The sequence below is a fragment of the Pseudoalteromonas atlantica genome (assembly GCA_007988745.1).
GTDB lineage: Bacteria > Pseudomonadota > Gammaproteobacteria > Enterobacterales > Alteromonadaceae > Pseudoalteromonas > Pseudoalteromonas atlantica.
Window position 1 is genome coordinate 1 of sequence record BJUT01000024.1, and the last position, 56,195, is coordinate 56,195.

At 38.2% G+C, this 56,195-nt stretch carries 47 protein-coding genes and 1 pseudogene; 28 read left to right on the top strand and 20 right to left on the bottom strand.

From position 1 onward, the window contains the following. Positions 1-49: 49 nt before the first annotated feature. A complete protein-coding gene (locus PAT01_RS11235; protein WP_004589486.1) occupies positions 50-673 on the bottom strand; it encodes a tyrosine-type recombinase/integrase in 624 nt (207 codons plus the stop codon). A gap of 378 nt (positions 674-1,051) precedes the next feature. Here PAT01_RS11235 and PAT01_RS20245 point away from each other — a divergent pair, with 378 nt between their 5' ends. Continuing rightward, entirely contained in the window at positions 1,052-1,234 is a 183-nt protein-coding gene (locus PAT01_RS20245) for a hypothetical protein (RefSeq protein ID WP_318299750.1), read from the top strand. Between the two features lie 457 nt (positions 1,235-1,691). Here the strand turns inward: PAT01_RS20245 and PAT01_RS11245 are convergent, their stop codons facing one another. After that, complete coding sequence (locus tag PAT01_RS11245; RefSeq protein WP_154945482.1) at positions 1,692-2,264, bottom strand: hypothetical protein; 573 nt, start codon at positions 2,262-2,264, stop codon at positions 1,692-1,694. 156 nt (positions 2,265-2,420) lie between these two features. Between PAT01_RS11245 and PAT01_RS11250 the strand changes: the two genes are divergently transcribed. From PAT01_RS11250 to PAT01_RS11270, 5 genes are all read left to right on the top strand, one after another. Then, a complete protein-coding gene (locus PAT01_RS11250; protein ID WP_138564268.1) occupies positions 2,421-2,675 on the top strand; it encodes a helix-turn-helix domain-containing protein in 255 nt (84 codons plus the stop codon). A 58-nt stretch (positions 2,676-2,733) separates the two neighbouring features. Beyond that, on the top strand, positions 2,734-3,204 hold the full coding sequence (locus PAT01_RS11255; protein ID WP_154945483.1) for a hypothetical protein: 471 nt from the start codon (positions 2,734-2,736) through the stop codon (positions 3,202-3,204). Between the two features lie 153 nt (positions 3,205-3,357). Continuing rightward, the gene (locus PAT01_RS11260; protein ID WP_154945484.1) at positions 3,358-4,971 is read left to right on the top strand and encodes a type I restriction-modification system subunit M; all 1,614 of its coding nucleotides are present in this window, start codon (positions 3,358-3,360) and stop codon (positions 4,969-4,971) included. After that, on the top strand, positions 4,961-6,529 hold the full coding sequence (locus PAT01_RS11265) for a restriction endonuclease subunit S (protein ID WP_154945485.1): 1,569 nt from the start codon (positions 4,961-4,963) through the stop codon (positions 6,527-6,529). Before PAT01_RS11260 ends, PAT01_RS11265 begins: the two co-directional genes overlap by 11 nt. A 48-nt stretch (positions 6,530-6,577) precedes the next feature. Further along, positions 6,578-9,898, top strand: a complete 3,321-nt coding sequence (locus PAT01_RS11270; RefSeq protein ID WP_154945486.1) for a type I restriction endonuclease subunit R — start codon at positions 6,578-6,580, stop codon at positions 9,896-9,898. A 49-nt stretch (positions 9,899-9,947) separates the two neighbouring features. Here PAT01_RS11270 and PAT01_RS11275 read toward each other — a convergent pair whose 3' ends face one another. The 7 genes and pseudogenes from PAT01_RS11275 to PAT01_RS11305 all read right to left on the bottom strand — a co-directional run. Then, on the bottom strand, positions 9,948-12,104 hold the full coding sequence (locus PAT01_RS11275; RefSeq protein ID WP_154945487.1) for an AAA family ATPase: 2,157 nt from the start codon (positions 12,102-12,104) through the stop codon (positions 9,948-9,950). Then, the gene (locus PAT01_RS11280; RefSeq protein WP_154945488.1) at positions 12,101-12,538 is read right to left on the bottom strand and encodes a VPA1267 family protein; all 438 of its coding nucleotides are present in this window, start codon (positions 12,536-12,538) and stop codon (positions 12,101-12,103) included. Before PAT01_RS11280 ends, PAT01_RS11275 begins: the two co-directional genes overlap by 4 nt. An 11-nt stretch (positions 12,539-12,549) precedes the next feature. Further along, a complete protein-coding gene (locus PAT01_RS11285) occupies positions 12,550-13,167 on the bottom strand; it encodes a hypothetical protein (RefSeq protein WP_154945489.1) in 618 nt (205 codons plus the stop codon). Beyond that, the gene (locus PAT01_RS11290) at positions 13,160-15,028 is read right to left on the bottom strand and encodes a site-specific integrase (RefSeq protein WP_154945490.1); all 1,869 of its coding nucleotides are present in this window, start codon (positions 15,026-15,028) and stop codon (positions 13,160-13,162) included. Before PAT01_RS11290 ends, PAT01_RS11285 begins: the two co-directional genes overlap by 8 nt. Further along, complete coding sequence (locus PAT01_RS11295) at positions 15,006-17,222, bottom strand: hypothetical protein (protein ID WP_154945491.1); 2,217 nt, start codon at positions 17,220-17,222, stop codon at positions 15,006-15,008. Before PAT01_RS11295 ends, PAT01_RS11290 begins: the two co-directional genes overlap by 23 nt. After that, positions 17,203-18,312, bottom strand: a complete 1,110-nt coding sequence (locus PAT01_RS11300; protein ID WP_154945492.1) for a site-specific integrase — start codon at positions 18,310-18,312, stop codon at positions 17,203-17,205. The genes PAT01_RS11295 and PAT01_RS11300 overlap by 20 nt, the downstream gene beginning before the upstream one ends. Before the next feature lie 84 nt (positions 18,313-18,396). Then, positions 18,397-18,964, bottom strand: a pseudogene (locus PAT01_RS11305) (ion transporter); the annotation flags it as partial. 89 nt (positions 18,965-19,053) lie between these two features. Here PAT01_RS11305 and PAT01_RS11310 point away from each other — a divergent pair. From PAT01_RS11310 to PAT01_RS11330, 5 genes are all read left to right on the top strand, one after another. Continuing rightward, entirely contained in the window at positions 19,054-19,266 is a 213-nt protein-coding gene (locus PAT01_RS11310; RefSeq protein ID WP_004586334.1) for a hypothetical protein, read from the top strand. 3 nt (positions 19,267-19,269) lie between these two features. Beyond that, positions 19,270-19,551, top strand: a complete 282-nt coding sequence (locus tag PAT01_RS11315; protein ID WP_154945493.1) for a hypothetical protein — start codon at positions 19,270-19,272, stop codon at positions 19,549-19,551. Between the two features lie 59 nt (positions 19,552-19,610). Beyond that, positions 19,611-19,802 (top strand): YwbE family protein, encoded by a 192-nt coding sequence (locus tag PAT01_RS11320; protein ID WP_004586332.1) that lies wholly within the window; start codon positions 19,611-19,613, stop codon positions 19,800-19,802. Beyond that, positions 19,802-20,317 carry a DUF4240 domain-containing protein gene (locus PAT01_RS11325; protein WP_154945494.1) on the top strand — a complete coding sequence of 172 codons (516 nt, stop codon included), beginning with the start codon at positions 19,802-19,804 and terminating at the stop codon, positions 20,315-20,317. The genes PAT01_RS11320 and PAT01_RS11325 overlap by 1 nt, the downstream gene beginning before the upstream one ends. Positions 20,318-20,497: 180 nt before the next feature. Further along, entirely contained in the window at positions 20,498-20,953 is a 456-nt protein-coding gene (locus PAT01_RS11330; protein ID WP_154945495.1) for a hypothetical protein, read from the top strand. A gap of 1 nt (position 20,954) precedes the next feature. On the opposite strand, the gene PAT01_RS11335 is transcribed toward PAT01_RS11330, so the two are convergent. The 3 genes from PAT01_RS11335 to PAT01_RS11345 all read right to left on the bottom strand — a co-directional run bounded on the left by PAT01_RS11335 (position 20,955) and on the right by PAT01_RS11345 (position 23,116). Next, the gene (locus PAT01_RS11335) at positions 20,955-22,214 is read right to left on the bottom strand and encodes a Y-family DNA polymerase (RefSeq protein WP_154945496.1); all 1,260 of its coding nucleotides are present in this window, start codon (positions 22,212-22,214) and stop codon (positions 20,955-20,957) included. Beyond that, positions 22,202-22,615: a S24 family peptidase gene (locus PAT01_RS11340; RefSeq protein ID WP_004586327.1), complete on the bottom strand. Its 414-nt coding sequence runs from the start codon at positions 22,613-22,615 to the stop codon at positions 22,202-22,204. Before PAT01_RS11340 ends, PAT01_RS11335 begins: the two co-directional genes overlap by 13 nt. Positions 22,616-22,696: 81 nt before the next feature. Next, entirely contained in the window at positions 22,697-23,116 is a 420-nt protein-coding gene (locus tag PAT01_RS11345; protein ID WP_154945497.1) for a MarR family winged helix-turn-helix transcriptional regulator, read from the bottom strand. 123 nt (positions 23,117-23,239) lie between these two features. Between PAT01_RS11345 and PAT01_RS11350 the strand changes: the two genes are divergently transcribed. The 3 genes from PAT01_RS11350 (at position 23,240) to PAT01_RS11360 (ending at position 26,391) form a co-directional block, all read left to right on the top strand. Next, complete coding sequence (locus PAT01_RS11350) at positions 23,240-23,983, top strand: siderophore-interacting protein (protein ID WP_154945498.1); 744 nt, start codon at positions 23,240-23,242, stop codon at positions 23,981-23,983. A gap of 140 nt (positions 23,984-24,123) precedes the next feature. Further along, on the top strand, positions 24,124-25,113 hold the full coding sequence (locus PAT01_RS11355) for an LLM class flavin-dependent oxidoreductase (protein ID WP_004586324.1): 990 nt from the start codon (positions 24,124-24,126) through the stop codon (positions 25,111-25,113). 282 nt (positions 25,114-25,395) lie between these two features. Then, complete coding sequence (locus tag PAT01_RS11360; protein ID WP_154945499.1) at positions 25,396-26,391, top strand: patatin-like phospholipase family protein; 996 nt, start codon at positions 25,396-25,398, stop codon at positions 26,389-26,391. 67 nt (positions 26,392-26,458) lie between these two features. On the opposite strand, the gene PAT01_RS11365 is transcribed toward PAT01_RS11360, so the two are convergent. The 3 genes from PAT01_RS11365 to PAT01_RS11375 all read right to left on the bottom strand — a co-directional run bounded on the left by PAT01_RS11365 (position 26,459) and on the right by PAT01_RS11375 (position 28,702). Next, the gene (locus tag PAT01_RS11365; RefSeq protein WP_154945500.1) at positions 26,459-27,322 is read right to left on the bottom strand and encodes a DMT family transporter; all 864 of its coding nucleotides are present in this window, start codon (positions 27,320-27,322) and stop codon (positions 26,459-26,461) included. A 150-nt stretch (positions 27,323-27,472) separates the two neighbouring features. Next, entirely contained in the window at positions 27,473-28,183 is a 711-nt protein-coding gene (locus PAT01_RS11370) for an AraC family transcriptional regulator (RefSeq protein WP_154945501.1), read from the bottom strand. Positions 28,184-28,270: 87 nt separating this feature from the next. Beyond that, entirely contained in the window at positions 28,271-28,702 is a 432-nt protein-coding gene (locus tag PAT01_RS11375) for an Lrp/AsnC family transcriptional regulator (RefSeq protein WP_055254207.1), read from the bottom strand. 167 nt (positions 28,703-28,869) lie between these two features. On the opposite strand from PAT01_RS11375, the gene PAT01_RS11380 reads away from it, so the two are divergent. The 6 genes from PAT01_RS11380 to PAT01_RS11405 all read left to right on the top strand — a co-directional run bounded on the left by PAT01_RS11380 (position 28,870) and on the right by PAT01_RS11405 (position 34,852). Beyond that, positions 28,870-29,952 carry an ornithine cyclodeaminase gene (locus PAT01_RS11380; RefSeq protein ID WP_154945502.1) on the top strand — a complete coding sequence of 361 codons (1,083 nt, stop codon included), beginning with the start codon at positions 28,870-28,872 and terminating at the stop codon, positions 29,950-29,952. Next, complete coding sequence (ctlX, locus tag PAT01_RS11385; protein ID WP_024032372.1) at positions 29,949-30,860, top strand: citrulline utilization hydrolase CtlX; 912 nt, start codon at positions 29,949-29,951, stop codon at positions 30,858-30,860. The genes PAT01_RS11380 and ctlX overlap by 4 nt, the downstream gene beginning before the upstream one ends. Before the next feature lie 126 nt (positions 30,861-30,986). Further along, the gene (locus PAT01_RS11390) at positions 30,987-32,393 is read left to right on the top strand and encodes an alanine/glycine:cation symporter family protein (RefSeq protein ID WP_154945503.1); all 1,407 of its coding nucleotides are present in this window, start codon (positions 30,987-30,989) and stop codon (positions 32,391-32,393) included. 139 nt (positions 32,394-32,532) lie between these two features. Further along, entirely contained in the window at positions 32,533-33,579 is a 1,047-nt protein-coding gene (locus PAT01_RS11395) for a patatin-like phospholipase family protein (RefSeq protein WP_154945504.1), read from the top strand. A gap of 23 nt (positions 33,580-33,602) precedes the next feature. Continuing rightward, positions 33,603-34,085 carry a hypothetical protein gene (locus PAT01_RS11400; RefSeq protein ID WP_154945505.1) on the top strand — a complete coding sequence of 161 codons (483 nt, stop codon included), beginning with the start codon at positions 33,603-33,605 and terminating at the stop codon, positions 34,083-34,085. 104 nt (positions 34,086-34,189) lie between these two features. Further along, positions 34,190-34,852 carry a hypothetical protein gene (locus PAT01_RS11405; RefSeq protein WP_154945506.1) on the top strand — a complete coding sequence of 221 codons (663 nt, stop codon included), beginning with the start codon at positions 34,190-34,192 and terminating at the stop codon, positions 34,850-34,852. A gap of 135 nt (positions 34,853-34,987) precedes the next feature. On the opposite strand, the gene PAT01_RS11410 is transcribed toward PAT01_RS11405, so the two are convergent. After that, positions 34,988-35,551, bottom strand: a complete 564-nt coding sequence (locus PAT01_RS11410) for a lipid-binding SYLF domain-containing protein (RefSeq protein ID WP_055019010.1) — start codon at positions 35,549-35,551, stop codon at positions 34,988-34,990. A gap of 137 nt (positions 35,552-35,688) precedes the next feature. Here PAT01_RS11410 and PAT01_RS11415 point away from each other — a divergent pair, with 137 nt between their 5' ends. After that, a complete protein-coding gene (locus PAT01_RS11415) occupies positions 35,689-36,900 on the top strand; it encodes a tyrosine-type recombinase/integrase (RefSeq protein ID WP_054981980.1) in 1,212 nt (403 codons plus the stop codon). Next, positions 36,900-38,099 carry a cation:proton antiporter gene (locus PAT01_RS11420; protein WP_154945507.1) on the top strand — a complete coding sequence of 400 codons (1,200 nt, stop codon included), beginning with the start codon at positions 36,900-36,902 and terminating at the stop codon, positions 38,097-38,099. Before PAT01_RS11415 ends, PAT01_RS11420 begins: the two co-directional genes overlap by 1 nt. 141 nt (positions 38,100-38,240) lie before the next feature. Here the strand turns inward: PAT01_RS11420 and ydiJ are convergent, their stop codons facing one another. Then, positions 38,241-41,288, bottom strand: a complete 3,048-nt coding sequence (gene ydiJ, locus PAT01_RS11425) for a D-2-hydroxyglutarate dehydrogenase YdiJ (RefSeq protein ID WP_154945508.1) — start codon at positions 41,286-41,288, stop codon at positions 38,241-38,243. A gap of 145 nt (positions 41,289-41,433) precedes the next feature. On the opposite strand from ydiJ, the gene PAT01_RS11430 reads away from it, so the two are divergent. Further along, positions 41,434-41,643, top strand: coding sequence for a PGPGW domain-containing protein (locus PAT01_RS11430; RefSeq protein ID WP_154945509.1), 210 nt, complete (start codon positions 41,434-41,436; stop codon positions 41,641-41,643). Positions 41,644-41,708: 65 nt separating this feature from the next. On the opposite strand, the gene ppsA is transcribed toward PAT01_RS11430, so the two are convergent. Continuing rightward, positions 41,709-44,084 carry a phosphoenolpyruvate synthase gene (gene ppsA / locus PAT01_RS11435; RefSeq protein WP_154945510.1) on the bottom strand — a complete coding sequence of 792 codons (2,376 nt, stop codon included), beginning with the start codon at positions 44,082-44,084 and terminating at the stop codon, positions 41,709-41,711. A gap of 154 nt (positions 44,085-44,238) precedes the next feature. On the opposite strand from ppsA, the gene ppsR reads away from it, so the two are divergent. After that, positions 44,239-45,048, top strand: coding sequence for a posphoenolpyruvate synthetase regulatory kinase/phosphorylase PpsR (gene ppsR, locus PAT01_RS11440; RefSeq protein WP_004586305.1), 810 nt, complete (start codon positions 44,239-44,241; stop codon positions 45,046-45,048). 60 nt (positions 45,049-45,108) lie between these two features. On the opposite strand, the gene PAT01_RS11445 is transcribed toward ppsR, so the two are convergent. Then, positions 45,109-46,458, bottom strand: a complete 1,350-nt coding sequence (locus PAT01_RS11445) for a class II 3-deoxy-7-phosphoheptulonate synthase (protein ID WP_154945511.1) — start codon at positions 46,456-46,458, stop codon at positions 45,109-45,111. Between the two features lie 977 nt (positions 46,459-47,435). Here PAT01_RS11445 and PAT01_RS11450 point away from each other — a divergent pair. Next, positions 47,436-48,311 carry a DNA replication terminus site-binding protein gene (locus PAT01_RS11450; RefSeq protein ID WP_154945512.1) on the top strand — a complete coding sequence of 292 codons (876 nt, stop codon included), beginning with the start codon at positions 47,436-47,438 and terminating at the stop codon, positions 48,309-48,311. 62 nt (positions 48,312-48,373) lie between these two features. Here the strand turns inward: PAT01_RS11450 and PAT01_RS11455 are convergent, their stop codons facing one another. Next, on the bottom strand, positions 48,374-49,588 hold the full coding sequence (locus tag PAT01_RS11455) for a hypothetical protein (RefSeq protein WP_004586302.1): 1,215 nt from the start codon (positions 49,586-49,588) through the stop codon (positions 48,374-48,376). 774 nt (positions 49,589-50,362) lie between these two features. Here PAT01_RS11455 and PAT01_RS11460 point away from each other — a divergent pair. The 3 genes from PAT01_RS11460 (at position 50,363) to PAT01_RS11470 (ending at position 56,159) form a co-directional block, all read left to right on the top strand. Next, positions 50,363-51,601 (top strand): AAA family ATPase, encoded by a 1,239-nt coding sequence (locus PAT01_RS11460; protein ID WP_004586301.1) that lies wholly within the window; start codon positions 50,363-50,365, stop codon positions 51,599-51,601. 15 nt (positions 51,602-51,616) lie between these two features. Continuing rightward, positions 51,617-52,579, top strand: a complete 963-nt coding sequence (locus PAT01_RS11465) for a transcriptional regulator (RefSeq protein WP_154945513.1) — start codon at positions 51,617-51,619, stop codon at positions 52,577-52,579. A gap of 436 nt (positions 52,580-53,015) precedes the next feature. Beyond that, on the top strand, positions 53,016-56,159 hold the full coding sequence (locus tag PAT01_RS11470) for a DEAD/DEAH box helicase (protein WP_154945514.1): 3,144 nt from the start codon (positions 53,016-53,018) through the stop codon (positions 56,157-56,159). The last annotated feature ends 36 nt before the right edge of the window (positions 56,160-56,195 follow it).

Sequence of the window (56,195 nt, forward strand, 5' to 3'; positions counted from 1 at the left end):
ATTATGGCACGTGCCAGACTCTAACTTCGAGTCTGGCTTAGGTTCAAATTTAAGCATCGATCTGTTCTGATACTTCTAACGCATCATCAACTTCTATTCCCAAGTACCTGACAGTGCTCTCTAGTTTTCTATGGCCAAGTAGAAGCTGACAGGCTCTTAAATTTTTAGTTTTTTTGTAAATTAGTGATGGTTTGGTACGTCTCATTGAATGAGTGCCATATTGAGTCTTATCTAACCCAATTGAGGTGACCCAAGAGTCAACTATACGTCCATATTGACGGGTTGAAAGGTGTTCAGAGGAATGAATTCGTGACTTAAACAAGTAATCATAAGAATTGAGAGTAAATTGCTCTATGAGCGCCACAATTGATTTCCTTGTATTTCCAGTAATTTCAAATTGAACAGGCATACCAGTCTTTTTTTGAACGACTATTGCCCGTGATTGGATTGCTTTACCATGTGCAATGTCATTAACTTTTAGTGAAACTAAATCACACCCTCTTAGTTTGCTATCTATGGCTAGATTAAATAGTGCTAGATCTCTTATTTTATGAAAAAGTTCCAGTCGTATTCGGATAGCCCATATTTGCTGTAATTTTAGAGGTAACTTTTGTCCTACAAGCTTATTTTTATTCCAAGGCTCTTTAGGCTGATATATAGTTAACTGGTGCATTAGTTGTACTCCGGTGTTTATGGAGTTTTAAGCTTAGCTCGCTACAAAAGAATTCGGGTATGAGCTATAAGCTGACGGTCGGGTAAACTCGTTGTTGGACAGAAACGTGTTAGATCTGATGGTCTAATACGTTACTGTCAAATTAGGCAAAGTATGTGGATTTCTGTTTGTTAGGCTTTTGTACTGCACAACTGGACTTCCCACAGAAATCATCAAGCATTCTGAGAAACTAACAGCGAAAGATGAGCAAACCCGATTATAAGTTTAACAAGCGCATTAAATCTGACGTCCCACATTGTCCGATTTTTTGCTTAAAAGAAAATGACGCAAAAAAGCGTCCAACATGTTCCGCAGTTTATGCGGGCGTTAGCAGTCGATATGAAATTTCGCATAATTAGAAGCATTGAAGCACATATTATTAAAGAGCGTGTACCAACTGACTACAAGAGCTTAGCGGCAGCTTGTGAATCTCAGTTTTCTGAAAAATGTACTTTGATTACTTTTCCACATGATAGAAAAGATGTGATAAAAAGTTTGGAGAGCCGAGCCAAGATACTTTAATAGTTGTTGGAGGCTGTTTTTCATTAGAATCTGTTGAAAAATTAAAAAAGTACAATGCCGTTTTTCTTGCACTATCGGAATTCTCATGGACAGATGAGCGGCACACGTTAATAAAGGCAGGCGAACCTAGGTAAAGTCAACTGCTAAGAAGTCGTTTAAAAGGACAAAAACAGTTGGCTTTTAACGAGTCGTTACGAACGTCAGGAAATGGCACTCAGCCGACGGTGGTTATTTACACATTGTTGTCTAGGTATTATCCTGATTCTAATTTGATATATTCGAATAGCTTGTTCAATTAAAAAGCCATTTTTGCTACTTTAAATCGGTCATAAATCTCACGCTGTGCAACAATCCCACCTTTTGTGTGTATGATCACCGGTGTAGCCAAACAAAAAAGTGTTTATAGTTTTAAGAATAATGTTTTTAACTGCCGATAAGCAGACTGTTAGCCAAGCCATTAATGTGGCTGCTTTTCCGTTATTTTATTATCCAGTAAAGTCTGCAAAGCATTTATTTTGCCAAGTAATTTAATCGATTTCTTCTTAGCCTGAGTATGATGCTGTTTAAGTTTTTCATATAACTCCGGGTAATGTAATGAAAGACGCTTGTACTCTTTAGCTTCTTCAAGCACTATTTTTAAATCAACCTCGTGCATTGATAAATCTCTTTGAAGCTCTTCTTGGTATTCAATAACCTTAACTTTTTCGGTCGAGACATTTTTGAGGGTATTTATTTCGCTTGTTCTACTTCCTCTTGAAATCGGCACTATTTCCAAGCTCAGAAATAGCTCTGTTTTTGAATAAATAACTTCCTTAACTCCCTTGTTTAATTTGTTGGTTCGTTTTAAAAGTCCTTTTGCAACATTGCGAGTTAATTGACGATATATAAACTTTCGGGTTTCTACCGCATCGGTAAACGTAGGCTGTTCACGTAATAACCCCTCTTTAGCTTCTGTTACAGTAAATTTATCCATCTGCTTGATTACCAAGAGAAAATGTAAAAATACATTCATATTCGCTTTCTTAATCATTGCTAAACCTTACTATCAACCATAAACTTAGGATTCCTAAGTATACATGCTCATGTAAAAGCTAGACAATCATTTAAATGTGAGAGTTACCAAGATGAAGCAACGGTGCAGGTTAAATCCTTTTTTACAGAGCGTCTTAAAGAGGCTCGAAAGCGAATGAAGATAAGCCAAAAAGAGTTAGGTATTAAAATAGGGATGGACCCAAGTTCAGCCAGTGGCAGAATGAACCATTACGAAACGGGTCGCCATATGCCCGACTTAGCTACTCTAAAAAAGCTAGCAACCGAGCTAAATGTTCCCGTAAATTACTTTTTTTGTGAGTCAGAAGAAAGCGCAACTCTTGCGTGTTTAATCGAAAAGCTAGATGAAGAAGGCAAGCGAAAACTAATTCAACTACTAGAATCAGAATAGTAAATCTTGTAATTCGAGAAAAATTTTTAGTTTATTTATCATATGAATAAGGATGTTTATGAGAATTATCCCTTTAATACTAGTTACTTTATTTCTATTGGGCTGTGATAGAAAGCCCGCAACTTATGATGAATGTATTCTTGAGAATATGAAAGGCGTTAAAAGTGATGTTGGCGCTAAGTTAATCCATAGGTCTTGTTACGATAAAAATAAAAAGCAAACGACGCATAAAGAAATTAAACAACTTGAAGTTAAAGAACGGTTAAACTTAACCGGTCGTGCAAGTTTAGGTTATTCAAATTATTATTCCGGCAATATTTACAATGGTAATGAATCAATTACAGTTACAGAATTAAAAGTTAAAATTACAACTACGAATGGAAAAAGCAAAACGTCAAGATATTATATTGATGAGGTTAACATTCCCCCCTTAACAAGCAAAAGCTTTGGTTTTGATATAATTCCAGCTGGAAATGGCTCTGAGTATTCATGGGTCATTTCTTCAGCTAAGGGCTATGAAGAAAAGTAATTTAGTCGCCCATGTGTATTATTTCTACCTAGCAGTAATATTACACCTTTCTTTTTAATACCAATTTATTACTAATTAACGCTCAAAAAACCACGACCTTTGCGGTATGATAAGCCAATAATTTATATTGATATTCTTGCAAAGAGAGACCACATGGACGCTGTATCAAAAAAGCCTGCACCAAAAAAAGCCGCAAAAAAAACACAAGTCGGGTTTGAAGAATCCCTTTGGGACGCCGCCAATAAGCTGCGCGGAAGTGTTGAGTCAGCCGAGTATAAGCACATTGTTTTAAGCTTAATCTTTCTTAAATTTATTAGTGATAAATTTGAAGGGCGTAAAAAAGCCATTGCCAGCGAATATGGCGATGAATACATCGACATGGTCGACTTTTATGCGATGGATAACGTGTTTTATCTCCCAGAAGATGCACGCTGGTCGTACATTCAAGCCAACGCTAAGCAAGGCGATATTGCCGTTAAAATAGATACCGCACTGCACGCGGTAGAAAAAAACAATAAGTCACTCGCCGGCGCATTGCCCGATAACTACTTTTCACGCTTAGGGCTTGATGTGAGTAAGCTCTCAGCGCTTATCGACACCATTAATAATATCGACACTATTGCCAACCAAAACGAAAAAACAGAAGAAGACTTAGTTGGCCGTGTGTACGAATACTTTTTAGGTAAATTTGCCGCCTCTGAAGGTAAAGGCGGGGGCGAGTTCTATACGCCAAAATCAATTGTTACTCTAATAGCCGATATGATAGAACCATTCGAAGGCAAAATTTACGACCCATGTTGTGGTTCGGGCGGTATGTTTGTGCAATCGCTTAAGTTTATAAATAGCCATAACGGTAACCAAAAAAATGTGTCTATTTACGGGCAAGAGTACACTAATACTACCTACAAACTGGCTAAAATGAACCTTGCCGTACGTGGTATTTCGGGCAACTTGGGTGATATAGCAGGCGATACCTTTTTTAAAGATCAACACCCTGACCTAAAAGCCGATTACATTATGGCAAACCCACCATTTAACCAAAAACAGTGGCGCGCCGATAACGAACTAGTCGACGATGCCCGTTGGGCCGGTTACCCAACACCGCCTACCGGTAATGCCAACTATGCGTGGATCATGCATATGATCTCAAAGCTCAGCGAGCATGGCACCGCTGGCTTTGTACTGGCTAATGGCTCAATGAGTTCTAACACCAGTGGCGAGGGCGATATTCGCCAAAAAATAATCGAAAACGATTTAGTCGATTGTATGATAGCCCTACCTGGGCAGCTGTTTTATACCACACAAATTCCGGTGTGTTTATGGTTTATAAGTAAAGACAAACACGGTAATAACGAAAAAGGCCTACTAAAACGCCGCGACCGCCAAGGCGAAACGCTATTTATAGACGCCCGCGAAATGGGCTCTATGGTTAACCGTACCCTAAAAGAGCTAACTAACGACGACATAGTTAAAATAACCGAAACCTACCATATATGGCGCGGCGAAGAGCTAAGCTTAGATACAGATCAAGAGTACCAAGATATCGCCGGTTACTGTAAATCAGCCACCCTTGCCGATATTAAAGCGAACGACTACGTACTTACCCCTGGGCGCTATGTCGGCGCTGCCGATATTGTAGATGACGGCATCCCGTTCGAAACCAAAATGACTGAACTTAGTCAAACCCTTTATAGCCAAATGAACCAAAGCGATGAGCTTGATAAAGCGATTCGTAAGAATTTGGAGGCGTTGGGTTATGGGGAGTGATTGGCCATTTGTTTCAATTGAAGATATTGCAGAAGTTAAAAGTGGAAAAAGATTACCGAAAGGGAATGAGTTAGTTGAGCATCGAACAGAGTTTCCATATATTCGTTTGGTAGATGTTTCGAATGGAAGAGTTGACTCTGAAAATCTAAAGTTTTTACTACCAAAGACTCAGGAAAAAATCAGTCGGTATATTGTAGACACTGATGATATATGTCTTGCTATTGTAGGACATACAATCGGTATGGTGTTTTATATTGATTCGAAATGGAGTGGGGTAAATTTAACTGAAAATGCTGCAAGAATTACTAATGTTAGTTCTGATTTTAATCCACGTTATATTTATTATTATTTAAATTCATCTATTGGACAAAATGAAATAATCTCAAGGAAAGTAGGCTCAGCGCAAGGTAAATTACCACTTTATAATATTAAGTCGCTTGAGATCCCTAAAGTCCCTAGAGCTTACCAAGATAATGTTGTTCAAATTTTGGATAAAATTGATTCTAAAATAGAACTAAACAAAAAAACCAACAACACCTTAGAACAAATGGCGCAGGCGCTATTTAAAAGCTGGTTTGTTGATTTTGATCCTGTGTTCGACAACCTACTTGCGAGCGTTGATTTTAAGTTAGAAAGCCTTGAAAACCGCTTGCCTGACAATTTAAAACTAAAAGCGCAGCGTCGCTTAGCGGTACTGAACAGTTTAGAAAATGCGGCCGAATGCAAAGCGTCACTCATTGCACTCGCTCACGAATTGCAAGCACTCTCACCAACAAAAGAAGCAACACAAGCAGCAGTGCAAATATTAGGTAAAACCGCTGAAACACCCGTTAAAGCAAACGTGAGCGCCAACCCTAAAATATTAGCGCAACACGCCAACACCCACGCCCACTTCCCTAATGAGTTCGAACACAACGAACAACTAGGCTGGATACCAAAGGGGTGGAGTGCATCTTCAGTAGAGGATGAGTTTGTGGTAAAAGGTGGTTCAACACCAAGTACAAAAAATCCAGATTTTTGGGAAGATGGGGAGATACACTGGACCTCACCCAAAGACTTATCAGGTAACACTACAAAAATAATGCTTGATACAAGCCGAAAAATAACTCCTGCGGGATTAAAAAAAATAACATCAGGTTTATTACCTATTGATACTGTTTTAATGTCATCAAGAGCGCCTGTTGGTTATTTGGCGTTGGCGAAAGTACCTGTTGCGATCAACCAAGGTTACATAGCAATTACTGATGCTAAAACATTAAGTTCCGAATATACCATCCAATGGCTAGACTCTGTGATGGATGAAATTAAAGGTATTTCTGGTGGTACAACGTTTGCGGAGATAAGTAAAAAAACATTTAAGAGTATACAGCTAGTTATTCCATCAAAAAAGGCTGTAGAGGCTTATACAGAAGTAACAAAAATGTATTACAAACGTATTACTGCTTGTGTCCAAGAAATTAATACATTGACTGAGACGAGGGATTATTTGCTACCCAAGCTCATCTCAGGCGAATTGCAAATTCCCGATGTAGTCACTGATGAAAAAGTAGTAGATTAAACTTAGCTAGTCGTTTAAAGGCCAATATAAAAAGAATAAGGATGTTTGATGAAATTTACTGAAGCTAAATTAGAACAAGCGGTGGTTGAGTTATTAGGTGAACAAGGCTACCCGCATTTGTTAGGTGGTGAGCTAAGCCGCAATAATAGTGACGTGCTGATAAAAGAAGACTTGCGTGCTTTTTTAACCACGCGCTATGCTAAAAATAATATTACAACGGGTGAAGTAGACTCAATTATTGCAAAGCTTGAAAAGCTGCCAGCCAGTGATTTATACGAGAGCAATAAAACCTTTTGTAAGTGGCTAAGTGACGGCTTTTTACTGAGCCGCGAGCGTGGGAGGGTAGCAGGCAGTGCAGCGCAAAAAGATTTGTATATTCAGCTGCTTGATTACGACAATGTTGAGCAAGGTATTAAAAGTAGCCTAATAGCAGGGAATGCTATGGCAGCTTTGGATAATATGGCTCTCGATAATGTGAATGAAGCAAGCGTTACTTACCTGCAAGACGATAATATTTATCGCTTTGTTACTCAGTTAGAAATAGAAAGCCCCACAAGTTACGACAACATTGAACTGCGTATTCCCGATGGCATTTTATATGTAAATGGCTTGCCATTGGTGGTGTTTGAATTTAAAAGCGCAATACGCGAACAAGCCCCTATTTTTGAAGCGTATGAGCAGTTAACGGTGCGGTACAGGCGCGCTATTCCGCAGTTATTTGTGTTTAATACCTTGTGCGTTATAAGCGATGGCGTAAACAATAAAATGGGTAACTTATTTGCGCCTTATCAGTTTTTTTACTCGTGGGGAAAAGTAACGGGGCAAGAGCTGACAGCGCAGGAGGGTATTAACTCGTTACATACTTTATTGCAGGGCTTGTTTGATAAAGCTCGCCTGCGCGATGTAATGCGCAATTTTGTGTTCTTCCCCGATTCTGATAATAAAAACGCTGGCAAAAAAGAGATAAAAATTGTGCCGCGTTACCCGCAATATTATGCGGCTAATAAGCTATTCGAAAATATAAAACGGCATTTAAAACCACAAGGTGATGGTAAAGGCGGTACCTACTTTGGCGCAACAGGGTGCGGTAAAAGTTACACCATGCAGTTTTTAACACGTTTGTTGATGAAAAGCGTTGAACTTAAAAGCCCCACCATTATTTTAATTACCGACCGAACCGATTTAGACGACCAGCTTTCGCAGCAATTTGGTAATGCTAAAACTTACATTGGCGACGACACGGTAAAAACTGTTACCAGCCGTACTCACTTACGTGAATTACTAGAAGGCCGTAACAGTGGTGGTGTATTTTTAACGACTATTCATAAGTTTACCGAAGACACCCAGCTTTTAACTGATCGCACTAATGTTATTTGTATTTCTGATGAGGCGCATCGTAGCCAAGTTAATCTTGATCAAAAAATTACCATTACAGAAAAGGGGGTGAAAAAGACCTTCGGTTTTGCAAAGTACCTGCACGACTCACTGCCAAACGCCACCTATGTTGGTTTTACTGGCACGCCAGTAGACGCCACGCTGGACGTGTTTGGTGAAGTAGTTGACTCGTACACCATGACTGAGTCGGTTAAAGATGAAATAACCGTACGCATTGTTTACGAAGGCCGCGCCGCTAAGGTGTGTTTAAACAATAGCAAGCTGGCTGAAATTGAAGCTTATTACAAAGAATGCGCCGATGCAGGCAGTAACGAGCTGCAAATAGAAGACAGTAAAAAAGCCACTGCTAACATGAATAGCATTCTAGGCGATCCTGACCGCATTAAAGTGTTAGCAAGGGACTTTGTTGAACATTATGAAAAACGCGTTGAGGAAGGCTCTACGGTCGCAGGAAAGGCGATGTTTGTGTGTAGCTCGCGAGGTATTGCCTATCAGCTGTATCAAGAACTAGAAGAACTACGCCCACATTGGTTTGATGTAGTAGATACTGATGACGCGCAAAAACTATCAGATACCGAGCGAAAGCGCGCTATTAGCGAAGGCCGTATTGCAGCCCCTTCTGAAAAAGTAAAAATGGTGATGACGCGTGGCAAAGACGACGTTGAACGCCTATATAATTTACTTGGCAGTAAAGACGAGCGTAAAGAGCTTGATAAGCAATTTAAAAATAAAAACTCAAACTTTAAAATAGCCATAGTGGTCGATATGTGGTTAACCGGTTTTGACGTGCCATTTTTAGATACCATGTACATAGATAAGCCACTGCAAAAGCACAGCTTAATACAAACTATTTCGCGCGTTAATCGCCAGTTTGAAGGCAAAGATAAAGGCCTAGTGGTTGACTACATTGGCATTAAATCTGAGATGAACAAGGCGTTAGCGCAGTATTCAAAAACTGACGAAACCAACTTTGAAGATATTACCGCCTCGGTTATTGAAGTAAAAAACCACTTAGCACTACTTGCACAGCTATTTCATAAATTTGACAGCAGCCCATACTTTACCGGTGAAGCCGTTGCCCAACTTAATTGTTTAAACCACGCCGCTGAGTTTGCACTTATTACCGAAAAACGCCAAAAGCGCTTTATGGATTTAGTTAAGCGTTTAAAAGCCGCTTACGATGTATGTTGCGGTAGCGAAAAAATAAACGAGAGTGAGCGTAACCACATTCATTTTTACCTTGCCATTCGCTCCATTATTTACAAGTTAACCAAAGGTGAAGCGCCCGATACCGCGCAAATGAACGCCAAAGTACGTGAAATGATAAGCGAAGCCCTACAAAGCGACGGCGTAGAAGAAGTATTTAAACTCGGTAATGAAGACGGCGGTGAAATCGACATTTTTAATGACGACTACATTGCTAAAATAGAAAAAATAAAACTCCCCAATACCAAAATTAAAATACTGCAACAAATGTTAGCTAAAGCCATAGGCGAGCTTAAAAAAGTGAACCAAACTCAAGGTATCGACTTTACTAAACGCTTTGAATCGCTAGTACAGCGCTACAACGAGCGAAAAGAAGATGACGTACTGGTAAGTAGCGTACTTGATGACTTTTCAGAAAGCATGGTTGATATGATTTACAGCGTACGCGACGAAATGAACGCAGGCGACGAGCTAGGTATAGATATTGAAGAAAAAGGCTTTTACGACGCATTAAAAGCACTTGCAGTTAAATACGACTTTGACTACCCCGAAGATAAGCTAATTGAGCTTGCTCAAGCGGTAAAAGTAATTGTAGACGACAAAGTAAAATTTGTTGATTGGAACCACCGCGACGACATTAAATCATCGCTCAAAGTAGAGCTGATTTTAATACTCGCTAAATTTAAATACCCACCAATCAGCCGCGATGAAGTGTATAAAGAAATATTTGAGCAAGCGCAGAGCTTTAAAGCGAACAAAGAGGTTTGATCAGCCAAGATCTCTTCTTAATATTTGCTTTGAGAAATAATAATTAGCCTCAATTTCCTTGATCACGCAAAATTTCACAGAGAAAGCTATTTCTGCTGTTTGAATTGCTAGGTGACTTAGTGATTAGTTTAAAATCAGTTGCTGAGCCTACTAAGTGTATTTCACTCTCAGCACGAGTTATTGCTGTATAAAGCCATGCTCTGTCAACAATTCGACCTTGTTGAAGTGCTATGATTACTCTAGGAAATTGAGAGCCTTGAGCCTTATGGAGGGTGATGGCATAACCAAGCTCCATACAATCGAGTACTGGTTGTGTAATTTCGACTTTATCACCTGTATCTAATGTAACCTCACCAAAGCAGTCACCTGCATTGGTAACTGAAGAAAGCTCTCCAAGAGAGCCATTATTTACTCCTTTGTCATATAAATTCTGAGTAAACAGTATTTGATCATTAACTCTTAATTTTACATAAAATTCGTCCCCTTGAAGGTTAAATTTTAATTGCTCGCCATGTTCATTGACAGTATCTTGAATTTGATTATTGATGTCTTGAACCAATTTTTTTGTTGGTGCCATTACACGGCTATTATACGAAGACTCTAAATATAATTCGCAGCATACATTAGCTATGTGTTGCTTAGGGGTTTCATGAAAATGTACGGCTCCAAAGCTTAAGTTTTCAGGTACTATACCTTGGTTAATATACTTTGAATATTCAGGGATACCTGTTGACCCATCCTGGCGTTTAACAATATCCAGCATCGTATTAGCAATGCTTTGTGATAGAACAATATCGGCTAGGACCTTACCGCAGCCTATCGGTGGAAGTTGATCAGGATCACCAGTGAAGATTATATGAACCGTTGGGTGAACATGATTAACCAAACGGTACATAGTGGGTAAGTCAATCATGCTGGCTTCATCAATAACAAGTAGATGTTTTGGTTGTTCATCACTGGGTTCTATAGGCGCTTCACGAAATAGTTTAGCAATGGTTGAAGTCAAAAACCCGATTGATTCATGAAGCCGCATTGCTGCTCTCCCGCTCAGTGCCACAGCGTGAATTTCATATCCTAATTTATGGTAAGCCCTAAGTGCTGTTCTGAGAACAGTTGTTTTTCCGGTTCCGGCTCCACCTGTTATACAACTTACTGCATTGTCCAAACATGTTGTAATTGCTTCAATTTGTTTTTTTGTTAACGCATAAGGCAGTTGGTTTACGGCAAAGCAATATGCTGAGTTAGTATATTCATCACGTAAATTGTTTTGGCTAGCTAGTTTTATTAGGCGTTTAGCAACGACATTTTCCATCAATAGCTGTGCGGTTGGATGATATGTGCCTAATTTAGGATTTAAAATATACTGAGCTTTATTATGCCCAGCTTTTAATGCTTTTGAGCACAACTCTTGGTTATTCAAAATAGCCATAAGTTTTGGTTTAAGTTCGTTCTGTTTTGTAAAAGTATGGCCCAGTTCTATTTGTTTGCGGATTGCAACTTCTAACGCTGCGCTTAGGCGTTTTGGTTCGTCTTCTTCACGGTCGAGGATGTTAATAGCGAGTCTATCCGCATTTTCAAATGACATGCCAAAACCGATCAATAGATACGGATTATCCTTAATGGCAGTGATTGAGTTTTCGTTATGATACTTAAGCAAACGCTGTTGAATAGAAAAAGGTATATTCTGTTCTGACATCCAGTTACATGCACTTAAATTAGTATATTTAGCATAGCCTTTATAAAGTGCGTTGATGGACACTTCGCTCAGAAGGCCGCTAAACCTACTTCTCGATTCTGTTGTGTCTTTCTTAGCAAGCTGATGAAAATCACTCCCCAACGCATTCCACAACTTCCTGGCTTTACTTTCACCGATACCTATGAAGTCTTTTTCGTTGGCTATGAAGTTGATGAGCTGTTCACCACTTTCAGGAAGAGAGCATTTTACTTCAATCGGTGAGTCAAAAACATGCTGTTTCATGACATAACCATTGTTCTCATACTCACTTAAGGTTTTTACACCTTTAACTTCCCAATGTTGACCAATGGCTGGGTTCACGGGGAGGCTATCGGGACAAGCTTTGACAGAAACGGTGTACTTGCCACTGTTCATTTTATAGCTATTTTTTTTGAGCGGTATGCCCATGAAAATGACATGTTTAGCGTTATCAAACCGTATGCTAGTTACTCGAAAAAACTCTGTATTCATCGTGGCATAAACCCCATTTCATACATGGTGTCGGATAACTCACCAAAACGCTCAAGCTTAGATTCTAACTCTTTAATTTTAGCTTTCAGTTCAATATTCTCGGCTTCAATAACCGAGAGCCTTTTCGACTCAAGATGCCTTTTATGAGTAGTGTTGTCGTATTGCTTGGGTTTGCATGACTCTTCTTTTGCACTTACTGTTAAGGGAGGTAACACACCTTCCTCGCGAAGCCTATCTTCCAAGTTACCAAGAGCTGTTTTAAGCGCTGGGTTCTGATTGAGAGCTGATTTACCACAAACGATGGCTTTGGCTATTTCGCCGCGATTGAGTTGCCCTCTGTAGATTAGCTGAGTGAAATCGTGATTGGATTGAGTCGAAACCCACAGTTCAAAAGCTTCGAGTGTTTGCTGTGCTTTTTGTTGTCCGTTAGCCATGAATTACTGCCTTAGTTTTTCACAATTTTTAAGTTGTGGCTTTTCAGCAAAACCTTAAGCTGAGCATTTTGCTTTTGTAGCTCTATAACTTCATTTTCCAGTTGTGCATTTTTATCTGCAAGAGTTTTTTTTTCACTGTAAATACTATTGTTTAAGAGAGCTGTAAGTATCTTTCCTATATTTTTATCTCTCTCGTTGGCCAGTTCCCTTTTTACTCTTGTCAGCTCTTGTGCTAATTCATTTTTTGTTAACTGAGTGGTCTTGGATTTTCTAGATGTTAGTTTCCATAACCTTTGGATCTCAATATTAAGTTCGCGCACTAAAGCACATAACTCAGGGGTTCTTCTTTCTGTTAGATTACTTTTATCAACTCTGGCGATTTCAGCAACTCTAGAGAGAATAATTTTTCTTTCATTTATTTTTAAATCAATTTTCTTCTCTATTTTACTTATTATTTCGTGATAGGTTTCAAGCACGACGTTCAGGCTTTTAGACTGTTTGTCAGTCGCACTAGATAACCAACTAATTAAGTTGTCTTTAAGTTCGCTTTCAATGAAGTCTGGAAAAGGATCGCTTTTTTCAACATTCCCGGTTTTAGAAATAAAATTATCTAACTGAAATTTACTCATAGTTTAACTCTTCAAGATTAACTTCTAACTCTTCCAGCATATACTCGCAAATTGAAACAATATTTAATGATGCTTCTCTAACAAATGGGTCACTTATGTTGTCAATTAGGTTTTGATGATGAATGCCAATTCTTACAATTTCAGCAGAATCAGAGTCTGGTGATAAATGATGAAGGTCTGTTGTAATAGCCTCATCTTCTAGCCATGAAACTGAATATCCAAATTCATGGCCTGTTATGATTATGGTGTCTAAAGCTTGTTCAGCGATATAGTCACCAACTTCATCTATGGACTTAAAGACATGCTCTTCACTGACTCTTTCTCTAATACGCTTGATAACAGCAGCATAAAACTCGGAATCATCTGAACTAATTTCATTTGCCAGCTCTTTAAAATAACTTGATTCAGTGGCAGATATTATTTCTTCATCGAGTTTATTTTTTACATATGACTTAGTAAAACTTGATTCACTGGAATGGCCAAAATGTCTCCGAATAGATTCTCTAACATTACCTTTAAATCGATAGAGGGCAATGGCAGCAAAAATATGACGCAAGGCATGAGGAGAGCTTGTCTCTGGAATTCCATCAATTTCAGAATTACCTTCAGCCCAACGCTCATAAATACGGGTAATTCTTTTAGCTGTCGTATCAGCGCTTGGTAAATGTCTTTTTTGTTTTTTAAGTGCTTTTTGAATAGAAGGAATATGCGTTGAACTAAATGGCGAGACGTCCTCTTGTGGTGGTAAGTAACTAATATTCGAGGCTATATTAATAGCTTTTAGGGCTTCTTTACTACAAGACCGTTTCCTACCCATGCCATTGTCATTTTTCTTAAGCCTACTGTAAAAGAAAGCTTCATTATTTTTTACTTCCATGCCAGCAAATCTAACTGAGTTTACTTCAGAAATTCTGCCCCCTGATAAAATTGTAAAAACAACAAGGCAAGCTCCTTTAATAACTTGTCCTTCATCAGTAAACATTCCAGGGTAAAAGTGAATATCATCGTTTTCTTGATCCATAAAACCGTGATCAGAGAATAATTTTGCTAATCGATGAATATTGGACTTCGTACTGGCACTAGGGTTACTAACTACTTCCTCTACGGCCACTAGGAATACCTGCTTAAATGCTCCTGGTTTGAAAAAATCACTTACAACAACACTATATTGAGAACGTTGAAACTTAAAATAGTCAACCAAAAAATTAGCCGTAGGCGATTCTATAATTTCCAGCATGTCGTTAAGAAATAAAAGAGCCACATCTATGGGCAAATTATGCCAGGTTCCTCTAGTTAACCATTTGTTGTAGCATACCCCTTTACTTTCAACGTACGCTTTAAGGAAACAGTCGGTTATTTTTTTCTTAGGGAAGTCACAAACTATTCCGTCAGTTATTTTTTCCTGACGAGAATAGTCTTTCATTTGTTTTAGGATGGCAATTACTTGCTCTACCGTTCCTCCAGTCCAGAGTTCTCCATTATGTTTTGTTGCGATATCTTGTACGATCGAAGCAAAATTATTGAGTGACAAGGTTCCAAATAATGTGTCTGGGCCAAATAGTTTCGTCTTGCTATTAAAGATCTTTTTAAGGGCTGAAACCCTATTTTTAATCGTTTTGGTCCGACCATATAGAGGACCAGAAACTCGCACACTGGCTCCATGGAGAGCTCTTAACACCTCCTTAAAGGTGATTTCAGTGTGTCTAGGATAGTTCAAGCTATCCCAATTCAAAGTGGTCTCTTTTAAATTTTCTGAATCATAAAAGTTCCAACTCCTGCATTTCATGGTGTTTATTTCAGCAAACCCATCTTCTGGCAGTAAGTCCTCTTCTTTAATATCACTGACCAGAATTACATTCATGTAATAAATCCTTATTAACAGGTAGTTTTAATGAGTGAGCAATTTCTTCTCCTTCCTTGACTGTTTTGCTATGGAAGCCATCTAAAAGAGAATTAAGATAAATTAAGTGTGTATTTGCAACCTTTACTTTTGGAGAGCCTTTTTCTAGTTGGTTACGAATGTTTTCAATATGTTTTCGTGTTTTTATAATCAGTGCAGCACATAAAGGATGGTCGATAATTATTTTGTCGTTAAAAGTTCTAAGTTCATCAAAAAGACTAACCCCTAATCTACTCTTCTTGGCTATGCTGAGCATTTTGGTTAATTCAGATGAGCCACTTAAATTTTTAACTGATGGTGTCGAAAGCTCTAACTTTTCCATGACCCTAGATCGGTGATAATTAGGCTCATTTCTTTTTAATTCGCCCATTTCTTTCGCTAATTTATATAACTCACCCCCAACCTTGCTGGCAAAATTATGGATATCGGCATCCGTTTTTTGTGATATGTCGGAGCGATCTATATATACGTCTTTATGTGTATCGAGACTATGTGCTGATGATTCAGCTGATACATGCTCGTCATCTGATTCCTCATCCTCCAAAACAGCTCTTGTTTGGGCAATCAAATCCATAGTAATCGATTTATAATCACAAAAGTTGGCTTCCCCAGTTTTTTTATTTTTAATCTTTAAGTACGCTGTTCCTGACTCAGTAGACTGCTCAAGTATCGAAAGGAAAGGTTCAGAATTTGCAACATTCTCTCTACAGAACTTATTGATCTGGGTTCCCTTTAGTCCCAGTGCACAAAGAGGTAAGGCAGTTGTTTGAGATAAAGTGCTCAAAGGTCGGTTGTAAAGCACATTACTTTTTGTAGGCATTGCAAATCCTGGCCTTTCTTGGATTGTAAATATTGACTCTGATTGTATTCTGAGCTGGTATAAATGCATGTATACATCAAAAAGAAAATCTTCACCTTTAGCGTAAATTGGGGATAGGAACTCTCGACTTTTACTCCTTATTTTGGGAAATTTGATTTGCAGTTTTGATGCTGCACCAGACTCATCAACACCATCAAATAAAAAACCATCCTTCAATGTTAATCTATCAAATCCAGATGACTGAACCCTATCTGAAGCCATCAACCAGCTTAACGCTCTTCGCTCTGACAAAGAACTAGTGAACATAAAGCCAATTGGAAAAACTGACTGCCTCATGCCATTAAATGTTTTATTAGGTACAAGAACGGACCTATATCTGGGACGGGTAAAGTTCGTCCTGTCGATATCATTTTGAGCTCTTTTTAAACTACTCTCTGTTGTAAACATTGCTTCTAACTCGCTCTGTACTTGAGCTGGAGTGAAGCGTTCACTTTTAGAGTACCTTCTAGCAAACTCTCTTTGGGACATTAACAACATCTCATTGAGTAATGGATCTTTCATGTCCAACATAGCTCTTAAGTAATAGCCATTAACCCTATTAGCGATAGTATTTCCCAGCCCACCGCTGTTCGTCATCTTCATCACATTATTTTGCCAAACACTCTTACCATCATCACAATCATGGAATATTTGCTTGGCTAAATCTTCGTTTTTTAGTAAAAACTTGGTTCTTATGTCTTTCATATAAAGACAAAACCAAGTCAGTACATGCCTAAGTGACTCGATAATTTCAGTATCAGTAAAGTCAGATTGAAACACCTTCATCAGTGTTGGTTTTGGCTGAGATACAGACTTACCAAATTTTGGAATATCTTGAAAAATAACTTCAAGCCTATCTGCGTCTTTTTTGAAATGAAACTTATGATCGCATGCGTATTTTAGGGCACATTTTACGCGTGAAATGTCTCCTACAGTCGCCTCTCGCGAACGGTTTAGCGTTTTACTTGAATAATATAAATAATGAACAGAAATCACCTTGTCATCACTTGTACTAGCACCATCGTGTTGCTTAAAGAATTCCACTAGGCGATTCAAAGTTGCAGCATACTGCTTTTGACTTGATGCAGATAAATTGATGAAATCCGGAGAGCTTGAGAACAAGCAATATGCGTTAAGTACCACATTGCCTTTCATGTCGGAGGGCAACTCAATTCTTTTAGCTGTCTTTGAATCATTCACTAAAGATTCAGCAATAAATACAAACTCATCAGTCCTTTTTATCGCAGAAACTTTACCTGCATTTTTAATTGCTTCTTTAAGAGAGAATTCCAACATCAATTCCTTGGCTGATATTTTTATTTTTTGTAAATATGCTTTTGTGTTTGACAGACAGTTTTTTAATTAGCGAATGGCGACTATTCAAAACAGCCTCAAAGAAAACATATAAAAGGGTGGTTTCCTTTTTTGCATGACCCATTCTGTCTGGTAATACAGTCCATGGGTCATGGCCATTTTTATGGCATTCAATAACACAGTTAGTTGCAAAGGTATGTCTAAGTGAATGAAATGTTCGAGACTTTAAATATGGCTTTCTAGACGCTGATGCCACTTTTCTAAAAACACTTGATGCGAAACTTTTGTTTAGAGGGCTGCCATCTTTAGCACAGATAAGTAGATTTCCAGGTATTTTTTTTCTTCTACCATCTACAAATGACTGAATTTTTGATTTAAGTTTAGGCGGAACTAAAACTTGACGTAGTTTTTCTCCTTTACCAATAATATCGATTTTATCAACTACAAAGCCCGTATATTTGTTTATAAGTTTTGTTAAGATAAGATTTCTTTTATCAACTACTTCACTAGCTCTTAGCCCCATATGAAAGCCGATGTGAAGAATTAATTCGTTTCTTTCATTGATGAAATCATCACTGGAGTCTACATAACAAAGCAATTCATCAAATCTTTTCCGCGTTAGATAATGTTCAATAAGTTTTATTTTTTTTCTGGTATTAGCTTTTATTTGATAGCCGGTATCGTTATCTGTGACACGATATATAAAATCGTTAGGGCGAGAAGTAAACCCAAACTCATATAGGTATTTAAAGAACCTGGTTAAACAAGCTATATGGCCTTTAATTGATGAAAACTCTAAATCTAAGTGATTGTTTAAATATTTGTTTAAATATATGTCGATATGTAATTGCTCGACATTAATAAAATCTAGCTTTGCATCATCAAGAACCTTGAGAAAATTATCTAACCGATATGAGTAGTTTGAAATTGTTTCTTGAGAATGACCATTAAGAGATAAATTGGCAAGAAATAATGAAGGGGCTATTCGAATATCACCGTTATTATCTATAAGTGCAAACGATTTGAAATTTAAACCACTGTATTGAACCTTTGAAACCTTTATAACAGCCATAAGAGTAATTATAAAATATCACATTTGTTGACAGTGTAGTTGGAGTGATTAAAAGTGTCAACAAAGAAGCGAAATAAGTGAATATTTCATAATCGGTCCAATCTTCAAAGGTAGCTATCCTAAATAGCGTTAACATTGAAATGGATACATCTTGCCAAAGTACCGGGTTAATATCGGCAAACATCATACTGCCCATGGCTGCGTAAATATAAAAAATAACAAACATAAGCAGTGCTATATAGCCCATTTGCGGAATGGCTTTAAGCAAGGAATTAACTAATAAACGCAGCTCTGGGATCATAGATACTAAACGCAGTACCCTAAATATACGCAGCAATCGGGCAAGTAACATAGTTGAGCCTGCAGCTGGGTATAAGCTGCCAAGTACAATAATGGTATCGAATATATTCCAGCCCTTTGAAAAGAAGTCTTTTATTCCTTTACTTGCAATAAAGCGAATAATGAGTTCGATTAAAAAGAAAGCTGTGATCCCTACATCCATCCAATTTAGAATAAATTCTACAGTGGGGTGAAGAGAATATGTATGAGCACCTACGGTGAGGGCAGAAACAACAATGACAGCTATAACAAATGATTGAAATATCTTGCTTTTGTCTATACGCTGAAACAGCTTTTGTAACTGCGACATCATAATTATGGGTCCTATGCAAAGTCAGGTTTTTATGACGCTAATATACAATAATATTGTTGCTTTCGATAACGAAAGTGTAAGGAATTCTAATGTTAATCAGTCAAATAACTAAAAGCGCATTGCTGTTTGTGGGATTTTCGGTACTTGCGGGGTGTAGCTCCGACGCTCGCTTTCACGAAATTCAATCAGCACGTTTAGATGAATGTAATTATAAAGCTGATAAAGAATATTACGAGTGCCTTGAAAATCAAGATAAAAATTTTGAAGAGTATAAAAAACAGCAAAGTGAACAAACACAATAATTTATGACTAAAACACAAAAATTGCGCGATAAACAAATACGCCAAACCCTCACCAACGCCTGTGAGAAAATAAAAGCGACTCATTATGGTTTTGCTTATTTAACTCACACCATTGATTTAAAAAATGAAGCAAAGTCACTAAAAATAAGCTGCTATTTTGAAGATGATATAGCCTATAACGACACCGAAGCGCATTTTTCTCAGCTAGTCGATATTATTCACGCTGAGCTTAGCAAAATAAGCTTACCGGTAGCGGCTAAGCAAATAGCGTTTTTAGTTGATTAACATTGGTTTGCCTAGCTATGGACGTTATAATTACCAAAATTATTTTTAGGATGTAAAGCATGGCTGTTCCATCGCGCTCGCAAATCACACCAGGTACAACCGTAAATATTGTATTAAAAGAAGATCAACGCAGCGGCACATTAACGCAAGGTGTAGTTGAGCGTTTATTAACTAAATCACCTAATCACCCGCATGGTATTAAAGTACGCCTAGAAGATGGTCAAGTCGGCCGAGTAAAAGAGATTTTATAATGACAGCGTTAACAGAGCAGGAATTTTGGGATTTAGTGACCACGCCTGAGTTAGGGCTCGACCCACAAAGCGTAAGCGACAACTTAAAAGCTAAATTGAGCGAGTTAACCGACGAGCAGCTCATTGCTTTTGATAAATTCTTTGGTATTCACATGCGCAAATGTTTTACCTGGGATTTATTTGGTGCCGCATTTGTTATGGCTGGCTGTAACGACGAATACGGTTTTAGCGAATTTAGGTGCTGGCTCATCTCCCGCGGGGAGGCGGTATTTAATAACGCATTAAGCAATGCCGACTCACTTGCACAGTGCTCCCCTGTGTATTATTTAAATGAGCAACCTTACCCTTATATTGATGAATACGACTTAATAGCCGGTTTATTATTTGAAGAGCGCAACGACGACGAATTACCTTTTGTACCCTCAGGCGAGCAACCGGCAGGTAAACGCTTTAAAGACAAACCCAAGTTTTTAAAACAAAGCTATCCGCAATTATTTGCAAAATACTGGCAGTAAAGTCACTCTTAGTGGTTTATTTATTTAGTAAATAAACCACTTTGTTTTATTACTCGTAAAACATAACTACAACACTGCATTACATAATGCTAAGTGCTGCGTCCTTTTTTTAGATTAAATCTCTGTTATAGTTATAAAAATTAGCGCACACGTTACTTATTACGAGGATACGCCCACTTAATGAAAACCTTACTTTGTTTTTTAATTTCGACAACCTTTATTAGTTCATCTGCATTGGCTGCGCCGAGTAATAAAAGCCGTTTTATACCGTTATTAAAAACAATGCTTGGCGATTACCAGGTGGTAACTGCTAACTCCCCACTGTGTGTGGATAGTCAGTTGAGTTTAATTAACCCAGTTTACCCAGACGCGGGTTTTAAATTAGGCGAGCATATTGCGTTTGAAAGTTTACACAACGGCACCCGTACAACTAAAAAGCCAAATTTTTGTTTTGTAACTAGCTCGTATAAATACAAAAGTGATGGTGTTGATAACAGCTTAAAAATGAGCCGCTGTATTGACCCCAATAACGAAAAAACCATCAGACAAAGCATTAAGTTTACCAGTATTACAACGCTCAAATATACGCAGAATACCCCCGCAGTAGAGTGCACATTTACAAGACAAGTTGATTAACTTACTTGCAATGAATTTGCGGTATATCGTGCCAGCGCGTTGTGTATTGGGGCGATAAGTAATCTCTGTTCATATGCCAGCCTTGATTTAGTTTGCTGCTGGCTAGGGTGAGTATGCCTTTTCCGTAGCGGTTGTTTATTGTATCAAGACACTGCATTAATTTAGGGTTATCGGCACTTTGGCTAAATAAATCAGTTTGCTGATACTGCACCGAGGTAAGCTCTAAAGCGCCTACACCACATTTATAAAACCGTACACCTGGCTTGTAAATATGAGTAAATACTTCTGAGACTGCATTTGCCATTACGCAGGTATCGTTAGTGGGGGTGGCAAATTTATATATAAACGACTTTTTACAATAGCGGTCTTCGTGTTTGCCAGTGGCGGCAAATATATAAAGCTGTTTTGCTAATGAGCGCTGCCCTCGTAGTTTACTGGCAACCGTGGTTACGTGGTTAATAAGGGCGGTTTTAAGTGCAGTTGGCTCACTGATCCGCTCACCAAAGCTGCGAGTAGAATATATTTCTCGCTTATCTTGGCGTACATCGTCCCATGTTAAGCACGCAATACCATTTAGCTCACTTACGGTACGCTCTACCACCACACTAAACGCGCGGCGCATGGTTTTAGGGTTTTGCTGTGCCAGATCCCACGCGGTATGTATGTTCATTATATTAAGCTTTTTAGCTAGGCGCTTACCTATGCCCCATACATCGGCGCAGCTCATTCTTTGTAAAATGGCTTGGCGGCTTTGCTCGTTATTTATAACGGCCACCCCATCAAACCCGCTTAGCTTTTTAGCTGCATGGTTAGCGGCTTTTGCCAAAGTAGGAGTTGGGCCAAAACCAACACCCACAGGGAGTTTAGTTTCGCGCCAAACGGTACGCCTTATTGTATGCCCGTACTCGTGCCAGTTTTGTATAAGGGGTGTGTAGCCATGAAAGTGCAAAAACGACTCATCAATACTGTATATGTATTGTGTGTCGCAAAAGCGGCCAATTACGTTCATCATTTTGGCGCTTAAATCGGCGTACAACTCATAGTTACTCGAACGTACAACCACCTTGTGTTGTTCAAGCAGGTGCTTAACTTTAAAGTAAGGGCCAAATTTAGGAATGTTTAAGCGCCGAGCTATCGGGCATACCGCACATACGCAGCCATCATTATTAGTTAAAACCACCACAGGTTTAGAGCGAATAGCGGGGTCGAACACTTTTTCGGCACTGGCATAAAATGCAACGGCATCGACTAAGGCGTACATTTTAATAGCTCAGGGCTTGGGCGGTGCATTCTAATCGATAGTGTAACCACTCCCTCTAACTGAAACTCATCAGCTGAGGTTAGTTGTACCGGCTTATGTAGAGGCGATGCAGAGAGTAATCGTGCATTGGTTTTATCTAATAGCTTACACACAAATAAGCCATTTAAGTTAGCAACAATAACATCGCCGTTATCGGCTTGCTCAGCACGGTCTACAAGCAGTAAGTCGCCCTCAAAAATCCCCACCTCTTGCATGGAATTACCCGAGGCAATACCAATAAAGGTGGCGTCGGGGTGCTTTATTAATAGCTCATCAAGAGAAACACCGAGCTCGGCGTATTGCGCCGCGGGCGATTCAAACCCACACACACCGGCTTCTATATAAACGGGAATAACAAACATAACACAACCTAAAACGCATATACTGTATAAGTGTACAGTATATGCGTTTTGTGTAAGTTATGCCAAGAAATGAAAGACAGATCACGCCATGTTTTTGATCATTTGTTGTGCGGTATCTAAAAAGTCTTTGATTTGCTGCGGGTTTAAGTTTTTACACATTTGATCATTTATTTGCTGCTCAGAGGCTAATAACTTATCAAACAATTTATTGCCTTGTTCGGTGAGCGACAAAATAAAGCAGCGTTTGTCGTACTCACTTGCTTGCTTATTAATAAGGTTTAAGGCAATAAGATCTTTAATTAAGCGGGCAATTTGGGCTTTGTCGCGCTGTGTTTTAGTCACAATGTCGTTAGCGGTACAGTTAGTTGTACTGGCAATAATGTGTATACAACGCACGTGCATAGCATTAATACCAAGGTCGCCTGCGTTAATAGCCTCGCGAATTGTTACGCGGTAATTTTGCATCAGCTCAAATAGGGTATTTGATAAAAGCGTGTTCATAAGCTCTCTAATGGTTGACAATATCAATTAGTTTGTTATAGTTGATTTTATCAACCAATGGGGCGTTGTGCAATGCTTGCTTTAAAAAGCAGTTAACTATTTTGTTAAACGAGGTGATTTTAAATGGGTAAACAAGTTCGCAAAGCTACGGTACTAAGTACTGAACAAATAACACCGCATTTACAGCGCATTGTTGTAGGCTCAGATGAGTTTTCGGATTTAACACAAGCGCATATTGGCAGCTATGTAAAAGTGCTTATTCCCCAAAATGGTAAAGTTGATTTTAATTTAAAAACCGCGTGCATGCGCTCTTACACAATAAGAGACGTTGATGATGCAACGGGCGCGTTAACGCTCGACTTTGTAATAAACATGCATCAAGGTCCGGCTACGCACTGGGCTATAACTGCAAAAGTAGGTGACGAGGTTGGCATAGCGGGCCCAGGCCCTAAAAAGCTTGATAATTACCAGCATCCGCATTATGTATTACTAGGCGATTTAACCTCAGTTAATGCAATAAAAGGGTACATGCAGCAGTTACCCGCCAGCGCAAAAATTGACGCGTTTGTGCATGCCCCTACAGAGCAAGACATTATTGATTTACAAACGCAGCGCGATGTTAATTGGTTAATTACAGAAACTCCGGATACCGATATGCTCAGCGCGCTTAACAATTTGCCACACACAAACGAGCCACCTATTGTATTTATGGCATTAGAGGCGGGGTTAGTACGTAAAGCAAAAACCTTACTTACCCAGGATTGTAATATACCGCGTAGTAATATAGTTTCCTCTGGCTATTGGAAAAAAGGCGTAGACTCAGAGGGTTATAAAAAAGAGCGCCAGCAAAGCCCTGAGCTTGCATGAATACCTTAGAGCAAAACAGCCTAACGCTATTTTGCTTTTATCCGTTACCTAACTTGAATTGAATAAATAGCAGACCCATTTAAGTGTTTTATGCTGATGATGAAGCCCATTGTTAGCATGCATTTTAAGGAGCTGCTATTTTGTTATCTTCCATTCCCTTTTCGTTATTAGAGCTTGCCCCCATGATCAAAGGGGACAGCGTTTCTCATACGCTCAATAAAACCACCAAATACGCCCAGCGCGCCGACCAATTAGGGTTTAATCGCTTTTGGCTAGCCGAGCATCACAATATGCCCGGTATAATTTGTGCTGCCACCTCAATATTAGTAGGTCACATTGCAGGTAAAACTCAGCGTATACGGGTTGGCTCTGGCGGAATAATGCTGCCGAATCATTCTCCCTTAGTTGTGGCTGAGCAATTTGGTACGTTAGAGAGTTTATACCCTGGACGAATAGATTTAGGCCTTGGCCGCGCTCCAGGTAGTGATCCAGTAACCAGCCGTGCGCTAAATAATGATATGAGCCGCGCAGAAAACTTCCCAGGGGAGGTAACAGAGCTGCAAACATTATTAGGCCCATACAATGGCACACATCCTATACGTGCTATTCCGGGGGAGGACACAAACGTACCGCTTTGGTTATTAGGCTCAAGTTTGTTTAGCGCCCAATTGGCCGCGCAAAAAGGGTTGCCTTATGTATTTGCAGGGCACTTTGCACCGCGTTTTGTACACGATGCCATCGCACTATATAAGCGAGAATTTAAAGCCTCAAATGTACTCGATAAACCCTATGTAATGCTTGCCTTACCGCTGGTAGCAGCAGAGACCGATGAAGAAGCGCAGTACCTTTCTACCACCTCAAAGCAACGCGTGCTTGAATTAATACGCGGCAAAGAGCTGTGGCTAAAGCCACCAGTAGAGAGTATGGAAGGTTTATGGAGTGAGCAAGAGCGCGCCCACGTAGAAAACTTTTTAAGCTTAAGCGTTGTTGGCGGGCATGTGAGTATAAAACATAAATTACAAATGATAGCGAAAGAGCTAGAAGTGGATGAGTTTATATTTACCAACGATGTTTACGACAGCGAAAAACGCCACCGAGCTCTAGAAATTTTAATGGAAATAAAGCATTAATTAAAAAAGGAAGTGTTTAGTTAAGCAAGCGTACACACAAGTCTTGCTACTATGTAGACATCATTAAAAGTGAATACAAACTTATTAACTTTAAGTGATGTCTGAACAAACGCTATCGATAATTAAACATACTTAGGTTGCCAAGGATAAGGCCCATTTTGCATTATTTATCGTTCTGTTTTTTCAATCAAACTGATTTAAACAATCAATTTTAAGACATCACTTTTATTTTTTATAATGTAGTTATTAACCAAACATCATTAAATTAAAGGAAGGTACACCGTGAACGCTCTAACAACCGCATCGGCTAATTCAGTTACTCATACAGCGCAGCCAAAAGTTGCTCTGATAGCTGAAGGTGGCGGACAACGAGGGATATTCACAGCCGGTGTATTAGATGCATGGTTAGAGCAAAACTACGACCCATTTGATTTATTTATTGGCACCTCTGCCGGCTCGCAAAATTTAACAAGCTATTTAGCGCGCCAAAAAGGTTACGCTAAACGCTTAATTAGAGGGCTTTCGCGTAACAAACGCTTTTTTCAATTAGGGCGTGGTTTAATGGGCAAGCACATTGTTGATTTAGACTGGTACTTTGAAAAAACCACCGAAGTAAACAGAGCCCTTGATTTTAAAACAGCAAAAACCAGCTTAGGCGAGCGTGAGCTGCTTATAACGGCAACCAATGCACGCGACAGAAAAGCCTATTACCTTTCACCTACAGGCGAGGGTAAGCAATGGCGCGATTTGTTAAAAGCATCGAGCGCGTTACCTTTTTTGTATAAACAAGGCGTTAAACTTACTCCTTGGTTAGGTACAAAAGCGGCAAACGAAGTGCATTTAGCTGCAGAGCAATCAAGTGAAGATTTTTATTTAGATGGCGGCTTAGCTGCGCCCTTGCCTGTACGCGAAGCTTATAACCGTGGCGCACGAAAAATCGTAGTAATTAGAACCGTTGATGAGCATTTTCAGGCGCAAACTGCATGGGTTCAAAAGCTTAGAACATTTGCATGTGCATCAGGCTACTGCCCAAAAACACTTGATTACTTGATTCAACACGAGCAAGCATACCTAGACGAGCTAACGTTTATTGCCAACCCGCCTAGTGATGTAGAAATTATACAAATTTTTGCAGACGAAAAGCTACACAGTAAATTATTAGGTAGCTCGAATGATGATTTACGCTTTGATCATAAGCTAGGTGTAAAAGCAGGCCGCGCTTATTTAAAAAGCCAAAACGCACGTATAGTAGATTACGCACACAGCTACGCTATGTAGCTGTGTATTAACGCTTAAACTTAAATTACTACTTAAGTTTAAGCGTTGGTAAAGCGCCGTGGCAAAATTAAAGCTCTGCTTTTTTTAAATTTATCGATGGCTTTTTATTGCTAATCGCCGCACCTATTAAAATAAGCGCTAAAGCAAAAAACACTGACCAACTAAAAGGAGCCTGCGAGGCGAGTATTAAAATAAAAGTAGAAAGCACCGGCGTTAAAAAACTTAACGAGGCTAATAGCGAGCGGTTACCAAATTTTAAACCATAATCCCATAAATAAAATGCACCTCCCACTGGGCCTAATCCTAATAAAATAGCGCCTAACCATTGTGAAACAGACAAACTAGTAACGGTTGTTTCAAAATAAAAATGTGCACAAAGGGCAAGCACAGCCACAATAAGCGAAAGCCAGCCTATGTCATCTACTTGGCTATTAAATTGCGACATTAAATAAGAATAACTAGACCACAATACTGCGCAGCATCCTGCAAAAAAATACCCTAAGTAATACTCACTATTGATAGATAACCCACTGCCATCGGTAATTAAACTAAGCGTGCCTAAAAACCCCAATAATCCGCCCAATATTGCTTTAAATTTAGATCCAGGGGTAGCCACAAATACACCCAGTAATAATGGCCAAAGGTACACAATTAAGCTTACCTCTATTAAAGGGCCGTATTTTAAAGCCATAAAATAACAAAAGTGAAAACCAAATAAGCCGGTAACACCTATTACAATTTGTTTTTTAGAAAGCTTTGGAGGGGTTAATAATGGCTGTTTTGTAGCGACACGTTTTACTAATAAAATAATAAAAGAAAGTGCAAAGCACATAAAAAGTAACTGAAAAGCCGGGAGTGCTTTGGTTAAATTACCTAGTAATGCTAAAAGCCCCCACGAAAATATTGCTAAAAACCCTATGTGTGTTGCCATTAATTACCCTCCGTAAATACTATGTACTGAGTGTATCAATATAGGTTTTTAAAAATGTGCTAAAAAGACGGTGTTATTGTTTGCTCTGACGCTATTTAACCTACGCTCTGCTTGAGCTTGCTTTATTATTTCGTGTTTAGGTTATCTATATTACTGCTTTGCAAACGCTTTAGGTGGCTGTCCAAAATATACATTAAACCGGCGGCTAAACGCAGAGGCATCATTATAACCAATGCGCTCGCCTACTAAAGCAATCGGTAAGTCTGAATGGGTTAAAAGGGCGCGAGCATGTTGCATTCGTAACATGGTTAAATATTGCAACGCACTCATAGTGGTATTTTTTTTAAATACAGTTTTAAACTGCGTTACGCTTAAACAGGCTATACCGGCCAGCTCTTTTAACGTGTAGGGGTAGGCTAAATTTTGCTTTACAGTGGTTATTACATTATCTATTCGCTTATCTATATTAATGTGGCTGCTTTGCTCACAAAGTAATAAGTAAAATAAATCAAAAGTTGAACTTGTAAGCTTTTCACCGCTAACAACGAGCAGTTGCTGCTCTATAAACTGTAAGTAACTTAATAAACGGCTATCTATTGAGATTTTAGGGCATAAAAGGTTAATAAGGTTTTCAGGGAGCGCGTCTAAATCTGCCACAATAAAACGCGCGGCTTCATCGGCTGTAAAGGCATGCACTACGTTTTTCTCTATAACGATACAACTGCCTGTACTCACCGTTGTTTTAAAGTCATTATTTAACGTTATAAAAATTTCCCCGTGTAGGGGTAAAACGAATTGATGGTAATTGTGCTGGTGGCGCTTTATATCTTGCGAATAATACCGAATAGAAAGCTTACTCATTGCCTACTCCAATACCTACTCCAATACCTAATACAGAACCCGAGTATTGCCTAACATACTTTAAGTAAAACATGGCGTTGATTAAACCTAAGTAGATGACAATAATATACTGGTTTCGCTATTTAAAATGCCTTCTATTTCGCGTACTTGCCTGAGTACGCCATCAAACTCACTTAAATTTGCCGCCTGTATTTCAGCCACTAAATCCCAAGCGCCGTTGGTTGTATGTAACTTTGTTAGCTCAGGTATGCCGCGCATGGTTTTAATTACCTGCGATGTAGATTTACCCACCACTTCCACCATCATTATTGCTCTTACAGCTTCGGTTTCTATGTGTTCGTGTACACGCACCGTAAAGCCTAATATAGCGCCCGATGAGACTAAACGGTCTAAGCGGTTTTGCACTGTCCCGCGCGACACTTTTAAAACATCGGCTAGGGCTGAAATAGAAGCGCGGCCATCTTTTCGTAATTCGGCTATTAATGCGTTATCTAATGAGTCGTAAATGTAAGGGGTCATAAAACGCCTTGGGTTATGTGTTTATTACAAATTACTAAATTTGTACTTTAATGCATAGCAATTTGCTAAAAAATAATATTATTTGTATAAACTTTTGGCATTTTAAGTAACACCTCTGGCCTATAAACTTATTTCAATTAATTTATTTAGTCATTAAAGAGGTATTTATGAGTCATTTTATCGCACAACCTAAACAAGGTGTTCCATTTGTTAGCGTACAGGCAATGGCCAAACTTATAAATAAAGTCGGAATAGAAAACGTATTGCTTGAGCTTACTCAAAGATTAGAACACGACTTTGCTCGCTGGGACGAATTTGATAAATCGCCACGTTATGCAGCGCACTCTCCTGATGGCGTAATAGAGCTTATGCCCGTGAGCGACGGTAAAATGTTTAGCTGTAAATATGTAAATGGTCATCCAAAAAACACCTTTAAGGAACTTCAAACCGTGGCCGCGTTTGGTATTTTGTCGGATGTTGATAGCGGTTATCCGGTTATGATCAGCGAAATGTGCTTACTAACAGCCTTACGTACAGCGGCTACATCGGCGCTTGTGGCAAAGTATTTAGCGCCTAAGCACTCAACAACGCTTACATTAATTGGTAATGGTGCACAGTCTGAGTTTCAGGCATTAGCTTTTAAAGCCGTATTAGGTATTACTCACATTCGTTTATACGATATTGATAAAAACGCCTCACAAAAAGCCTACAACAACTTAAGTGGCTACGGCTTAAATATAACTCTATGCAATAGCGCAGAAGAAGCCGTAGAAGGCGCGCACATTATTACCACCTGCACAGCCGATAAAAAAAATGCCACTATTTTAACCAGCGATATGATCCCCCAGGGCGTGCATTTAAATGCCATTGGTGGCGATTGCCCTGGTAAAACAGAGCTTGATTCACAATTATTAACGCGCGCAAATGTGTTTGTAGAGTACGAGCCGCAAACCAGAATAGAGGGCGAAATACAGCAAATGAGCAAAACCTTTGCCGTAACAGAGTTTCATAAAGTAATTAATAAACAAACACCTGGGCGTACAAGTAACAACGAGCTTACTATTTTTGATGGGGTAGGCTTTGCAAGCGAAGACTTTACCGCGCTGGTGTATATTAAAGACGCGCTGGTGGCTGCGGGTGAGTTTGAACTACTTGATTTAATTACACAACAAGCTGATCCGCGTAATTTATTTTCGGTACTTAATAGTACACAACCATCAAAAACACCTAAGCAAGAGCAAGTCGCATGAGCCACATAAAGCAAGCCCCAACAGCGGTGGTGATGGTGCGCCCGCATCACTTTACATCTAACCCACAAACCATGTTAGACAACACGTTTCAAAGTACCTGCAACTCACAAAATCAGAGTCAGCTTGCCTTTGACGAAGTCACTAATGCGGTTAAATTATTACAAAACGAGGGCGTAACGGTTCATCTTTTTGAAGACGAACATACACACACGCCCGATTCTGTGTTTCCAAATAATTGGTTTTCTACCCATCAAAGTGGCGAGCTAGTTATGTACCCAATGTACGCAGAAAACAGAAGGTTAGAATATCGAAAAGATATTATTGATTTTTTGACTAATCACTATAAAGTGTTGTCTGTGACTGATTATTCATTTTTAGCGAAAGAAAATGCATTTCTAGAAGGCACAGGATCGCTTGTTATTGATCACCCCCATAAGCTTGCTTATGCAGTAGAATCTAAGCGCACTACTAAAACCGTGGTTAATACAGTATGCGAGCAATTAAAGCTAAAACCTGTTGTATTTAACGCCTACGATGAGCAAGGTACTGCGGTTTATCATACTAATGTATTAATGTGTGTAGCCACAGAGTTTGCCATGATCAGCTTAAATATGGTGCCAAATAGTCAGCACAAACAATTAACTAGCCATTTTATACAAAGCCATTTAGAAGTAATAAACTTAACTAATGAGCAAATAAGTAGCTTTTGCGGCAACGCAATAGAGTTACAAGGTACAAATGGTCGTATTTTAGCACTCTCACAAACGGCGTTTAATGCACTTACAACCGAGCAAAAAGCAGCAATACAAAAAACAGCTAAACTTGTTCCGTTACCTATACCAACCATAGAGTCGGCGGGAGGTTCGGTTAGATGCATGATTGCTGGCATACACCTGCAAAGTAAATAACCTACCACTAAGTCAACATACTAAGGCAGCTTAGCTGCCTTAATCTATGGCTAACATGCATTATTAAATGCCAATTACTCAACTACACGCTGAGTAAAAACATAATAAATACAAAAGGATTAGCCCATGTTCGATACCGTAGTAAAAAGTGTAAATGGCCTATTATGGGGAGAAGGCCAAATACTAATCTACATACTACTGTTTGCAGGTATTTGGTTTTCGGTACGTTTAAAAGCAATTCAAATAGTAAAATTTAAACACATGTTTAGCCTGTTAAAAGGCAGTAGCAAGTGTAAAAAAGACGACATTTCATCATTTCAAGCATTGTGTACAGGCCTGTGTGCCCGTGTAGGTACCGGTAATTTAGCCGGGGTCGCTGTTGCAATTTCACTAGGCGGAAGCGGCGCCATATTTTGGATGTGGGTTATAGCCATACTCGGCATGGCAACCGGCTTTGCCGAAAGTGTATTAGGGCAAGTGTATAAAGTACGCGATAGTAGTGGCGAATTTAGAGGTGGCCCCGCCTATTATATTCAACAAGGTTTGGGCAGCCGTGCCTTTGCTATTGTGTTTGCCGCGTGTTTATTTTTAGGTTATGGCTTTACTTTTAGTGCTATGCAAACCAATACAATAACCGACGCCCTTAACTATGCTTTTCAAGTACCTACCTTTTATTCTGGATTAGTTATTACCGTATTAGCAGGCTCAATTATATTAGGTGGCTTTAAAGCCATTGCCCGCTTTGCCGAGCGAGTAGTGCCACTAATGGGCATATTATTTGTAGCCGCGGCGGTTATTATTACGATTATGAATTTACCGCAAGTGCCTGCCATGCTTAAAGATGTGTTTTTATCAGCGTTTGGTTTGCAAGAAGCCGGCGCAGGAGCAATGGGCGCTGCCATTAAAAACGGTATACAACGCGGATTATATTCTAACGAAGCCGGCGCAGGTAGTGTGCCGCATGCTGCAGCAAGCGCAAGCCCAATGCCTAATCACCCAGTTACACAAGGGTATATACAAATGCTTGGCGTGTTTTTCGATACAATTGTACTTTGTAGCTGTACCGCGGTAGTTATTTTATTGGCCGATGTAGATATAAGCGGCGAAATGGAAGGCATACGTTTAACCCAAAGCGCCATGACCGCACATTTAGCACAAGGCGGTGTGTACTTTGTTGCGGCAGCCATAACCTTATTTGCTTTTACCTCGGTAGTGGCCAACTATGCTTACGCCGAAAGTAACCTGCATTTATTTAAGCTCGATAACAAAGTAGGGCGCACAATTTATACATTACTTTATTTATCAATGATGCTGTGGGGCGCATCGGCATCTCTAAAAGAAGTCTGGGATTTAGCCGATATAGCATTAGGGTTAATGACAGTGGTTAACGTAATCGCTATTATATTGCTCACGCCAACTATTTTGTCTGTTAATCGCGACTACAACACACAAAGAAAAAAAGGCATAGAGCCCGAATTTAAAGTAAAAGATGTAAAAGTACAGGGTAAATGCGAAAGCGGCATTTGGGATTGATTCCCGTATTTTAAGCAATTTTAACGATAAAAAGCGGTTTTATGGCAACATAAAACCGCTTTTTAATTTTGCATAATTATTCAAATTTAGATAGTGTGAACAGCAATGAAATATAAGAATAACAAGGTAAATTGATTTAATGATCGACATTCACGCAGGTAAAACAGCTGCAAAAATTATTAACGAGCAGGGCTTTAAACCCGAGTTATTTACCTCTTTTTTAGGGGCAAGTGGCGGGCCTAAATGGTTTACATTATTTGGCTTAGACAAATATATTTTTGGTGAATTTTTTAAAAACCGAACCCAACCACTTAACTTAATTGGTTCATCTGCTGGCGCATTTCGTTCAGCCTGTTTTGCACAAAACGACCCCGTTGCTGCCATTGAGCGTTTAGCCAAATCGTATTCGCAAACGCGCTATTCTAGTAATAAACCAACACCTGCTGAAATTACACTAAAAGCCCGCGCATTATTAGATGATGTATTTGGTGAGCACGGCGTAACCGAAATTTTAAATAATCCTATTTTTAAAGCGCATTTTATAGTGGCAAAATCGAATGGGTTTATTGCCAGTGAAAATAAATTAATTCAGCTTTTAGGTTTATCAAAAAGTTATATGCTCAACCGCGTAAACCGAAAATTATTAGGTTCGCAGTACGAGCGATTTATTTTTGGTGCGCCCAACAGCAATTTATCAATAACCGACAGTTATAATTTTAAAACGCAAAACATACCACTTAGCCAAACAAATTTAAAAGATGCTTTACTTGCATCGGGCTCTATACCCCTTGTTATGCAAGGCATAAAAAATATTGCAGGATCGCCACCCGGCATTTATCGCGATGGCGGAATAATTGACTACCACTTTGATTTAAAAATTAATAACCCAGGTTTAATTTTGTATCCGCATTTTAATAGCGAGCCAAAAGCAGGGTGGTTTGATAAAAATTTAAAACGTAAAGTAGCACCACAAAATTACGATAACGTGGTGATGATCTCCCCATCAAAAGAATTTATAGCCGGTTTACCTTACGGAAAAATTCCAGACAGAAATGACTTTACCGATCTTGATGCAGACACACGTATTAAATATTGGGATACCGTTTTTAGTGAAACTGAAAAATTGGCTGAAGCATTTGATAAGAAAAAGGTTAATAAAAATTACAGGTTAAAGACACTAAGCTAGCAGTTATAATTAAAGAAAAACGAATGAAAATCAAGGACGTTAAATTGAAAATTCTATTTTTGAAATCGATGTTTAAATTAGAAAAGTTAGTTATTGAAAAAAACATTAAAAAAGCAAATGTCATAAGAAAAGTCATTATTCAAAAGCTACAAATATATTTGAATGATAATTATAGTGAAGATACGTTTAATGAAAATCTAAAGGTTGCAATGGACGCTGTTAGTAAAACATTATACGAAGAGGAGATTGAAGAAACTGAAAAAACACTTAAGGCAATTTCAATCTTAGAAAACGAAATAGAGAATTTTATTACTGACTATTATTTGGCTATGTCTTATTCATATTCACAAGCAAAAATATCAAACGTATTTAAATTAAGTCAAAATAAAGATATAGAGGAAGACTTTTATAATAAAGCTTTGAATTATAACGCACAGGTGAAAAAGTTTGACGATAAAAGTTTTAAAGACAAAATAAAATCAGTGAATAAGGAGGAAAAAAATTAAGAAAAAGAATAAAAAATGATTTAAAAGAAAAAGTTAGGAATGCCAAATTCACTTTAATCAGTCCTATATCAATAAGCTCTACTCATATAACAATGATTCTGAGTATGTTTTCAACTCTTTTTTTAATCAGTGGCTATTACTTTAATTATCAAATATTGAAGTCATTTGACATAAATAGTGACGATTTTTATACTGTACAAGATTATATATCAACAAGTATTAGTTTGATATTTATGCCATTCCTATACACAGCATTCTATTTACTTTTAAGCTTACTCCGAATAAATGACGATATTTATAAAGAAATTGAAGGAGAAGAGCTCGGGTTAAAAACTAAGGTAGTAAATATACCACTCACTGTTATTTTGATCTTTCTCATATTAAATATTATAAATCTAGTTTCAATTTATAATGGTGGAGAAGGATCTGATAAGACCTTTTATTTAAATATTCTTATCGGAGGCGTGCTTATCTTAAATAAACTTCCCTGGAATTATTTTGAAAAACCAACTGCATCTTTTTTATTTACAACAATGGTGTTTAGTTATTTTGTACATTTTAATATTAAGATAGACGATAAAGTAAAAAATTATAAATCAATTGACTATAAATCTAATTACACAATTTCATTCAAAGATAAGAGAATATCAACAAAAGATGTTGAGTTTATGAGAGTTAATTCTAATTATGTATTTCTAATAAATAAAAAAACCAACAAAGCAGAAATATACCCGAGATTGTCTATTAATAAGATTGAGGTTAATTAATAAAGAATGACTTATGTAGTACAGTACATACTATTGCATTACTACCCATAAATTACGTTATGTTAAATTAGGTAGTTAATAAGAAAGCGAGCGTGATTATACAAACCAGCCCGCTTTTAGGAGAGTAATTAGGTGTTAATTTAGCTCAGAATCTACCCAAAATTTAGTGCCTTTTAGTACTGCTTGAAGTGCAAGGCCATTTTCGGTTAAAGAATATACGGTAACTTGGTCGGCAATGGCTTCTGCAACCAGTGCTCCACCTTTATCTTCGTATTTTGCTGCTGCATCTGCGTTTCCGCCAAAGGCCCAACCGTGTTCAATAAATCTATTTACTGCCGCTTGGTTATGAAAAACCATAACAACGTTAAAATCTTTAACGCCTAAACCAAGCCCTAAACCGGCTTCACCCATATTCATGTAGGTTGATTTACCCGTTAAGTTATTTTTTACTACACCGTACCCGCCACCAAAACTAGCTAAAACGACATTTACGTTTGCGTTATCAAATACGGCGTAACCAGCAGAATTGGCAATTTGTTTTTTAACATCGGGTTTTTGTGCGTATAATTTGTCGAGGGTATTGTTTTTCATGCTTTGTACTAAAGCGCGTTTTTCGCTAGGCGAAGCACTGCCTGTAGTAGCACAACCTGTTAGTAATACACTTATTGTAAGTAGGCCTAAAACTATAAATTTTTTCATAAAACTTTCCTTAATAAGATTCATACCAATACACAACAATGTTTAAATAAATACACTTTCACTATGTCCAATACTAGACAGTATCGGACTTTAACGTTAAGCTGTAAGTCTATTATTTTATTGAATATTTATACATTATGCTTGTCGCTTTAGTTGATACGTTAAAACAATTAAGATACCAAATTGCTCATCTTGACGACGGTACTCTAAACTCAGAATACCCAGAACTTGCATCCTTTATACAGCAAGTTGGCTTGACTGTAACTGAATCAAAGGACGATCTTAAATTTTTATACCAATTTTTATATGTGTACGGCCGAAAATCTGAGGCAACATTTAATCGTTTTCGTAATGAGCTTGAACGATTTTATTTGTGGTCTTGGCTAATTGCCGAAAAATCTGTATTTAGTTTAAAGCGCGAAGACATTGAAGCGTATGTTGATTTTATGGCTGAGCCAGATAAAAAATGGGCATCAACTTCGGTGCAATGGCGTTACAAAGATGAACAAGGTATTCGTCGATTAAATCAAAATTGGCGCCCTTTTATATTAAAAGAATCAATTGCGAGCCAGCAAACATTAGCGGCTATGTTTACCGCGCTAAATGTATTTTATAAGTTTTCTATTTTAGAAGAAAAAACGTTTGCTAACTTTGTACCTGTAGTGAAAAAAAATAGCCCCTATTTGGTAGTTCAATCTCAAATTCAGATCCCAGACACTTTAAGTGACATACAATGGGAATATGTATTTGGCGTAACACGCGATTTATGTGAAAAAAAACCAGAGCTTGAACGTAACCTATTTACGCTCGCGTGTTTAAAAGGGCTATATTTACGTATATCAGAATTATCAGAGCGCCCGCAGTGGTCGCCAGTTATGTCGCACTTTTGGCAAGATAATGACGGCTTTTGGTTTTTACGTATTATGGGCAAAGGTAATAAGCTACGAGATGTTACGTTAAGTGATGATTTTGTTGAGTATTTAAAACGTTACCGATTATACAGAGGGTTACCCGCCCTACCTCGCGTTGATGAATCTGAGCCATTGGTGCATAAAATTCGTGGCCAAGGTGGGATGACAGTTAGGCAAATTAGACGTTTAGTGCAGCAAAGTTTTGATTTAGCTCAGCAATCGTTACTTGATGACGGGTTTAAAGATGATGCAGAACAACTTGAAGCGGCCACTGCCCATTGGCTTCGCCACACGGGTGCAACACATGATGCGCAAACTCGACCGCTAAAACATTTATCGGAAGATTTAGGCCATTCTAAAATTGCGACAACCGATCAAATTTACATTCAAACAAATATTAAAGAGCGAGCAAAATCAGGCGTTAAAAGGAAAATTTAATGGAATACTTAGTAATAGCATTTATTGGTTTTTTATTTTTAGTTTATTCAATTTCAATAAGGCAGTTAGAGCGCACAGAAATAACAGGCCCTATGTTTTTTGTGATTGGCGGCATGTTTTTGGCGTTTTTACTTCCTAATGAAGGCGAAAAATTAAAAACAGGAATAGATTATTTATTACCACTGATAGAGCTAACGCTAAGTATATTTTTATTTTCTGATGCGGCTAAATCTAAGTTAGGTGTATTGAGGCATAGTTTTCAATACCCTAGCCTATTATTATTTGTTGCCCTACCCTTAACTTTATTGTGCGGTATTGGTGTTAGCTTATTTTTATTTGCAGAGTTGTCGTTAATTCAATCGGCACTGCTGGCAATTATACTTACACCAACCGATGCCGCTTTGAGTAAAGGGTTATTGCAAAGTACACAAGTGCCCGAAAAAATTAGAGAAGGTATAAATACCGAAAGCGGATTAAACGATGGCTTATGTGTACCCGTATTTTTAATTTTTATTTTATTAGCTAAAAAGCCTGACTCTGCTATTACTGCTTCACATACATTAGGTGTGTTTTCAAGAGAGCTTGGCTTAGCATTATTGATTGCTGGTTTTTCTATAGCGATATTTATTCCGGCATTAAATTTTGCAATGCAGCGCCATTACTTTGCAAAAAGCACCAGCCCATTTTTACTTTTAGGTTTTGCGATGGCGGTGTTTTCTATCACTCAATATTTTCATGGCAGCGGTTTTATAGCGGTGTTTATTGCGGGTTTGTTATTTGATAAATTTTCTAAAACTGATATTCGCGCTGAGCTAATAGAGGATTCAGAGCACATTGCTGATTTTACTTCGTTAATGATTTGGTGTTTATTTGGATTTGTTTGTGCGTATTTAGTAATCCCCAAATTAAATACAAATATAATTGTGTATGCCTTATTAAGCACTACATTAATTAGAATAATTCCGGTTATGTTATCGTTACAATTTACAGCACTTAATTGGAAGGAACGTTTTACTTTTGCATGGTTTGGGCCACGCGGTTTGGCTTCTATTGTTTTTACTTTAATGGTAATAGACACGCAAATAGAAAATAAATATGATATTGCCACTATTGCAATGACCACTATTTTATTTAGCGTGTTTATACATGGTATAAGTACAAAGCCAATTGCAGATAGCTTCGTTAAAAAATCTAAATAGCGTTTATAAAAATTAGTGAATTTATTGTTTTGCTATAAACACGATTTTTAGCTTTAAAATAGATCACTTAATGAAGCAAGTTGGTATTAATAAAAAAGGCGTAACTTTTTTAAGTTACGCCTTTTTTATTTTTAACTTTTACTAGCTAAGTACCTGTGCGAGCAACTCTATAGGGTGCTTTGGTTTAAATTGCTCAAAACGTTTTACTTGGCTGCGGCACGAAAAACCGGTAGATAAAAGTTGCTCTGGTTTATTTTTATCTACTATTGGTTTCCAACTCATTTCGTACAGTGCACGGGAATTTTCTTGGTTTTGTGCTTCATGGCCATAAGTACCGGCCATGCCACAACACCCGGTATTGGTTGTATTTAGGGTTAAACCAATATCAGTAAAAATTGTTTTCCATACACTTGCCGCTTTTGGTAAAGCGGTTGTTTCTGTACAGTGGCTCAATAATGTAAATTCAGTATCGGTTTTTTGTTTAGCCGATAATGATTTAAACGATTGAGTTTGTAACCATTCATGGGCAAGTTGTACATGAAACTCGCCGCGATTATTTTCTAAAATGGTTTTGTATTCATCGCGATAACACATAACTAACGATGCATCTAAACCAACCAAAGGCGAATTAATATCAGCGAGTTTATTTAAAAAATCTGCGCCATTTTTTGCCGTTACTTTAAACTCATGCAAAAAACCTTTTACGTGTTGGGCTTTACCATTAGGTTTAAACGGTAATAGCATCGGCTTTTTACCCAGCGCGGTGATAAGTGTTATAAAACTTTGCACTAACTCGGCTTCGTAAAAGCTGGTAAACGGGTCTTGCACTATTAGCACATAGTCATTTTGTTCATCACTTGAAAGTGAATTTAATAACTCAAAATTAAATTTATGTGCTTTTGCGACACGTTTTTCAAGTGAAGGCACACTTAATTGGGGGGTATCTACATACCCTACTGTTTTTTTAATTAAACTACTTACTAAGTTTGTTTTAACAATTGGGTTGATCACGCGTGCAAATTTAGACATTACAGGCGCCGAACTTTCAATGTTTGCGACTAAATAATCTTTAAGTGGGCGCGCGTAATAACTGTGATAATAATTTAAAAAGCGTGCTCTAAAAGTAGGTACATCGACTTTAATTGGGCAAGATGTTGTACACGCTTTACACGCTAAACATTCATCCATTGACTCTTTTACTTCGTGAGAAAAATCGTAAACACCTTTGTTTTTTTCACGGCTATGAACAAAACGCTCCCACCAGGTAATAACTTCGCCTTTGTTAAGCTCTTTTTCTACTTCGAGCAAATCAACATTTTTAGACTCTTGAAGTCGTAACCATTCTCGCATTAATGTTGCGCGGCCTTTTGGCGAATGCCTGCGATCGCCGGTTACTTTATATGAAGGACACATGGGAGAATTTTCGTCGTAGTTAAAACAAATGCCGTTACCATTACAGGTCATTGCATTGTTAAAACTTGTTTTTACATCGATAGAAATTTGCTTATCGAAGTACGAACGTTTTTGCCCATCTACACTAACTAGTGAGTCCTCACTTTCTATAGGAGTACATATTTTCCCAGGGTTTATTCTGTTATTAGGGTCGAACGCTGTTTTTATTTTACGTAGTTGTTTAAATAAATGCTCGCCAAAAAACTCAGGGCCGTATTCACTTCGGTAACCTTTACCATGTTCGCCCCACATTAAGCCGCCGTATTTAGCGGTAAGTTTTACAACTTCGTCTGAAATTTTACGAAGCAGTTTTTCTTGTTCTGGGTCGCACATATCTAGCGCCGGGCGTACATGTAAAACACCCGCGTCAACATGGCCGAACATACCGTATTGTAAATTATGGCTATCGAGTAATGCTCTAAATTCTACAATGTAGTCGGCTAAGTTTTCTGGCGGTACGGCGGTATCTTCAGCAAAGGCCAATGGCTTTTGGCTGCCTTTAACATTACCGAGTAATCCGACAGATTTTTTACGCATTGCATAAATTTTTAAAATGTCACTTTTACTGCTGGTTAATTGATAGCCAATAACACCATTGGTTTGATTTGCTACGCACTCATCTAATAATGTGCAAAGTGTGTTTACTTTGTCTTTTATATCTTCAGGTGATACTGCATTAAACTCAACCATGTTGAGTCCTTGCATATCTTTATTTGGTACATCGGTTATTAAGTCCGATACTGAATGCCAAATAATATCTTCGCGAGCCAGGTTTAATACTTTGCTATCGACTGTTTCTACCGATGTTGCACGCGCATCAACTAAAAAGGGAGAGTGGCGAAGTGCCGAATCAAAACTGTCGTATTTAATATTTATCAGTGTTTTAAATTCGGCTATGGGAGTTAAGTTTAATTTAGCTTCAGTAACTATACCAAGCGAGCCTTCTGATCCGGTAATTAGCCTACTCATATCAAAAGTTTGTAAGTCATCACTTAGCACATGCTCTAGGTCGTAGCCTGTTAAAAAGCGATTTAAGCGTGGAAATTTTTCTAAAATAGCTTGGCGCTCATTTAAAGAAATTTCCAATACTGTTTTGTAAAGGCTACCGATTAATGATTCTTGCTCGGCTATTACTTTAGCTTTTTCTATGTCTATTGGTGATGTCACCATTGGGCTGCCATCGACTAAATAGGTAGTAAGTCCTAAAACATGGTCGCTGGTTTTACCGTACACTAATGAACCTTGACCTGATGCATCAGTACTGATCATTCCGCCAATGGTTGCTCGGTTACTGGTTGATAAGTCGGGTGAGAAGAAAAAGCCGTACGGTTTTAAAAAGTCGTTTAATTGATCTTTAATTACACCTGTTTGTACTCTAACCCAACCTTCCTCAACGTTAATTTCGAGTATTTCCCGCATGTAGCGAGACAAATCAACCACTATTCCTGGTGTGAGTGATTGCCCATTAGTACCTGTACCACCACCACGAGGGCCAAAAGTAAGCGACAAAAATGGGTCGCGAGATGCTGTTTGCAATGCCAGTTGAATGTCTTTTTCGGTTTTAGGAAAAATAACACCTTGTGGGATTTGCTGATAAATACTGTTATCGGTAGAGGCGGTTAAACGCGTTGCATAGCTTGCATCGGTGTCTCCACTAAATCCCTGATTTTTAAGTGTACTTAAGTAGTTTGCGACAAGCTCGGTCGCTGCATCTTGCTGTGTAATTGTTGCTATCATGACGGCGATAATTTAAGGCATTTGTGTAATTATATCATGGTGATGGCTAATAGAAATTGAAGATTTTACAGTTTGTAACACTCTTTTTATCGTATTTTGAGGTTCTGTATTTATAATCAAGTTAAACCACAGTGTAGAGCTTTATATGAAAAAATTACTATTACAGATCATAGGTGTGTTGTTTATTTTGCTGGGGCTATTTTTTGCTGTAGTGCCAGGCCCGTCACTAATATTTTTTATGGCGGGGTTACTGTGCTTTTCGTTTTATTACCCAAAAGCGAGGCATTATTTAAAGCTTTGCCAAAAAGCCTTAACTAAATCGTGTAATTATTTAGATAAAAAATTAGCACGGTAATTTAGCCCAGATACAAAAATGCCAGCATAATTGCTGGCATTTTTACTTGTTACGGGTACTGATGATTATTTAGCAAGTTTGTCTGCTAGGTATAACCATGTTTCTAGTACTGTATCTGGATTTAGTGAAACAGAATCAATGCCCTGCTGTACTAACCATGCTGCAAAGTCTTCATGATCTGAAGGACCTTGACCACAAATACCTACATACTTGCCCTTTTCTTTAGCGGTTTTAATTGCCATAGAAAGTAGCTTTTTAATCGCAGGATTACGCTCATCAAATAAATGTGCGATTAGGCCTGAGTCACGGTCAAGACCAAGTGTTAGCTGAGTTAAATCGTTAGAGCCGATAGAAAAACCATCGAACATCTCTAAAAATTCATCGGCAAGTAATGCATTTGAAGGAAGCTCGCACATCATGATAACTTTTAGACCATTTTCACCACGTTTAAGGCCATGCTCTTCTAGTAATTCGATAACACGTTTACCTTCTTCAAGGGTACGTACGAATGGGATCATGATTTCAATGTTGGTCATACCCATGGTGTTTCTTACGCGTTTAATTGCTTCACACTCAAGGGCAAAACAATCACGGAAGTCTTCAGAGATATAACGTGCAGCACCACGAAAACCAATCATTGGGTTTTCTTCTTCAGGTTCGTACTGCTCACCACCTACTAAGTTTGCATATTCGTTTGATTTAAAATCAGACATACGCACAATTACACGCTCTGGTGCAAAGGCACAGCCTAGCGTTGAAATACCTTCTACTAATTTAGAGATATAAAACTCTACCGGCGATTCGTATCCGGCAATAATGTCGGTAATTTCTGCTTGTAACGCAGGTGATTGTGCATCAAAATTTAATAGCGCTTTAGGGTGAACACCAATCATGCGGTTTATTACAAATTCAACACGGGCAAGGCCAACACCTGCATGTGGTAAACGTGCAAAGTCAAACGCGCGGTCTGGATTACCTACGTTCATCATCACTTTCATTGGTAGTTCTGGCATTTTATCAACGCGCGACGTTAATATTTCAAAATCTAAAATACCTTCGTAGATGTAACCTGTATCGCCTTCAGCACATGATACCGTTACTTCTTGGCCTGCTTTAATTAAATCGGTTGCGTTACCACAGCCAACTACCGCAGGAATACCAAGTTCACGGGCAATAATTGCTGCGTGACACGTACGCCCACCACGGTTTGTAACAATAGCCGCGGCGCGCTTCATGATAGGTTCCCAATCTGGGTCTGTCATGTCGGTAACTAAAATGTCGCCTTCTTGTACTTGGTCCATTTCTTTAATTGAATCAAGTACACGAACAACACCACTACCAATTTTATGACCAATTGCGCGGCCTTCAGCAATGACATTGCTTGTGCCATTTAATTGAAAACGCTCCATAATATTGGCATCTTCGTTTGAGCGAACGGTTTCTGGGCGCGCTTGTACTATGTACAATTTGCCATCGTTTCCGTCTTTTGCCCATTCGATGTCCATAGGACGACCGTAGTGCTTTTCGATTATTACAGCTTGTTTTGCAAGTTCTTGCACTTCTTCATCTGTAATTGAAAATTTGTTTGAAAGGCTTGGCTCTACATCAACAATTTCTACTTGTTTGCCGTGTGCCTCATCTGTTGAGTAAATCATTTGAATGGCTTTTGAGCCAATATTACGACGTACTACTGATGGCAACCCTTTTTGTAATGTTGGTTTATGAACATAAAATTCATCAGGGTTTACTGCGCCCTGTACAACCATTTCACCTAAACCGTAGCTTGAAGTAACAAATACAACGTCTTCAAAACCAGACTCTGTATCAATACTAAACATAACACCTGATGCTGATTTATCTGAACGTACCATACGCTGAATACCAGCAGATAGTGCAACACCACGGTGATCGTAACCTTGGTGAACACGGTACGATATGGCGCGGTCGTTAAATAAAGAAGCAAATACGTGTTTAATAGCGACCATTACTGAGTCGATACCACGAACGTTAAGGAAGGTTTCTTGTTGGCCTGCGAATGATGCATCTGGCATATCTTCAGCGGTGGCTGATGAGCGTACTGCAAATGATACATCGGCTGATGTATCGCCATGAAGTTGGCTGTATGCGTCGCGAATGGCTTGGTCTAGGTTAGGTTGGAATGGGGTATCGATAATCCATTGGCGGATATCGGCACCGACTTTAGCGAGTGTATTTACATCATCAACATCAAGCGTATCTAAAATGTCGTGAATTTTTGCATTGAGTCCAGATTGCTCTAAAAACTCATTGAAAGCGTCGGCTGTAGTGGCAAAACCACCCGGAACCTGTACACCTGCGTTAGCGAGGTTTGAAATCATTTCACCCAGTGAGGCATTTTTGCCGCCAACACGAGGAACATCTTGCATACCAAGCTCTTGATACCAGAGAACGTATTCTTGCACGGGTCTTTCTCCAAAAAACAAATTGTAGTTGTAACTGTGAGAGTTAAGAAAGAAAACCTTTTATAAAGGTCACCTTCATTCTACACTGGCATTAGACCTCACGTAAACCGTGAGTAAGCCATTTTAGGGATTAAACGTAATAAAAAGGTTAACTATGAGAACTGCTTTTTATATATCAGACGGCACAGCTATTACCTCCGAAGTGTTTGGTCACGCGACTTTGTCGTTATTTCCGGTTGAATTTAATCATAAAACTATTCCTTTTGTAGAAACAGAAGAAAAAGCAAATGAAATTAAAGCGTTAATAAACGCAACTGCTGCAAAAGAAGGTGAGAAGCCATTTGTATTCTTTACCTTCGTAAATCACAACTTAAGTGAAATTATTAAATCGGCCGATGCAATCGCGTATGATTTTTTGTCTACTTACAGTGAAAAAATAGAAAAAGAGCTTAATGTTGCGCCAGTGCCAAAAATGCATCGTACCCACTCTATTCATGAAAAAAGTTATGACTTTAGAATAGATGCGGTTAACTATGCCCTTATGAATGATGATGGCGGAAATATTAAAAACTTTTCTGAAGCCGATATTATTTTAGTAGGTGTTAGCAGAAGCGGTAAAACACCAACAAGCTTGTACTTAGCCCTACAGTACGGCATTAAGGCTGCAAATTACCCGATAACTGAAGACGACTTAGAGAGTGAGGGACTACCTAAATGTTTACTCCCTTACAAACATAAGTTATTTGGGTTAACTATTGACCCTGAGCGTTTGGCTGCAATTAGACACCGCCGTATGGCAAATTCTAAATACGCATCAATAAGACAATGCCGAATTGAAGTGCGTGAAGTTGAAATGCTTTATAAGCGACATAAAATTGCATACTTTAATTCTACCCATCATTCTGTAGAGGAAATATCTGCAAAAATCTTAATAGACAGTAACCTCGAGCGACGTAAGTACTAACCAACTAATTTACTGTTTTGCTAAAAAAAGCCGCATAATGCGGCTTTAGTTTTTTATTTATTACTTACGAGAGTCTTTTAATAAGTCAGCTACTAAAAAGCCTACCTCTAATACTTGGTCTGCATTTAGACGCGGGTCACATTGTGTTTTGTAACGTTGCGCTAGGTCATCGTCAGATAAACCGTATGCACCACCGGTACACTCTGTAACGTGCTGGCCAGTCATTTCTAAGTGGATACCACCTGCGTATGAACCTTCAGCTTTGTGTACACCAAAAAACTGGCTAATTTCGCGCATGATATTATCGAAGCTACGCGTTTTATAGCCTGATGTCGCTTTTTCAGTGTTACCGTGCATTGGATCCGAGCTCCAAATAACTTTACGGCCTTCTTGCTGAACACGTCTTACAAGTGCTGGAAGTTTTTCTGGCAGTACGTCGGCACCCATACGTGTAATTAGCGTTAAACGACCCGGAATGTTATCTGGGTTTACTGCATCAATTAAACGAATTAGGTCATCTGGGTCCATTCCTGGACCAACTTTAACACCAATAGGGTTTTTAATACCTTTGAAAAACTCAATGTGTGCATGGTCTAATTGGCGTGTACGCTCACCAATCCACACAAAGTGCGCAGAACAGTCGTACCAGTCACCAGATAGGTGATCGCGACGAGTTAGTGCTTCTTCATAGCCTAGCAATAACGCTTCGTGAGACGTGTATAAGTCGGTTTCTTTAAGGCTTGGCGCAATAGTAGAATTAATGCCACATACTTCCATAAATTCAAGTGCGTCTTGAATTTTGTCAGCAAGCTGTTGGAATCGCTCTTTTTGCGGATTAGCGGCTACAAAGCCCATGTTCCAGCGATTCACTTGGTGTAAATCTGCTAAGCCACCTTGTGCAAATGCACGAAGTAAGTTTAATGTAGCAGCACTGTTGTGGTATGCCTTCATTAAACGTTGTGGATCGGGAATACGTGCTTCTTCTGTAAACTCAAAGCTATTTACAATATCACCACGGTAAGATGGTAAAGATACACCGTCAATAGTTTCTAAATCTGCAGAGCGTGGTTTAGCGTATTGACCTGCCATACGTGCAATTTTAACAACTGGGCATTTACCGCCGTATGTTAAAACAACAGCCATTTGTAAAATGGTTTTAAATGTATCGCGAATATTAGCGGCATTAAAGTCGCTAAATGATTCGGCACAGTCGCCACCTTGAAGTAAAAATGCACGACCTTCACATACATCTTCTAATTGTTTAAAGAGGCTTCTTGTTTCTTCTGCGAAAACAAGTGGCGGAGCACTCTTTAACTGGCTTTCTACTGTTTTCAGTTCTTCTTGATCTGGGTACTGTGGCTGCTGCAGTATTGGCAGTTCTCTCCAGCTATTTGGGTTCCACGATTGCATGTTCTTTCCTCATTCCTACTTTACCTGATATAAAGAAATTAACGTATGCATGGCCCTAAGTTCAAGGACTATATTCACTATTTACCAACTAATTTGTTATGAGTTAAATATATATAAGGTTATTTATGATTTTAAGGCTGCTCAGGCTTAGTTTTAAGCGTGTTTTAATTTTACTATTTTTATTTAAATACAATAAGTTGAATATATGAAGGCGTTTTTTTAACCATCCCAAACCAAATTGAATTCAAAGCCTTAAAGTTAACAGTTTCACTAGGAACACATCATACTTAAAGTCGGTTAAATGTAATCTTAACTTTACAGTGGTAATTTAATTAAATCAACCAAGTGACTAGAATTTATCTTGAGTGTGTGCTAAGTGATTCAGGGTTATGTAAAGCTATAATAATAAGTCCACTTTATTCTGTACAACTGTGATCAGGTTGTTAGACGATGCCAGTACTCTAATTAGGGCTACTAAAAACAGTCTGTATGAACGACTACTTTAAATATTAAGTTGTATAGAGTTCATTTTCACGGAGCAGCCTTCCCCCTTACAGGAGCCTAGCGCTGTATTACAAGTATCACTTATAAGTAATTATACAATGAGTGCCCAACACTATCTAAAGTGTCGAACCAAAAAATTGATTGCTGGCCTTAAACTAAAGGCTCAATAACTATTTTACACAGAGCGATAATATATAAAAGTATACATCGCCCTAGCATTTACCTGCGTTACAACAAATTTTTAAATAAACATAAGTGTATTGATCACGCCTGGGTTCGTTAGTTCTTTCTGTTATATGCAAATATTCACGCACCAAATCTCACAAGCATAAGCAAACAACGTAAAAGAACACATCGTACTAAATTTCAATTAAATGTAATCTTAGCATTAGTGAAATAAATAAACTTTAAAAAGACAAAGCAAAGGGTTAAACTTAATAATTACATAAGTAAGATGTGTTCTCAGGGTGGTTATGGTTTCTAAAGTACAAATAAGAAGTCAGTTTGATTTAATGAATGAATTAACATCGTTATTGATTGATGAATTACGTATCTGTGAATATTCAAAGGCTGAGTATTATCAGCTACCAGATATAAATAGTGTTGATGAAAATATTATTCCCGAGTCAATTCCTGTAAAAAAATTAACCGGCGAAATTGCTCATAGGGCAATTTTAAATTCGTTTACTGATATTTATAAAAAAGAAAGTTTAAGTAGTAGAGTACTCAAGCGTCATCCTGGGCTTTTGGTTCTAAAAAATGCAGATGTCGCAGCATTAACTAGCCGAATACAACAAGTTAATAAAGCTAAGGCTGCTTTTAAGGAGTGTGTTTTGGCTATCGATAATAACGATGCTCGATTTGAAGCTGTTCATAACGCGGTTCCAAATTTAATCACTCTTGCAGCCTATCGAAAAATTCATTTTCAAAGTGAGTCCCCTTTTTCAGTGAGATTTACTTGGATGCATAAGCATGCAACTAAAACTCTAACTAAAAAAATGGCACTTGAAATGCTCGATAAATCTGCTGGTTATAGAAATCCAAGAATGATCGACCAACAAAAATGGCAGTCCCTTGTTGCACAAGAGCAAATGCGAGTAGCTAGTTTAGGTGAAAAAGAAAAGTTAAGAATTCGCCGCCCTACCCGAGTAAGCCCCCAAGTTAATGTTAGGTATACCGCAGAAAATAGGTATCACGTAAGTGCTGCATTGCCGTTTATTTTAATTAACCCACAGCCCGATGTTAAGTTAGGTACTTTGCCAGATTATCAAAAACCAGAGTCTCACCCGAGAAAAAAAGAGTATGACTTTTTAGTGGATAGGCTTTACTTAGAACAAGTAGATAATTAATTATGTTAAAAAGGCCACACTGTGTGGCCTTTTTGGTAAGTAGTCTATTATTTTAACCGTTGTTATTTTTCGACTATTTCTTCTATTTTATCTTCATCAATTAAAACTGCGTTTTCGACAATTCGTTTACCACCTTGAATCTCAATACGCTTATTGTGCTTATTGAGCGTGAGTATCTCATCACAAAACTGATCAGAAGGATGCATTTCATAGGTGTAATCAATAATATTACCGGTTTTATCATCTTTTACATTAGTAATGCTGTATTCTGAAATAGCCCCTTTCTCAATCAAGTCTTTCATTGTTGTGGTCATATCACGGCGTAATGCTTTTAATTTGTTTTCTGTGATATCGTCGGTTGAATAAATAGAGCCGTATTTTTCCATAATAGATAGCAATCTAAAATGATACGTTTTACCAGGCGCGGCATAACGCCAAAGGTGGTATAAACGCAGCATCATCCAACGCGATAAACCACGTTTTAACTCTTGCGCACTGTTAAAGTAATATCCTTTGTATTCAAGGTTATCAATCATGTTATGAACAAATGCATTTAAACATGCAACACATTTAACGTTGCCGCCTTGGCCTTTTTTACCACTAAAGTGAAGAGATGATAAAAAGTTCATGTTTGACTCATAAAAAGAGTCATCAATATCTGTATTTTTAGTATCAGTAGCCGAGTATTTAAATGAAAGTTTAGAACCTTGAAGTGCTTCTAATGATTCTTTAATTTGTGGGTATGGCATTGATTGGCCAACCGCTTTAAGTTCTTGGGCTAATTCGTTCATCGAAAAAACCACGGCATATTGAATACCGGACTTAAAATTGATTTTTACGATTTTACCTTTCGATGCAAGGCGAATTAACGCGCGCTCAACTTTTTCTTCTCTATCCGATGGCCACACTAAATATTCTACGTCTTCGCCATCTTTACGCGTGCTTACAACGGCCGGTGTAATTTTTATTTCGCCGTCATATAAAATACCATCTACTTTTTCGGATATTTTACGCGTAATAATTGTTTTTTTAGGTGCTTCTTCCAATGGCAATTTTTTATGCCCAGAACGTACAAAACGCCCCCATAAATCATAGTGGTTAAACGTGTTTGAATAAGCACGTAACCCATGAGCGGCATTTTCGATAGAAATTCGCACATCTTTGTTATCTGTAAATAGTGCTAAACTTTCGTTATCTATTGCACTTTCCACCCCGTGTATTTGGCCCCTAAGTGTATCGGGCAAGTTATCTACCGAGATGTTGACCTTTCGGCTCATTGTTCTGATTTCCATTTTTTATTGCGACAGCTAATAACAACACATTAAGCAACAAAAGTTAAATGTTTAAGTTAGTATAAAACTGATCCGAGTATAAATAAACGTAACGGATCATTATTATACTAAGTAGTGAGTGATAAGCTTAATTTCAGATCACTATTTTACTAAGATAAGCTTCTCAAGCTAAATTTTTACTAACTCAATTTATTTTTTGTCCATTAAAAGCGCTATTTTTAAACTTTTTACACGACAAACGTTAGTAAAATAAATACCTGCTGTGGATAACAGCACTTCGAGTTAGCATAGATCTGATCTGTACTTACTACAGATCAGATCTATACCAATTAAACGCCCTGTTCTTCGTAAGCTTAAGTGTATAACTTTATAATTTACTTAGTAAAAAACTGATCTCACACAGCCATTTTGTACATAACTTATTGAGTAAGTTGTGCATAACTCTAATAATTAAATAAGGCTTAGTAAAAAGCTGATCTGCATGTAGATTAAGATCTGATCTTAACCAAGTATAAAGGTGATCTGCTTTTTTTAACATTATTTATAAATATCATATAGTTATATAGCTATTATACACCCTTAACCTTTATTACCTTATATATTTAACCACCTTTAAACTTCTTTATTTATACTAAGCAATCTTAAAGGTGTAAAAATATTTTTAAATGTCTTGTTATTAAAACGCATGTCGCCTTAAATAGTTGTTTACAGCTATTTGAATGGACATTATACTAACTGCCTAACTTTGAGGAAGAAAGTATGTCTATCAATAATAACGCGCTAAGTACTTACCGGCTTTTAAAAGCAACAGCCGAAGTTGCTGAAAAATCTTTAAAAGGACGCATACAACACTATCGCGCTCATCTTAAATCAGAAGAAAAAGAATTAAGAACTTACACCCAAAAAGCAGCAGCAGATTTATTAGGGTGTAATAATCGTACCTTAAAACGTCGTCATGACAATGGTGACTTTGATGATTTAAATATTAAGCGTGGTGCAAATGGGCACTATGCGTACACGTTAGTTAATATTTTTGCGATGGCCGATATCATGGATATTCAGCCAGATCACCGCACTGCTAACGATAAACTCCAAGTTATTGTTATTAATTCACTTAAAGGTGGCTGTGGTAAAACAACCAGTATGGTTAATATTGCTGCTGCGTTGGCGACGACTAATATCAAACGTTATCGTATCGGTATTATTGATTTAGATCCTCAAGGTTCGTCTTCTAGCTTTTTCCCTTCTAACGATCACGACCCTGTTACGGTAGGCGACTTAATGCGTGATTGTATTGATTTAGACGAAGGCGAAACCTGGCCAGAGTTTGTTTCTAGTGCTTTTGTGACTACGCATATTCCAAATATTCGTGTTTTACCCTCAGGTATGGATGACTTTTACTTTGAACACGAGACCGCAACACTTTTAAAAGACACCTCTAATTACGAACAAACACGTCATTATCACAAGCTTTTAGAAAAGGTTATTGAGCCGGTTAAAGACGAATTTGATATTATTTTAATCGACACAGCTCCTACACTTAACTTTATGTTTTATAATGCTTTAATGGCCTCTACGGCGATGCTTATCCCGGTTCATCCAGAAGCTGTAGATTTTGATGCTAACAATAAATATCTAAAGCGTTTAGGTGAGATTTACCACACAGTAGCGGCACTTGGTCATGAAGGTTGGGACTTTATGCAGTTTTTAGTGACCAATTACGTTAAGGGTAATCATTCACAGCGCGATATTGTTAAAGATGTACGTAGTGCGTTTGGCCGCCAAGTAATGAGCTACCCAATTAATCACAGCTCGGCAATTACGGCTAGTTCATCGTCTTTTAATACCATATTTGATCAAAAAGCATCGGATAGTTTAGCAAGTCGCGAGTCTTTATTACGCGCGCAAGAAAATATTAAAGATGTTGTGGACGAATTAGAAATGCTTATTCGTTCTAATTGGGAGTCAACCCAATCATCACTTAACAACACTAAGTAAGGATGTTACATAAAAATGGCTACAAAACGTAAAAACGACACCCGCTTAGATCCATTTGCAACTGCCGTAGGCAATAGCAGCCTTGATGCATTACTTGAGCAAGCAAGCGCTGGTGATGTAATAAGAATGCCTGCGCCAAGCGACCCTACACGCGAAATAACCTTAGTGTGTAAAGTTATTGCTCATGCAGATATTGAATCTAGCACCACGGTTTACGGTAAAAACCGCCGTGTACAAGCGCTATTAAACGAAAAGTCGGTTTCTGATATTTTACCTGCAATCAGTGAAGATGGACGTAATCAACACCCTGCTTTACTTTGGGATCAGGGAAATACTAACTTAGTACTTGCCGGTTCACGTCGTCGAAAGGCATGTATTTTAGGTAATGCCGATTATTTAGTTTTAAGCTCTCCTGATTTTACCGAGCAAGACGCTAAAATTTTAGCTGTATCTTCAGATCAGTACATAGCTCCAAGCCTTTGGGAGCTAGGGCAAGCTTATCAACAAACTAAAAACGATCTTATTGAGCAAGGTAAAAAAGGCTCTTATCGCGAAATTGCCGCTATTGAAGGTGTATCGCACACCGCAATTGCAGATGCCATTAAAGCGTACGAGCAAATACCCGCTGATGTAATTTCACTTTACCCCACGGCTAATCACGTAGGCAGAGAAGTCGCTAAAAAGCTTGTTAGTGCAAAGGAGCGCGACGAGCAGGCGTTTAATGCCCTAGTTAGCGAATTACATACAGACGATGAGATTAACGCCATTACAAGCGACGACAAGCGCGCAATGGTAATTACTAAACGTTTAACTACCGAGCCTAGCGCGGTTGCTAAACGTGAAGCTGTATTTGAAAACAACTTTATAAACGTACAACGCAATTTAAAAAGTGGTGACGTATCTATTAAAATAGATAATAAAGTGTTGACTGACAAACGCTTAGAACAACTTACTAAGCTGTTAAGCGCGTTTAATTAGCCCCTTATTACTTAGTAAAATAGTGATCTTAAAAGCCTGTTAGGTTAGTTAAATTCTGATCTGATGGGCTTTTTACTTAGTAAAATCCTGATCTTTTTTGCTATTTATAACCCATAAATCCCTCATTTTTGCTCTAAAGATCACATTTTTACTAACTGAATTTAGTTTTTACGACTATTTGATGCTGGATCTTAATTTGTTAGTAAAAAACTGATCTGTAAAGCCCCTGCGTTGTTAATAAATTGTTTGTAACATGTGTATTTGCTGTTTACCTATTCTCATATTGGCAGATAAAGTGCCATAAAGTACGTATAAACCGATTTTTTACTAACCTAGCAGCTCCAACCAGTTTATATAACGTTAATATTGCTTTTGCTGTGCGCAGTTAAAGAATATACTGGCAGAATTATTTTAAAAATTTAATACTTAGAGTGACATGTCTGCTAACTTATCAAAAAATGATTTACTGGCTATTTTTGAAGAAATAAAAAATGAGCAGGCAACCTTGTTCCCTCTTTCTGAGCGCTTTATAAAAAAGCTGTTTAGGCCAAACGTGCTCGATAAAGGCAAAGAGTATTATAAAAACGGCCAAATTAGTTGGTTAGAGCACAGCAGTGATTTTGCTGTTATTGATTCAACGGTACAAGGCGACACCGGATCAGCATTTAACCAACGCATTGAGATCAGTAAAGTACCTACTGGTTACTCTGTTGATACGCATTGTACCTGTAATGCTAAAACCAAATGTAGGCACTTAGCCGCTGTATTATTTAAACTTAAAATAGAGCACTCAGGTGAATACGGAGAAGACTACTTTATTAACGATTGGTTTAGTGAACTAACAGCACTTAAAAGTGTTGATGCTAAAGCTCCTTCGCAAGTTCTTTTATTTGTATTAGACATTGAAAACAATAAAGTATTTTTAACGCCAAAAATTGCCAATTACGACAAAAATAATAATTACACGCTCGGGCGCAATTTAACTGAGCAACAATTAAATAGCTTTGTAACGCCAAACGATTTGCTCGAAAGTGACTTTAGACTCTTTAGTTGGATTCGCTCACAAAATGCAGTGGGTAATTTAGAGCTAAAAGGTCAATGGGGCTTTAGCGCTTTACAACAATTAATTGCCACCGACCGTTTATTTTTACAACGCTCTCGTGTTGCTATTAAAGCGCAAACTGGGCAATCGCTTAACTTTAATTGGCAGCAACAAAACGAGTTATCGCAATTAATTATTGAGCTTGAACACAGTAAAAATTGGGCATTGATAAAAACCACGCCGCCCGCTTATTTAGACCTCGATCACTTTAAAGTCGGCCGGATCAGAACACAGCTTAGCGCCGACGAAATAGCACATTTACAATCAATTCCCGCACTTCACGATGCTAATTTTGATCGCATTTATAAACAACTTGCCGACAATTTTGGGGCCGGTGTTATTCCGCATCCGAATAACGAACAAGTCAATGTTAAGCAACTTGGTAATGCTGTTTTAAAAGCCACTATGGATGAGCAAGGGCTTAAAGTTTCGCTATTATTTAAATATAAAAATAAAAATTATTTAGCGGGAACAGCACCCGCGAGTTTAATAAATAGTGCATTTGAAAACACAGTAACAAATGAGTTAGTAAATTTAGGTTTTGAGTTTTGTAAAGGGGGTTTACAAAGTGAGTTTATATTTAATAAACAATCACCTATACATTTACATTGGCTTGTTTACGAAGTATTCCCTGGCTTTAAAAAGCGTGGCTGGCAGGTAACTCAAACTAAAGTAAATGTAGCCGACCCCCAAGGGCACGTTACACTCGATGTAAACCGTGCTGCAGGTCACCAAATGCATTGTAAAGTGCAATTAAGTGATGCCAAAGCCGCTGTACTTTTTAATACCGATGATGCCACGTATCAATCGTTAAATCGTCAAAGTGAGCTGTTTTATTACTATCCTGTTGGGCGTCAATTTGGTGTTATTAGTAAAGCCGCCATTAATTTACTGACCGAATTTAAACAACGCTTTGAATTTGTAAAAACACGCGATGAATTTAATATCCCGCTTTCTTATTTACCTGAGCTGGTAAAGCATACCGCAGTTACTATAGACCTTCATGATGACTCATTGGAGCGTTATCTTGATGAGTTAAACAACACCGAGCAGGCAATGCCAGTGGTGCCCTTACACGGTTTAAATGAGTCGGTAACACTACGTGAATACCAGCAACAAGGCGTTGATTGGCTTAGCTTTTTAAAGCGCCACCAATTAGGTGGCATACTTGCTGATGACATGGGGCTTGGCAAAACGCTACAAGTTATTGCCTTTTTAGCCAGCAGTTTTAATCGCCCGCAAGCGGGGCCTACTCTTATAGTGTGCCCTACAAGTTTGGTAAGTAATTGGCAAAACGAAATAACCAAATTTGCTAAAAGCCTTAAGGTAACCACTATTTTTGGCTCGCAACGTAATGAGCCTTTACAACATTTAGCGCAAGCGCAATGTATTTTAACTACTTACCCATTATTAAAGCGTGATATTGCTTATTACTCGCCACTTTATTTTGAAAATATTATTTTAGATGAAGCGCAATATATTAAAAACGATACTGCACAAGTCTCGCGCTTAGTTAAGCGTTTAAATGCCGACTTTAAGTTATGTTTAAGCGGTACGCCTATCGAAAATAATTTGTTTGAGCTTAAGTCGTTACTCGACTTTGCAATGCCTTCATTACTTGGCTCGCAAGCGCACTTTAAACAGCACTTTCAAACACCTATTGAGCGCGAAGCCGATTCAGAGCGAGCTGAGCAACTAAAAGCGCTTATTATGCCGTTTATATTACGCCGCACAAAAGCGCAGGTAGCTCAAGAGCTACCACAAAAAACAGAGCTGTTAAAAGAGTTTGAGTTTGAACCTAAGCAAAAAGATATGTACCAAGGTATTACGCGCGCCTTAGAAGAAAAGCTCATCGACTTATTTGCTGAGCAAGGCGCACAAAAAAGTAAGCTCGCATTTTTAGAAGCGCTACTAAAGCTAAGGCAAATTTGTTGTCATCCAAAATTAATTGAGCCAGAAACACAAGCAGGTTCAGCAAAATTAGAATGGCTAACTACGCATTTGCCGTTAATGCTAAGCCTTGGTCGTAAAGTGATTATTTTTAGTCAATTTACCTCTGCGCTCGATTTAATTGCTGAGCGTTTAAACAACATAAATATTAATTTTAGTATGCTAACTGGGCAAACGCGTCATCGCGACAAAGTTATTGATGAGTTTACCAGTGGCAAAACCTCGGTGTTTTTAATCAGTTTAAAAGCAGGCGGTACTGGGCTTAACTTAACTCAAGCCGATACCGTTATTCACTTTGATCCATGGTGGAACCCGGCTGTTGAAAAACAAGCCACCGATCGTGCTTATCGTATTGGCCAAACAAATCCTGTGTTTGTTTATAAATTAATTATGAGTAACTCAATTGAGCAAAAGGTATTTAAAATGCAGCAAGATAAGCAAGCGCTTGTTGATGCATTATTTACCGATAAATCAATGAGCTTTACTTCGTTTGATGAGCAGCAAATGTTATCACTTATAAAAAGCTAATTTTTTTACTCAGCATGTGAACTAATTTAACCAAAC

What these genes read in the sequence shown, in the direction of transcription:
- PAT01_RS11235 (WP_004589486.1), bottom strand. Translation starts at nt 673, where the DNA reads ATGCACCAGTTAACTATATATCAGCCTAAAGAGCCTTGGAATAAAAAT.
- PAT01_RS20245 (WP_318299750.1), top strand. Translation starts at nt 1,052, where the DNA reads ATGAAATTTCGCATAATTAGAAGCATTGAAGCACATATTATTAAAGAG.
- PAT01_RS11245 (WP_154945482.1), bottom strand. Translation starts at nt 2,264, where the DNA reads ATGATTAAGAAAGCGAATATGAATGTATTTTTACATTTTCTCTTGGTA.
- PAT01_RS11250 (WP_138564268.1), top strand. Translation starts at nt 2,421, where the DNA reads ATGAAGATAAGCCAAAAAGAGTTAGGTATTAAAATAGGGATGGACCCA.
- PAT01_RS11255 (WP_154945483.1), top strand. Translation starts at nt 2,734, where the DNA reads ATGAGAATTATCCCTTTAATACTAGTTACTTTATTTCTATTGGGCTGT.
- PAT01_RS11260 (WP_154945484.1), top strand. Translation starts at nt 3,358, where the DNA reads ATGGACGCTGTATCAAAAAAGCCTGCACCAAAAAAAGCCGCAAAAAAA.
- PAT01_RS11265 (WP_154945485.1), top strand. Translation starts at nt 4,961, where the DNA reads ATGGGGAGTGATTGGCCATTTGTTTCAATTGAAGATATTGCAGAAGTT.
- PAT01_RS11270 (WP_154945486.1), top strand. Translation starts at nt 6,578, where the DNA reads ATGAAATTTACTGAAGCTAAATTAGAACAAGCGGTGGTTGAGTTATTA.
- PAT01_RS11275 (WP_154945487.1), bottom strand. Translation starts at nt 12,104, where the DNA reads ATGAATACAGAGTTTTTTCGAGTAACTAGCATACGGTTTGATAACGCT.
- PAT01_RS11280 (WP_154945488.1), bottom strand. Translation starts at nt 12,538, where the DNA reads ATGGCTAACGGACAACAAAAAGCACAGCAAACACTCGAAGCTTTTGAA.
- PAT01_RS11285 (WP_154945489.1), bottom strand. Translation starts at nt 13,167, where the DNA reads ATGAGTAAATTTCAGTTAGATAATTTTATTTCTAAAACCGGGAATGTT.
- PAT01_RS11290 (WP_154945490.1), bottom strand. Translation starts at nt 15,028, where the DNA reads ATGAATGTAATTCTGGTCAGTGATATTAAAGAAGAGGACTTACTGCCA.
- PAT01_RS11295 (WP_154945491.1), bottom strand. Translation starts at nt 17,222, where the DNA reads ATGTTGGAATTCTCTCTTAAAGAAGCAATTAAAAATGCAGGTAAAGTT.
- PAT01_RS11300 (WP_154945492.1), bottom strand. Translation starts at nt 18,312, where the DNA reads ATGGCTGTTATAAAGGTTTCAAAGGTTCAATACAGTGGTTTAAATTTC.
- PAT01_RS11310 (WP_004586334.1), top strand. Translation starts at nt 19,054, where the DNA reads ATGTTAATCAGTCAAATAACTAAAAGCGCATTGCTGTTTGTGGGATTT.
- PAT01_RS11315 (WP_154945493.1), top strand. Translation starts at nt 19,270, where the DNA reads ATGACTAAAACACAAAAATTGCGCGATAAACAAATACGCCAAACCCTC.
- PAT01_RS11320 (WP_004586332.1), top strand. Translation starts at nt 19,611, where the DNA reads ATGGCTGTTCCATCGCGCTCGCAAATCACACCAGGTACAACCGTAAAT.
- PAT01_RS11325 (WP_154945494.1), top strand. Translation starts at nt 19,802, where the DNA reads ATGACAGCGTTAACAGAGCAGGAATTTTGGGATTTAGTGACCACGCCT.
- PAT01_RS11330 (WP_154945495.1), top strand. Translation starts at nt 20,498, where the DNA reads ATGAAAACCTTACTTTGTTTTTTAATTTCGACAACCTTTATTAGTTCA.
- PAT01_RS11335 (WP_154945496.1), bottom strand. Translation starts at nt 22,214, where the DNA reads ATGTACGCCTTAGTCGATGCCGTTGCATTTTATGCCAGTGCCGAAAAA.
- PAT01_RS11340 (WP_004586327.1), bottom strand. Translation starts at nt 22,615, where the DNA reads ATGTTTGTTATTCCCGTTTATATAGAAGCCGGTGTGTGTGGGTTTGAA.
- PAT01_RS11345 (WP_154945497.1), bottom strand. Translation starts at nt 23,116, where the DNA reads ATGAACACGCTTTTATCAAATACCCTATTTGAGCTGATGCAAAATTAC.
- PAT01_RS11350 (WP_154945498.1), top strand. Translation starts at nt 23,240, where the DNA reads ATGGGTAAACAAGTTCGCAAAGCTACGGTACTAAGTACTGAACAAATA.
- PAT01_RS11365 (WP_154945500.1), bottom strand. Translation starts at nt 27,322, where the DNA reads ATGGCAACACACATAGGGTTTTTAGCAATATTTTCGTGGGGGCTTTTA.
- PAT01_RS11370 (WP_154945501.1), bottom strand. Translation starts at nt 28,183, where the DNA reads ATGAGTAAGCTTTCTATTCGGTATTATTCGCAAGATATAAAGCGCCAC.
- PAT01_RS11375 (WP_055254207.1), bottom strand. Translation starts at nt 28,702, where the DNA reads ATGACCCCTTACATTTACGACTCATTAGATAACGCATTAATAGCCGAA.
- PAT01_RS11380 (WP_154945502.1), top strand. Translation starts at nt 28,870, where the DNA reads ATGAGTCATTTTATCGCACAACCTAAACAAGGTGTTCCATTTGTTAGC.
- ctlX (WP_024032372.1), top strand. Translation starts at nt 29,949, where the DNA reads ATGAGCCACATAAAGCAAGCCCCAACAGCGGTGGTGATGGTGCGCCCG.
- PAT01_RS11390 (WP_154945503.1), top strand. Translation starts at nt 30,987, where the DNA reads ATGTTCGATACCGTAGTAAAAAGTGTAAATGGCCTATTATGGGGAGAA.
- PAT01_RS11395 (WP_154945504.1), top strand. Translation starts at nt 32,533, where the DNA reads ATGATCGACATTCACGCAGGTAAAACAGCTGCAAAAATTATTAACGAG.
- PAT01_RS11400 (WP_154945505.1), top strand. Translation starts at nt 33,603, where the DNA reads ATGAAAATCAAGGACGTTAAATTGAAAATTCTATTTTTGAAATCGATG.
- PAT01_RS11405 (WP_154945506.1), top strand. Translation starts at nt 34,190, where the DNA reads ATGTTTTCAACTCTTTTTTTAATCAGTGGCTATTACTTTAATTATCAA.
- PAT01_RS11410 (WP_055019010.1), bottom strand. Translation starts at nt 35,551, where the DNA reads ATGAAAAAATTTATAGTTTTAGGCCTACTTACAATAAGTGTATTACTA.
- PAT01_RS11415 (WP_054981980.1), top strand. Translation starts at nt 35,689, where the DNA reads ATGCTTGTCGCTTTAGTTGATACGTTAAAACAATTAAGATACCAAATT.
- PAT01_RS11420 (WP_154945507.1), top strand. Translation starts at nt 36,900, where the DNA reads ATGGAATACTTAGTAATAGCATTTATTGGTTTTTTATTTTTAGTTTAT.
- ydiJ (WP_154945508.1), bottom strand. Translation starts at nt 41,288, where the DNA reads ATGATAGCAACAATTACACAGCAAGATGCAGCGACCGAGCTTGTCGCA.
- PAT01_RS11430 (WP_154945509.1), top strand. Translation starts at nt 41,434, where the DNA reads ATGAAAAAATTACTATTACAGATCATAGGTGTGTTGTTTATTTTGCTG.
- ppsR (WP_004586305.1), top strand. Translation starts at nt 44,239, where the DNA reads ATGAGAACTGCTTTTTATATATCAGACGGCACAGCTATTACCTCCGAA.
- PAT01_RS11445 (WP_154945511.1), bottom strand. Translation starts at nt 46,458, where the DNA reads ATGCAATCGTGGAACCCAAATAGCTGGAGAGAACTGCCAATACTGCAG.
- PAT01_RS11450 (WP_154945512.1), top strand. Translation starts at nt 47,436, where the DNA reads ATGGTTTCTAAAGTACAAATAAGAAGTCAGTTTGATTTAATGAATGAA.
- PAT01_RS11455 (WP_004586302.1), bottom strand. Translation starts at nt 49,588, where the DNA reads ATGAGCCGAAAGGTCAACATCTCGGTAGATAACTTGCCCGATACACTT.
- PAT01_RS11460 (WP_004586301.1), top strand. Translation starts at nt 50,363, where the DNA reads ATGTCTATCAATAATAACGCGCTAAGTACTTACCGGCTTTTAAAAGCA.
- PAT01_RS11465 (WP_154945513.1), top strand. Translation starts at nt 51,617, where the DNA reads ATGGCTACAAAACGTAAAAACGACACCCGCTTAGATCCATTTGCAACT.
- PAT01_RS11470 (WP_154945514.1), top strand. Translation starts at nt 53,016, where the DNA reads ATGTCTGCTAACTTATCAAAAAATGATTTACTGGCTATTTTTGAAGAA.